Raw genomic sequence first — 54,139 nt, forward strand, 5'->3', positions numbered from 1 at the left:
CGGCGGCGTCGCGCTGCTGGAGAACCTGCGCTTCGAGCCGGGCGAGACCAGCAAGGACGACGCCGAGCGCGGCGCGTTCGCCGACCGGCTGGCCGCGCTCGCCGAGATCTACGTCGGGGACGGGTTCGGCGCGGTGCACCGCAGGCACGCGTCCGTCTACGACGTGCCGCGGCGGCTCCCGCACGCCGCCGGCGGGCTGATCGCCACCGAGGTCGACGTGCTGAAGCGGCTCACCGAGGACGTCGAGCGCCCGTACGCGGTCGCGCTCGGCGGCTCCAAGGTGTCCGACAAGCTCGGCGTGATCGACAGCCTGCTCGGCAAGGCCGACCGCATCCTGATCGGCGGCGGCATGGTGTTCACCTTCCTCAAGGCCCAGGGCCACGAGGTCGGCCGGAGCCTGCTGGAGGAGGACCAGCTCGACACCGTCCGCGACTACCTGCGGCGGGCCGGGGAGGCGGGCGTCGAGTTCGTGCTGCCCGTCGACATCGTCGCGGCCGCCGACTTCGCGGCCGACGCCGACCACGCCGTGGTCGCCGCCGACGCGATCCCGGCCGACCGGCTCGGCCTCGACATCGGGCCCGAGTCGGGCAAGCTCTTCGCCGCGCGTCTCGCCGACGCCAGGACGGTCTTCTGGAACGGCCCCATGGGCGTGTTCGAGATGGAGCCGTACTCGCACGGCACCCGGGCCGTGGCGCAGGGCCTCATCGACTCCGGCGCGTTCACCGTGGTCGGCGGCGGCGACTCCGCCGCGGCCGTCCGGCGACTCGGCTTCGACGAGGCCGCCTTCTCCCACATCTCGACCGGCGGCGGCGCGAGCCTCGAATACCTCGAAGGCAAGACGCTGCCCGGCCTGCAGGCTCTGGAGGACTGACCGATGGCCCCCGCTACCCCTTCCCGCAAGCCGCTGATGGCGGGCAACTGGAAGATGAACAACAACCACCTCGAGGCGATCGCGCTCGTCCAGAAGATGGCGTTCGCGCTCAAGGAGCCCGACTTCGACGCCGTCGACGTCGCCGTGCTCCCGCCGTTCACCGCGATCCGGTCCGTGCAGACGCTGATCGACGCCGACCGGCTCGGCATCCAGTACGGCGCGCAGGACGTCTCCCAGCACGCCTCCGGCGCCTACACCGGCGAGATCTCCGCGGCGATGCTGGCCAAGCTCGGCTGCTCCTACGCCGTCGTCGGGCACTCCGAGCGCCGCCAGTACCACGCCGAGGACGACGCGACGGTCAACGCCAAGGCCAGGGCCGCGCTCGCCGCCGACATCACCCCGATCCTCTGCATCGGCGAGGGCCTGGACGTCCGCAAGGCCGGCGCGCACGTCCAGCACTGCCTCGCGCAGCTCGACGGCGGGCTGGAGAAGATCACCGCCGAGCAGCTGCGCCGCACCGTGATCGCCTACGAACCGGTCTGGGCCATCGGCACCGGCGAGGTCGCCACCCCGCAGGACGCGCAGGAGGTCTGCGCCGCGATCCGGACGCGGCTCGCCGAGCTGTACGACGGCGGAGTGGCCGACGATGTGCGTATCCTGTACGGCGGTTCGGTCAAGGGCGGCAACGTCGCCAAGCTCATGGCGCAGGACGACGTGGACGGCGCCTTGATCGGTGGTGCCAGCCTGGACCCGGGAGAGTTCGTCAAAATCTGCCGGTACCGGGAGCTCCCCGTCTGATCAATACTGATCAATTCTGCGTGAACTGGGGGTTCTTGCCGAACCAGCGGGTAGTTCGTCGTACCCTTCGTAGCTGACGGGTAAACCGCCCGGCGCGCCCCTCCGTCCGACCTACAGACAAAGGCGTTGAAGAATCGTGATCATCGCATCGTCCATCGTGCTCATCGCCACGAGCCTGCTGATGGTGGTCCTCGTCCTGATGCACAAGGGCAAGGGCGGCGGGCTGTCGGACATGTTCGGCGGCGGCGTCTCGTCGTCGCTGGGCGGGTCGTCCGTGGTCGAGCGCAACCTCGACCGGCTGACGGTCGGCGTCGGGGTGCTGTGGTTCGCCTCGATCGTCGTGCTGGGGCTGCTGTTCAAGCACAAGGGCGTCGGCTGAGCACCCGTCTGACACATGCGATCATCCGCGCCGTCCCGCGAGGTCACGGACGGCGGCGGAACACCGAGCGAGGAGTTATCCGTGGGTAGTGGCAACGCGATTCGGGGCAGCCGTGTCGGGGCCGGTCCGATGGGAGAGGCGGAGCGCGGCGACGCCGCCCCCCGCGTCTGGGTGACCTTCTACTGCGCCAACCGGCACGAGACCCGCCCCAGCTTCGCGACGGACGTCGCGGTCCCCGAGACGTGGGACTGCCCGCGCTGCGGGTTCCCCGCCGGCCAGGACTCGGCGAACCCCCCCGCCCCGCCGAAGACCGAGCCCTACAAGACGCACCTGGCGTACGTGAAGGAGCGCCGCAGCGACGAGGACGGCGAGGCCATCCTCGAAGAGGCGCTCTCGAAGCTCCGCCAGAAGCGCGCCGCGGTGAAGAAGGCGATGGAGGCCGCGGCCCGCTGACCCGGACGACCGCACCGGCTTTCGTGCGGCCCGGCCCCGACCAGGGGGCCGGGCCGCACGCCGTTTCGGACGGGCCGCCGCCGCGGGATCGGCCCGCGAGCGGCGCCGCCGCCGCGAGGCGCGCGCGGCGGATATCGAATAATCTTCGGGGAATGAGGCGTCCGGGCGTGGTTTGCGTCCGGGAGTTCGGCGTCGGGCGGGAAGTTCGGAGGGGGACGGATGGACGCGGTCGACCAGGCGATCCTGCGGCGCCTCCAGCGCGACGGGCGGCAGACCAACCGGGAACTGGCCGAGGCGGTCGGGATCGCGCCGTCCACGGCCCTGGAGCGGACGCGGGCCCTGCGGGCGCGGGGCGTCATCACCGGCTTCCACGCGGCGGTGGACTTCGAGCGCCTCGACCGCGGGGTGCAGGCGCTGATCTCGATCCGGATCCGGCCGCAGTCGCGGGAGGCGATCGAGTCGGCCCGGGACGGCATGGCCGCGATGCCCGAGGCCGTCGGGGTCTTCGTGGTGACGGGCAACGAGGACCTGCTCGTGCACGTGGCGGTGCCGAGCACCGCGTACCTGCGCGACTTCGTGCTCGACCGGCTGGCGCGGCGCAAGGAGTTCGTGGACGTCCGCACCACCGTCGTCTACGACTACGTCCAGCCTGCGGAGCAGTCCGAACTTCCACCGACCGGCAGGCGGTGAGGCCGAACGTCCCGCGACCGACGGGCGCTGCGGGGCGTGGGCGGCGAACGAATGGCGGCGGCAGCCCGCTGAGTCGAACGAAACGCGGCCCGGTGCGAATACAGCCGCATTTCTTTCTAGCGTTCGACGTATGGACCGACAAAGCAACGCATCCGGGTCGCTGCTGGTGCTCGCGGCCGGGATCCTCTGGGGGACGGTCGGGCCCGCGCAGGTGCTGGCCGGGCCCGGCGCCGGGCCGGTCGCGGTCGGCGGGGCGCGGATCTTCTCGGGCGGGCTGATCCTGGCCGCGCTGGTGCTCGTGGCGAACCGGCGCGCGTTCCTGGCGCTGACACGGCGGACGTGGCCGCCGCTCCTGGCGGCCTCCGCCGCGACGGGGACGTTCCAGGCGGCGTTCTTCAGCGCCGTCGACCGCACCGGCGCCGCCGTCGCGACCGCGGTGGTGTTCGGGCTGGCGCCGGTCTCCACCGGGCTGTGCGAGCGGCTCGTCCTGGGGACGCGGCTCAGCCGCAGGTGGTGGGCGGGGACGGGGTGCGCGATCGGCGGCGTCGCGCTGCTGATGGTCCCCGGGTCCGCCGTCCACGTCGACCCGGCGGGGGTCCTGCTGAGCCTCGCCGCCGGGACGTGCTTCGGCGTGTACACGGTGTCCGCCAAGGTCCTCACCGGACGGGACGCGGGCATGGCCGCCGCCGTCTCGGTGACGCTGCTCGCCGGGGGAGCGGCCCTGCTGCCCTGGACGCTGGCGGAGCTGCCCGCCCTCGCCGCGCCGCGCACGGCGGCGCTGGTCGCCTGGCTCGGGATCGCCGCGACGGCCGCCGCCTACATGTTCTTCGTCACCGGCCTGGGCCGCGTGCCGGCCGCGACCGCCGGGACGCTCAGCCTCGCCGAGCCGCTCGTGGCCGCGGGCCTCGCCGTCGCGGTGCTCGGCGAGCGCCTGTCGGCGCCCGTCGCCGCCGGGTCGCTGCTCCTGCTGGGCGGGCTGTTCGTCGTCTCCGTCCCGGCGCGGCGGCGGCCGGGCCGGTATGATGGCGTCCACGTGACTGGCGCAGTGAAGGTGGAGACGACCACCGGGGAGCGAAACTAGTCCGCACGCCGCGCGCCTGGGTGTACGGGTACCCCTCGCCGGGGCGCCCGAGGTCCCGGCGCGAGCAGCGCGGAGGCACCATGCACGTACCGCCCGTACCCCACCTGCAAGGCCAGGACCCCGAGATCGCCGGGCTGGTGGAGGCCGAGGCCCGCCGCCAGTACGAGAAGCTCCGGCTGATCGCGTCCGAGAACTACGTGTCGCCGGCCGTCCTGGAGGCCACCGGGTCGGTCCTCACGAACAAGTACTCCGAGGGCTACGCCGGCAAGCGGTACTACGAGGGCCAGCAGAACGTCGACCCGATCGAGCTGCTGGCGATCCAGCGGGCCAAGGAGGTGTTCGGCGCCGAGCACGCCAACGTCCAGCCGTACTCGGGGTCGCCCGCGAACCTCGCCGTCTACATGGCGTTCCTGGAGCCGGGGGACCCGGTGATGGGGCTGTCACTGCCGATGGGCGGGCACCTCACGCACGGCTGGTCGGTGTCGGCGACCGGCAAGTGGTTCCGGCCCGTCCGCTACGACGTGCGCGCCGACACCGGGCGCGTCGACATGGACCAGGTGCGCGACCTGGCGCTCAGGGAGCGGCCGAAGCTGATCTGGTGCGGCGGCACCGCGATCCCGCGGACGATCGACTTCCCGGCGTTCGCGGAGATCGCCCGCGAGGCGGGCGCGGTGCTCGCCGCCGACGTCGCGCACATCGCCGGCCTGATCGCGGGCGGCGCCCACCCGTCGCCGATCGGGCACGCGGACGTGGTCACGACGACGACGCACAAGACGCTGCGCGGCCCGCGCGGCGCGATGATCCTGTCGACCGCCGAGCACGCGAAGGCGATCGACAAGGCGGTCTTCCCCGGCCTGCAGGGCGGCCCGCACGACCACACGACCGCCGCGATCGCCGTCGCGCTGAAGGAGGCGGCCCGGCCGGAGTTCTCCGCGTACGCGCGGCAGATCGTCGCGAACGCGCAGGTGCTGGCGGCCGCGCTGATCGACCGCGGCTACGACCTGATCTCCGGCGGCACCGACAACCACCTCGTCCTGATCGACCTGACGAACAAGGGCGTCGCCGGGAAGCCGGCGGCGCAGGCCCTCGACCGCGCCGGGATCGAGCTGAACTACAACGCCGTCCCGTTCGACCCGCGCAAGCCGTTCGACCCGTCCGGGCTGCGGCTCGGCACCGCCGCGATCACCACCCGCGGGCTCGGCGCGGAGCACATGCCGCGGGTCGCGGCGTGGATCGACGAGGTCGTGCAGGCGACCGCCAAGCAGGACGAGGCGGTCGTCGAACGGGTCGCGGGGCAGATCCGGGACCTGCTGGCGGCCTACCCGATGCCCGGCTGGGCGCCGCCGCCCGCGTCCTAGGCGGCGCCGCGCAGGATCGTGATCATGCGCCAGGCGGCGGGATCGGCGAGGGCCACGGCGTCCTCGCCGGTCCCGAAGTCGCCGTACCGCGCGACCGCGTCGAGGCCGCCGGCGAGGCGGACCGCGGCGTCCAGCTCGCCGGCGGTCCAGAAGCGGTAGGGGACGACGTCGCGGATCACCCGCGTGCCGCCCCCCTCCGTGATCGTCATCGTGACGCGGTCGTCGGCGATCTGGGTGACCGGGTCGAGCCGGTCGCCCGGCTCGCCCCAGCGGACGCTCGCGCGGACGCCGCCGCGCTCGACCGTCCAGCCGGTGCTGACGCTCGGCTCGTCGCCCAGCCGGTCGCGGGGATGGGACATCTCCACGATGTAGAGGCCGCCGGGGGCCAGGTGCGCGGCGACGCGGCGCAGGTGCGCGACGAACGCGTCCAGCGTCATCAGATGGGACGTGGAGTCGAGCATCGTGACGACGAGGTCGAACCGGCGGCCCAGGTCGAACCGGGTCATGTCGTCCTGGACGACCTCGATCCGGGCGCCGGGGCGGGCGGCGTAGGCGCACATCTCCGGGTTGAGGTCGAGCGCCGTCGCGGCCAGGCCGCGGCGCGCGAACTCGCGGGCGTGCTCGGCGGGCCCGGCGGCCAGCTCCAGCACCGTCGCGGGCTGCGCGCCCTGCTCGGCGCACCAGCCGAGCAGGACGTCCACCTCGGCGGGCACGTCGCGGAACGAGCACGCCAGCTCGTACGCCCAGGGGTCGTCATAGATGCCGCTCACCCGGCCATCCTGCCAGCGCGTCCGGGCCGGCGGGACGGCCGGCGGGCCGGAGCCTGATCTCCAGGACCGCGGTGTCCTCGGTGCGCCGCGTCCGGCCGCCGAACGAGCCGAGCAGCCGCCGCATCCGCACGTTGTCGCTCAGCACCGTCGCGCGCACCTCCACCAGACCGCGGTCGCGCGCGAGCACCAGCAGCAGCTCGGCGAGGCCGCGCCCGAGCCCGCGCCCCTGCCAGGCGTCCTCCACCAGGAACGCCACTTCGGCGACGCCCGGATCGAGGACGTGGATGAGGTGCGCCAGCGCGAGCAGCGACCCGTCCGCGCCCTCGGCGACCAGCGTCAGGCCGTGCGCGGGGTCGCAGAACCGCTCGATCGTCCGCCGCGGCGGGCACGGCATCGGGCTGAAGTACCGCAGCCTGCGGCTGTCCAGCGAGCAGCGCTCGTGCAGCGCCCGGACGGCGTCCAGGTCGCGCCGCTCGATCGGCCGGACGACCACCTGCGTGCCGTCGCGGAGCGTCATCCGGCGGCGGGCGGGACGGCGCGGCGCGGCGGGCAGCGCGGCGCGCAGCAGGGCCTCCGCCCGCGCCGCCTCCGTGGCGGTGAACGGCAGGCCGTACCGGCGCAGCCGCACGCGCCGGTCGTGCACCGGGACGTCGAGGACGCACGGGTCGGGTCCGGGCCCGTCCGGCGCGGCCCAGCCCGCCTCGTCCGCGCGCAGCAGCTCGCCCAGCACCTCGGGCAGGGCGTGCGGCTCGGTCCGCAGCCGGGCCGCGAGGAGGAGGGCGCGGGTCGGCTCGTCCACCAGCTCGTGCGGGCGCGCGGGAAGGACGGCGGTGCGGACGCCGCCCGCCGCGCCCAGCGTCTCGGCGAGCGCCCGCGCGTCGGCGCCGCCGCGCGGGACGTCGACGATGAACTCGTCCACCACCCCTTCGGCGTCCATCTGCACGGACAGGCCGAGGATGTTGGCGCCGCGCCGGGCCAGCGCGTCGGTGAGCAGGGCCAGGCGTCCGGGCCTGTCCTCGATCTCGGTGCGGATGCGGAACAGCGGCATGGAACGTTCCCTCCGGGGGGACGGGCGCACCTCCGGTGTCCGGTGCGGTCGACGGCCAGGCTCGCCGACGCGTGTTACGCGACCGCTACGTCACCGTGTGCCCGGGGTTTCACATTCCGGACCGGGGGTTGAGCCGCCCGCGCCGACCGCCTAGCGTTCGGTAAGTGATCGACCCCGTGAGCGGCGAGCGCGTCAACGATCGACCACGGCGCTCCGCGCCCCCGTCCAGGCTGCCGCTGCTGCTCCCCGGTTCGCTGAGCGACGAGCAGCGCGCCGTGTACGAGGCGGTGACCGGCGGGCCGCGGGCCGGCGGCCGCACCCCGCCGTTCGGCCTGGCCGACGACGTCGGCCGGCTGCACGGCCCGTTCAACGCGATGCTCTACAGCCCGTCCGTGGGGCGGCCGCTGCAGGACCTCGGCGCCGCGCTGCGGTTCCGGACGGCGTTCACCAGGCGCGAGCGGGAGATCGCCACGCTGGTCGTCGCCGCGCACGCCCGGTCCGACTACGAGTGGTACGCGCACGAGCGGATCGGCCGCCGGCACGGTCTCTCCGACGCGGAGACGGACGCGCTGCGGGCGGGCCGCGCGCCCATGTTCGGCGACGTCCGCGAGCGCGTCGTGCACGAGGCGGCCCGGCAGCTCGCCGCCGAGGGCGACCTCGCCGACGCCGTGTTCACCGAGGCGGTCGCGACGCTCGGCCGCGCCGCCGTCGTCGAGCTGGTCACGCTCGTCGGCTACTACAAGGCCCTCGCCCTGCAGCTCCGCGTGTTCCGGGTGGGCGTCCCGGACGGCGAGGAGCCGCCCCGATGGCCCGCCGACGGCCCGGCGGAGCCGGGCGCGCACGGGGCCGGGGATGACTGAGGTGCTGCGCACGGTGCGGCTCGCGCTGCACCCGGTGTCGATGCGCGACCACCGCGCGCTGCTGACGCACTGGACGGGGCCGCTCGTCCGGCGCCACCTGTTCGACGACCGGATGGTGACGCCCGTCCAGGTCAGCGAGATCATCGAGGCGAGCGAACGGGACTTCGCGACCGAGGGCTACGGGCTGTGGACGCTGCGCCCGGCCCGCTGGTCCGCCGGGATCGACGCGGCGGCGCCCGGCGCCGCGCCGGGCGGCCCGCTGATCGGCGTCGCGGGGCTGAGCCCGCACGAGGGGCCGCTCGGCACCCCGGCGGGGCTGGGCGCGGACGTCGAGATCCTCTACAGCCTGGAGCCGGACCAGTGGGGCCAGGGGCTCGCCGCGGAGGCGTCCCGCGCGGTGCTCGACTACGCCTTCGGCGTGGTGGGGGTGCACCGGATCACCGCCGAGATCGACATGGCCAACACGGCGTCGGCGGAGATCGCCCTGCAGCTCGGGATGCGGCGGTGGCGGGACGGCCCGTCCGGCCCCGACGGCGCCGCCTATTACGCCGCGGACCGTTCCCGCTGGATCGGATCCCGTCGAATCATCGACGCCGTCCCATAGATTCCGTTGTCACCTGTTGATTTTGCTACGGAATACAGCAGGATGAGCGCATGAGCTCCTCCTCGGTCCGGGCGCCGCTCGCGCCCGGATTCGGCAACGGCGGCGTGTCCTTCTGGTACCGGGCGGGCGGGCGCCCCGAACCCGGCCCCCGGCTGCCGGGCCCGCGCACCGCCGACGTGTGCGTCGTCGGCGCCGGGTACACCGGCCTCTGGACCGCCTACTACCTCAAGCGCGCCCGCCCCGACCTGCGGATCGTCGTGCTGGAGCGCGAGTTCGCCGGGTTCGGCGCGTCCGGCCGCAACGGCGGCTGGGTGCTGGGCGAGATCGCCGGGGACCGGGAGCGCTACGCGGCCCGGCACGGCCGTCCCGCCGCGATCGCGCTGCAGCGCGCCATGTTCGACGCGGTGGACGAGGTCGTCCGGGTCGCGGCCGAGGAGGGCATCGACGCCGGTCTCGTGAAGGGCGGCGTGCTGCACGTCGCGCGCAACGCCGCCCAGCGCGCCCGGCTCGCCGCCATGGTCGACGAGGCGCGCCGCTGGGGCTGGACGGACGACGACCTCGTCCCGCTGCCGGCCACCGAGCGGGACGACCGGCTCCGCGTCGAGGGCGCGACCGGCGCGGCGTGGAGCCCGCACTGCGCCCGCGTCCAGCCCGCCGCCCTCGCGCGCGGCCTCGCGGACGTCGTCAGGGGCCTCGGCGTGGAGATCTACGAGGGCACGCCGGTCGTGCGCATCAACCCGCGGCGCGGCGGCGCGGCCACCGCCGTCACCCCGTACGGCACGGTCGCCGCCGGGCACGTGCTGCGCGCCACCGAGGGCTTCACCGCCGGGATGCCCGGCCACCGCCGCGACTGGCTGCCGATGAACAGCTCCATGATCGTCACGACGCCGCTGCCCGCGGTGACCTGGAAGGCGATCGGCTGGGAGCGCCGCGAGCTGCTCGGCGACATGGCCCACTACTACACCTACGCGCAGCGCACCGCCGACGACCGGATCGCGTTCGGCGGCCGCGGCCGCCCGTACCGCTACGGCTCCCGCGTCGACGACGGCGGCCGCACCGAGCCGGCCACGGTCGACGCGCTGTGGAGCATGCTCGTCTCGATGTTCCCCGCGGTCGCCGGCGAGGGACGGGTCGAGCACGCCTGGTCGGGCGTCCTCGGCGTGCCCCGCGACTGGTGCGCGACCGTCGTCCTCGACCACGAGAGCGGGCTCGGGCACGCGGGCGGCTACACCGGCCACGGCGTCGCGACCGCCAACCTCGCCGGCCGCACGATGCGCGACCTCGTCCTGCGGGACGACACGCGCCTCACCGCGCTGCCGTGGGTGGACCGCCGCGTCCGCCGCTGGGAGCCCGAGCCGCTGCGCTGGCTCGGCGTCCACGCCATGTACTCCCTCTACCGGGCCGCCGACGCCCGCGAATCGTCCTCGCCGTCGGCGGGCACGTCGGCGCTGGCGCGCCTCGCCGACCGGATCACGGGCCACTGACGAGCCGCTGGACGTCCTCGTAGGTGGGCGGCGGGCCTCCGCCGTCCGCCCCGGTGACGTCCAGGGCCGCGGCGACGGCGGCGTGCAGCGCCTTGCGGAACGGCAGCGAGCCGGTGCTCACGCGGTGCACGCCCAGCCGCGCGAGCCGCGCGTACCCGGTCCTGCCCGGCAGGTACAGGACGTTCAGCGGCACGTCCACCGCCTCCAGCACGGCCCGGATGTCGGCGTCGTCCGCGATGCCGGGCACGAAGATCCCGTCGGCGCCCGCCGCCGCGAAGGCGCGCGCCCGCCGCAGCGTCTCGTCCCGGTCGGGCTCGCCCAGCCAGAACGTGTCGGTGCGGGCGTTGAGGAACACCTGCGGCGCGGCGCGCTTCACGGCGCCGATCACGGCGACCTGGTGGTCGAGGGGCGTGAGCGTCCCGTCCGCGCGCCCGTCCTCCAGGTTGATCCCGGCGATCCCGGACGAGGCCAGCTCGGCGACCAGTCCGGCGACGTCCGCGGCCCGGTCGGAGAAGCCGCCCTCGACGTCGACGGTGACGGGCACGGGCAGCCGCGAGAGCGCGCGGGCCAGCGCGAGGGTCTCCGCCCGCGTGTCGCCGGTCGCGTCGGTCTTCCCGGCCGCCGCCGCGACGCCGAGGCTCGTCGTCCCGATCGCGGGGAACCCCGCCCGCGCCAGCGCCGCGCCGCTCGCGAAGTCCCACGCGTTGGGCAGCACCAGCGGACGGCCGCCGAAGTGCAGATCCCTGAAGTTCACCGAACTCCCTCCGTTCCCCCTGCGGCGCCCTCGATCGCGCCGCAGGCCAGGTGCAGCGCCTGGGCGGCGCCGGGGCACGGCCGCCGGCCCGCGCCGAACGTCAGATGGCCGCGTTCCCGCCGCCCGGGATCGAAACGGTCCGGATCGTCGAACACGGCGGGATCCCGGTTGGCCGCCCGCAGGTCCAGCGTCACGACGGCGCCCCGGGGGATCGCGCGGCCGCCCAGGCGGGCGTCCTCGGCGGCGACGCGGCGCATGGCCGGCACGGGCGGGTCGAACCGCAGGACTTCGGCGACGACGTCCTCGACGGGCAGGCCCCGCGACTCCGGCCGGCGGGCGTACGGCAGGGCCGTGCGCACCAGCGCCGCCGTCGCCTCGGCCGCCTGCACGAGGATGGCGATGCGGCCCGCGACCGCCTCGTCCGGGCCGGGGCCGAGGAGCCGGACGAGGACCGCGACGGCCGCGTCCGCGCCGTCCCGCCCCCGCCCGGTCAGGTACCCGGACGCGGCGGCGGGCACGGCCTCCGCCAGGGCGTCCAGGTCGGTGACGCCGAGGGCCTCGCCGAGCACGGGGCACGCGACCCCGGCCGGCGCGCCGCCGGCCCGCACGAGGTCGCGGGCACGGCGGCGCAGCCGCGCCGGATCGAGGGCGTGCAGCGCGTCCACGACGATCGCGCGGCGCCGCTCGTGCTCCGCGCCCTCGCTGAACCGGCACACCGTCCGCCGGAGCCAGGCGAGCGACGCCGGCGGCCCGCCGGCGGCGGGCGGTACGGCGAATCGCGTGCCGGACAGGACGGCGACGACGTCGCCGTACCGTCCGATGACCAGGTCTGGGTTGTCCACGTCCCCGAATCTAGGGGCGGCTCATTTCAACGCCGGTCGAAGTCTCGGCCGTCCGGAGGGCCGCCGCGCCACGCGGGGACGGGGCGGCGGCCGACGGCGACGTCGAAGGCGGCGCGGGCCAGCAGGCGCGTGGAGTCGAGCACCGGCAGCGGCGACGCCTCGGGCGTGACCAGGAGCGGGATCTCCGTGCAGACCAGCGCGACGGCGTCGCAGCCGCGTTCGGCGAGCCCGCCGATGATCCGGACGTACTCGCGGCGCGACTCCTCGGTGAGGACGCCGTTGACCAGCTCGTCGAAGATGATCCGGTCGACGGTCTCGCGGTCGGCGGGCCCGGGGACCTCGGCAGCGATGCCGCGCGCGGCCAGCTCGCGCGGGTAGACCGGGCCGTCCATGGTGTAGCGGGTGCCGAGGACGCCGACGCGCGTCCGGCCGTCGCGGGCGGCCCGGTCGGCGACCACCCCGGCGATGTGCAGGCCGGGCAGCGGGAGGTCGCCGCCGGGACGCTCCAGCGCCAGGTGGGCGGTGTTGTCCGGGCAGGCGAAGAAGTCGGCGCCCGCCGCCGCGAGCCGCCGGACGCTCTCGGCCAGCGTCGCCCTGATCGGGTCGTGGTCGCCGGCCTCCCACGCGGGCATGCTGCGCGCCAGCGCGATGAGGTCGAGCGTCACGTCCGGATGGTCGTCGGGGCCCAGCTCGCGGAAGCCCTCCTGGCAGAAGGCCCGGAAGCACAGCGCGGCGCCCTCCGCGCTGTGGGCGAGAATGCCGAGATGTCTCATGGCATCCGAAACTAGCCGAGCAGCAGGGACGTCAGCGGCCCCAGGTCCTCCAGCCCGGCCAGTCCGTAGGTGAGCGCGGTGATCTCCTCGGCCCGCGGTCCGGGCACCCGGCGGGCGGCGTTCAGGCGGAACTTCGTCGCCAGCTCCTCGGCCGACAGCGGGTTGCCGGGCCCGCCCCGGTTGGCGTCCACCCGCTCCTCCAGGACGGCGCCGCCGCGGGTGCGGACGCGCAGCACGGCCGGGAACTGGTGCGGGAAGATCTCGTCGCAGCGGGCGTCGGGGACGCAGCGGACCTTCGCCGCCAGCGCCAGCCGGGCGGGGTCGGCGGCGGCCGCGTCGGTGAAGTCCTCGTGGAAGACGCCGAGGCCGCCGCCGCCGAGCAGGGCCGCCGCGACCGTGTACGGGCCGGAGAACGCGGCGTGGTACCCGGACTTCGGGCGGATCTTGTCCTCGTGCGGCTCGCCGATCGTCCGCAGGACGGGAGTGGGCGCGCCCAGCTCGATCGACTCGATGCCGTCCGGGTCCAGGCCGGCGGCGCGGAGGCGGAGGGCCGCGTCGATCCCGGCGTGGGTGAAGTGGTTGCACGGGTACGGCTTGAAGAAGATGCCGGGGAGCTCCCAGTGCTCGCCCAGACCGGAGGTGAGGGCGTCCAGGTCGACCTGGTCGCCGCAGAACGCCTGGAGGAACCCGAAGCGCCCTTCGAGGACGGTCGGCGGCCCGGTGATCCCGGTCCGCGCGAGCCCGGCGGCGGTGACGGCGGCGTGCGCGGCCCAGCCGCAGTGGATCCGCTTGACCGTGCCGCCCGTGCGGTTGGCCTCCAGGATGCCGGAGCCCATGCTGGCGGCGATGCCCATCGCGTCCGCGATGCCGGCGGCGTCCAGGCCGGACAGCATGGCGGCGGACGCGGCGGCGCCGACCGTCCCGCAGATCGCCGTGGCGTGCTGCCCGCGCTCGAAGAACACCGAGTTCCCGAGGTCGCGGTCGTACCCGGCCATGCCGAGCCGCACGGTGATCTCGATCCCGACGCCCACCGCGTCGAGGAGCCGCGCGCCGGTCGCGCCCCGGGCCTCGGCCGCGGCCAGCGCGGCGGGCACCACCGACGCCGACGGGTGCAGGACGGACGGCAGGTGCGTGTCGTCGAAGTCGAGCGAGTGCGCGAGGGTCCCGTTCAGCAGGGCGGCGCTCGGCTCGGGGAGCCGCGTGCCGGTGCCGATCGCGGTGGCGCGGCCCGCGCCGCCCCATTCGGCGACGAGGGCCCCGACGGCCCGCGCGGGCGCCTCCCCGGTCGCCGCCAGGCTGTTGCCCAGCACGTCCAGGACGCGGCGGGCGGCGTCGGCGCGCAGCTCGGGCGGCAGGCCGCCGGCGGCGACGGAGGCGGCGAGGGCGGCGAGCCGCTGGACGGGCGTCATGCGGACACCGCCGCGAGCGGGCGGACGGGGGAGCCGGTGCCGCCCTTGATCCGCAGCGGGGCCAGCACGAAGGCGAACTCGTGCAGCCCCGCCTCGGCGAGGGCCTCCAGGTTCAGGTGCTCCATGATGAAGATGCCCGACTCGACCAGCAGGATCCGGTGCACGGGCAGGACGGCGTGCCCGGCCCCCTCCGGGATCTGCTCGTAGGCGGTCGTGTCGGCGCCGGTCGCGACGATCCCGCGGTCGGCCAGCCAGCGCGCGGCGCCCGGGGTCGCGCCCGGGACGCCGGTCTCCCTGCCGAGGTAGGCGGTCGTGTCGCCGAAGTTGCGGGCCCAGCCGGTGCGGATCAGCGCCACGTCGCCCTCGCCGGGCTCCGCCCCGGCGCGCTTCGCGGCCAGTTCCAGGTCCTCGGCGGTGACGCCGTAGCCGGGCGGCAGCGTCGCCACCTCGTGGACGGCCGCCACGTCCAGCAGCACGCCCCGGCGCAGCAGGCCGGGCAGGTTCTCGGCGCCGTGGCTGGTGAAGGCGCCGCCCCGCTGGGCGTCGGCGGCCGAGATCCCGCCGTGCAGCTCCCCGTCGTGGCTGACGTGGGACAGCGCGTCGATGTGCGTGCCGACGTGGCCGCCGGTGACGATGATCTCGTTGGCGGCGGACCCGCCGTCCGGGCGCTCCATGTCGCCGTGCCGCCGGATGAGCGTCATCCGGAATCCGGGGTGGTTGGGCGAGCAGGGCATGCCGGTGAAGAACGGCTGGCCCAGCTCGATCAGCCGGACCCCGCCGGCGACGGCCGCGAGCAGCGGATCCTGGGAGTTCATCAGTGGCCTTCCTTGACGGGGCGGGCGGCGGACTCGGCGGACGCGGCGGCGTCGAGCAGCCAGGCGGCGCGCTCGACGACGGCCTTGTCCACGAACCGGCCGGCGGAGTCGATCCATGCGGCTTTGCTCCCGGCGCCGCCGTGTTCGGCGAGCCGGCTCATGAGGTCGCGCGCCCACGCGACGTCGTCCGGGTCGGGGACGCACGCCTCGTGGACGACGGGGATCTGCGCGGGATGGATCACCGACCGGCCGAAGAACCCGGCCCGCCGTCCCGCGTGGGTGTCGGCGCGCAGCCCGTCCAGGTCGCGGACGGCCGTCCACACGCTCTGCGGCGGGGACGGGAGCCCGGCGGCGCGGGCGGCGACCACGACCCGGGACCGCGGCCACGCCAGCGCGTCGCCGCCCGCGCGCAGGTCGGCGGCGAGGTCGGCCTCGCCGAGCGAGATCCCGGCGACGAGCGGGTGCGCGGTCGCGAGCAGCAGGGCGTTCTCGACGCCCAGCGCCGACTCCAGGACGGGGAACACCGGCACGCCGAGGGCGTCGGCGACGCGGCGCAGCTCGTCCGGGTCCTCGGACTTGGGGACCCGGATCCCGGCGGGGGCGGCCGGCGCGGCCGCCAGCAGCGCGACGTCGTCGGCGCCGTCCGGGGTGGCCGGCGCGTTGATCCGCACGTATGCGGCGCTCCCGGCGGCCAGCGCGTCCACGACGTTGCGGCGGGCGTCCCGCTTGGCGGACGGCGCGACGGCGTCCTCCAGGTCGAGGACCACCGCGTCGGCGTCCGAGGCGAGGGCCTTGCGGATCCGGTCCGGGCGGTCGCCCGGGACGTACAGCCAGGAGCGGGGCGTCATCCGACCACGCCCTTGGCGCGCAGGTCGGCCAGCCCGGCCTCGTCCACCCCGTAGCGGGCGAGGATCTCGGCGGTGTGCGCGCCGAGCGGCGGCCCGGCCGACTCGATCCGGCCGGGGGTCTGCGAGAGCCGGAACAGGATGTTCTGCATCTTCACCGGGCCGAGTTCGTCGTCGGGGACGGTCGCGATGGTGCCGAGCGCCTCGAACTGCGGGTCGGTCATGACGTCGGCGGCGGTGTAGATGGGCGCGACGGCGGCCTGCGCGTCCTCGAACGCCTTGACGACCTCGTCGCGGTCGCGCTCGGCGATCCACGAGCCGACGGCCTCGTCCAGCAGGTCGGCGTGCTTCGCGCGCTCCGCGCCGGTCGCGAACCAGGGCTCGTCGATCAGCTCGGGCCGGCCGACCAGCCGCATCACCCGCTCGGCGATCGACTGGGCGCTGGTGGAGACCGCGACCCAGCCGCCGTCCCGGGTGCGGTAGGTGTTGCGCGGCGCGTTGTTGTGCGACCGGTTGCCGGTGCGGGCCTGGAGCTCGCCGAGCTGGTCGTAGGTGATGATCTGCGGGCCGAGCAGGGTGAGGATCGGCTCGATGATGGCGAGGTCGACGACCTGGCCCTCGCCGGTCGCCTCCCGCGCCCGCAGCGCGGTCATCACCGCGAACGCGGTGGTCAGCGCGGCGATCCCGTCGGCGAGGCCGAACGGCGGCAGGGTCGGCGGGCCGTCCGGCTCCCCGGTGATCGCGGCGAACCCGCTCATCGCCTCGGCGAGCGTCCCGAACCCGGGCCGCTTCGCGTAGGGGCCGGTCTGCCCGAACCCGGTGACCCGCGCGAGGACGAGCCGCGGGTTGGCCTTCCGGAGCTCGTCGTAGCCGAGCCCCCAGCGCTCCAGCGTCCCCGGCCGGAAGTTCTCGATCACCACGTCGGCGTCGGCGGCCATGCGGCGGAACAGGTCCTGCCCCTCGGGCGAGCCGAGGTAGAGGGTCATCGCCTTCTTGTTGCGGCCGAGCATCTTCCACCAGAGGCCGACGCCGTCGCGCTGCGCGCCGTGGCTGCGCACCGGGTCGCCCTTCGGGTGCTCGATCTTGATGACCTCGGCCCCGAAGTCGGCGAGCAGCGTCGCGGCGAGCGGGCCGGCGAACAGTGTGGCCGCGTCGAGGACCCGGACTCCGGACAGCGCGTCGGTCATGGGCGGTACCGCCTTCACGGACGATCGTTCCGCTAAGAGAAACGATGATGAACAGCTCGGCCGGTTCGCGCACTCCCCGGTCCTTTTCACGTTGGCACTGTTCGCCGACTTCCGTCAAGTTTCACCCAGATATTGACCCGACCGCGTGACGGGTGCCACCATGACGCATCAATGACCTGGTGTTCCTCCTAGCGGAACGATCACCGGGCGGACAGGGCAGGAGAGGTGAATGTCGGCTCGAAAGCTCGCCGCCGGGCTCGGCGCGTGCGCGGTCCTGCTGGCCGCGGCCGGCTGCGGCGGCTCGGCGCCGTCCGGCGCGGCCGGGGTGGCCGCGGGACGCGACCGCGGCCCGGTCAAGATCGGCGCGCTGCATCCGGTCAGCGGCGCCAACGCGGTCGACGGCCAGCAGATGCGCCGCGGCGCGGAGCTCGCCGTGGCGGCGGTCAACGCGGCGGGCGGCATCAAGTCCCTGGGCGGACGCAAGGTCGAACTCGAGACCGGCGACACCCAGGGCAAGGCGGAGGTCGGCCAGAGCGAGGCGCAGCGGCTCATCTCCGAGGGCGCGGTCGGGCTCGTCGGCACCTACCAGAGCGCCGTCAGCGCCAACGTGGCGGTCGTCGCCGAGCGCAACCGGGTGCCGTTCGTCATGGACGTCACCGCCTCGGACGCGATCTTCGCGCACGGATACGAGTACGCGTTCCGGGTGCAGCCCGGCAGCGCGGCCATCTCCGCCGCCGCGGCCCGCTACCTCAAGGAGGTGTCGGAGCAGGCGGGCAGGCCCGTCAAGAAGGTCGCGTTCCTGCACGAGCAGACCGACTTCGGCAGCGGCGCCGCGGACGCGTTCACCGCCGCGGCGAAGAGGCTCGGCATCGAGGTCGGCCCGGACATCAGCTACGACGCGCTGACCGTGTCCGACCTCACCGCGCAGATCACGCAGGTCAAGGCGTCCGGCGCGGACGTCCTCGCCGTCGCCGGCTACTACCGCGACAGCCTGCTCGCCGCCAAGGCCATCGCCGCGGTGAAACCGGACCTGAACGCCGTCTGGGGCGTCTCCAACGGCGCCTACGACCAGCCCAAGTTCGTCGCCGACGCCGGCGCGACCGCCGAGCGGATCTTCAGCACCAACTACCACTTCGACGCCAAGAACCCGCAGACGGAGCGGCTGCGGGCCGAGTACCAGCGGCGCTACGGCGCCCCCATGCGCACGGGCGCGGTCCTCGCCTACGACGCGGTCCAGGTGATCGCGCAGGCGGTGGAGCGCGCGGGCGCCACCGACGCGGAGAAGGTGCGCGACGCGATCGCCTCCTCGAAGGTCGAGCCCCTCACGGTCGGCACCGGCCCGATCTCCTTCGCCCCCAACGGAGACAACGAGAAGGCCCTGCCCGTCCTCATGCAGGTGCAGGGCGGCCAGGTCAAGCAGGTCTATCCGCCGGAGAAGGCCGAATCCAAGCCCAACTACTCGGTGACGTGGCGGTCATGAGCAACATCGGAAGCAAGGCGCAGTCCCCTCCCGCCCCCGCCGTCCGGCGCCGCGCGCTGCTCGGCGGCGACGGGACGGGCGCCGTCCTCAAGCGCGCCGCCGTGACCGGCGGCCTGGTGGCCGTCGCGATCGCGGTCGCCCTGATCAAATCCGGCAGCGGCCTGGTCGTCTGGCAGTCGGTGGTCACCGGCCTGCTGATGGGCGGCCTCTACGGGCTCATCGCGATGGGCCTCACGCTGATCTTCGGCGTCCTCGACATCGTCAACTTCGCGCACGGCGCGCTGCTCGCCGTCGCGATGTTCATCGCGTTCGGCGTCGTGCAGGGCACCGGCATGCACCCCTACCTGACGCTGCTCGCCGCGGTGCCCGCGCTGTTCCTTATCGGCGCGGTCGTCCACCGGGGCCTGCTGAGCGGGACGGGCGGCGCGTCCCTGGAGAACCAGCTGCTCATCACGCTCGGCCTGTCGCTGCTGCTGGAGAACGGCCTGCTGATGTTCTTCGGCGCCGAGCCGAAGACCGTGGCGCTGCCCGGCGACTTCCAGTTCTCGCTGTTCGGTGCGGTCGTGTCGGGCGCCCGGCTGTACGCGTTCCTCGGCGCGCTCCTCATCGGCGCGGTGCTGTTCTGGCTGCTGCGCCGCACCCGGTTCGGGACGGCGATCCGCGCGGTCGCCGCCAACGGGCAGGGCGCCGAACTGGTCGGCGTGAACGTCCGGCGCGTCCACACGCTCACGTTCGCGATCGGGACGGCCTGCGCCGGGGCGGCGGCGGTGCTCGCCGCGCCGCTGGTCACGGTCACGCCCACGCTCGGCGAGCAGTTCAACATCACCGCGTTCGTCGTCGTGGTGCTCGGCGGCATGGGCAACGTCGCCGGCGCGCTCGTCGGCGGCCTGCTCATCGGGCTGGTCGAGCAGCTCACCACGATCTACATGGACGGGCAGAGCTCGCTGCTCGGCGTGTTCGCCGTCTTCGTGGTCGTGCTGTTCCTCCGGCCGCAGGGGCTCTTCGGGAGGCGTTCATGACGGGCATCACGCTCCCCGGGCGGCAGGGCGCGGGCACGGCCCGCCCCGCGAAGGCGCCGCCGCTGCGCCCGCAGAACCGGCAGCTCGCCGTCCTCGCGGTGCTGCTGGTCGTCGCGATCCCGCTGCCGCTGGTGCTGCCGCCCGCGCAGGGCGCCGTCGCCGTCCGCATCCTGATCTTCGCGCTGATGGCCATCGGCTGGAACGTGATGAGCGGGTTCGGCGGGATGTTCAGCTTCGGGCACGCCGCGTTCTTCGGCCTCGGCGCCTACACCAGCGCCTACCTGCTGGTCGAGCACGACGTGTCGCCGTGGATCGGGATGCTCGCCGGGATGGCGGTCGCCGCCGCGGTCGCCGTGGTCATCGGCTACTTCGCGTTCCGGTACAGGCTGCAGGGCGCCTACTTCGCGCTGGCGACGTTCGCGTTCGCCGAGATGCTCCGGCTGATCATCACGACGACCGACTTCACGAACAAGGCGGTCGGGTTCACCGTCCCGCTGATCCGGGGGTCGTCGCTCTGGAAGATCCAGTTCGCGGCGGACTCGCCCGCCTACTTCTGGATCGCGCTCGGCCTCGCCGGCCTCGCCGCCCTGGTCAGCATCGTGTTCCTGCACTCGCGGACGGGACGCTACGTCACCGCGATCCGCGACGACGAGCTGGCGGCGGCGTCCCTCGGCACGCCCGTCATGCGCTACAAGCTGCTCACGGTCGCGCTGTCGGCCGCGATCACGTCGGTCGCCGGCGCCTTCTACACGCAGTACTACCTGTTCGTGAACCCGGACCTGGCGTTCGGCGCGTCGGTGTCGATCCAGGCGATCGCGACCGTCGTCATCGGCGGGATCGGCACGATCTGGGGCCCGGTCGTCGGCGCGGTCATCCTCGGGGCGCTGTCGGACGTCACCGCCACGCTGCTGCGGACCCCGCCCGACTTCCTGAACTTCCTGCAGGGACGCAGCGGCCTGGACGTCGCGCTCTACGCGATCCTGCTGATCCTGATCGTCCGGCTGCTGCCGAAGGGCATCGTCGGGACGATCACCGCGAGGTGGCGCAGATGAGCATCCTGAACGTCTCCGGCGTCGGCAAGGACTTCCGCGGCCTGCGGGCCCTGTCGGACGTCGGCTTCGAGGTCGGGCAGGGCGAGATCCTCGGCATCATCGGCCCGAACGGCGCCGGGAAGACGACCCTGTTCAACGTCATCTGCGGCGCCCTCGCTCCCGACAGCGGGCAGGTCGTGTTCGGCGACAGGGACGTCACCGGGTCCTCGCCCGACCGCATCGCGCGGGCCGGGATGGTCCGGACGTTCCAGCTCATGCGGCCGTTCGGCAGCATGAGCGTGCTGGAGAACGTCGGCCTCGCCGCCCAGCACCGGCGCGCGTCGCCGCGCCGGCTGCGGGAGCGGTCGCTGGACGTCGTGGAGCGCGTCGGGCTGGCCGACTGGGCGCACCGCAACGCGACCGAGCTGCCCACCGCCGGGCTGAAGCGCCTCGAACTCGCCCGCGCGCTCGCGATGCGGCCGAAGGTGCTGCTGCTGGACGAGGTCCTCGCGGGGCTCGTCCCGTCCGAGCGCGAACCGGTCCTGGACCTGCTCGCCGTGCTCCGCGAGGAGGACGGGACGACGCTGCTGTTCATCGAGCACATCATGGCGGCCGTGATGCGGCTGTCGGACCGGGTCCTCGTCCTGGACCAGGGCCGGGTGCTCGCCACCGGCTCGGCGGAGGAGGTCACCTCCGACCCCCGCGTGATCGAGGCGTATCTCGGAGAGGAGCCGGCCGATGCTGAGGATTGACAAGCTCTGCGCGGGCTACGGGCGCATGCGGATCCTGCACGACGTCGACCTGCGGCTCGGCGAGGGCGAGATCGTCGCGCTCGTCGGCGCGAACGGCGCGGGCAAGACCACGACGCTGCGGGCGGTGTGCGGGCAGCTGCGGCCGATGTCCGGGACGATCACGTTCGCGGGGTCGTCCACGGCGGGGCGCCGCCCCGACCAGCTCGTCCGCGACGGGCTCGTGCACGTCCCCGAGGACCGGGCGCTGTTCGGCACGCTCACCGTCGAGGAGAACCTGCGGATGGGCGCGTGGACCCGCCCGCACGGCGAGGTGGACGCGGCGATGCGCGAGGTGTTCGAGCTGTTCCCCGTCCTCGCCGAGCGCCGCGCGCAGGTCGCGCAGACGTTCAGCGGCGGGCAGCAGCAGATGCTCGCGATCGGCCGGGCGCTGATGGCCCGGCCGAGGCTGCTCATGCTGGACGAGCCGTCCACCGGCCTGTCGCCCAAGCTGACGTGGGCGGTGCTCGACGCCGTCAAGCGCATCCGCGACACCGGCGTCGCGGTGCTGCTGGTCGAGCAGAACGCCAAGCAGGCCCTCGGCATCGCCGACCGCGCCTACGTGCTGGAGAGCGGCTCGACCGTCCTGCACGGGACCGGAACCGAGCTGGCCGGGTCGGCCGAGGTCAGGAAGGCGTACCTGGGGCTGTGACGGACACGTGCACGGAGACGGCCCGGCTGGGGGAGTGGGTCGCGGGCCTGGACGTCGCGGACGTGCCGGGGCCGGTGCTCGACCGGCTGTCGCTCGTCCTGCTGGACGCCGTGGGGGTGACCGCGCTCGGCGCCGGCCTGGACGAGACGCGCGCGGTGCGGTCGTCGTGGCGGGCCCCGGCCGGGCCCGCGCCGCTCATCGGCGCGGGGCGGTGCGTCGCGGTGGACGCCGCCGCGTGGCTGAACGCGGTGGCGCTCGTCTGCCTCGAACTGGACGAGGGCAACAAGTACGCGAAGGGCCACCCGGCGGCGCACGGCTTCCCGGCGGTACTGGCGCTGGCGGCCGAGCTGGACGCGCCGGGGCGCGACACCGCCGCCGCGCTGCTCGCCGCGTACGAGGTCGCGTCCCGGTTCGGGCGGGCGACCCGGCTGCGGCCGGGCGCGCACCCGCACGGGAGCTGGGGCGTGGCGGGCGCCGCCGCCGGATGCGCGCGGCTGCTCGGCCTCGGCCCGGACGCGGCGGCCGCCGCGATCGACACCGGGGCGGGGCTGCCGGTCGCCGGCCACTTCGCCTCGGCGACCGGCGGGAACCCGGTGCGGGACGCCTGGATGGGCGCGTCCAACATGTCGGGGCTGGTGGCGGCCCGGATGGCGGCGGCCGGGATCGCCCGCAACACCGGCACGGCGGCGCTGTCGCTGGGCACCCTGCTCGGCGAGTTCGACCCGTCCGAGCTGACCGGCGGGCTCGGCGAGCGCTGGGACGTCACGCGCGGCTACTTCAAGCGGCACGCGTCCTGCTCGTTCACCCATCCGGCCGCCGACGCCGTCCTCGGCCTGCGCGACGGGCTCGGCCTGCGCGACGGGCTCGACCCGTCGCGGGTCACCGGGATCCTGGTCGAGACGCACGCGCTCGGCGCCGGGCTCGCGGCGCCGGAGTGGGACAACCGGCTCTCGGCCATGTTCTCCACGCCGTTCGCCGTCTCCGCGGCCCTGCTCGACGGCGAGGTCGGGCCGCGCACCGGTCTCGGCGACCCGGCGCTGCGGGCGCTGGCCCGGCGGGTCCGGCTGGCGGAGGCCGCCGACCTGACCGCGCGCCTGCCGGACGAGCGCGCGGCCCGCGTCACCGTCGAACTGGACGACGGGACGACCCGGACCCGCGAGGTGCCCAACCCGGTCGGCGACGCCGACCACCGCCCCTTCGGCGAGCGGGACGTCGTCGCGCTGCTGAAGGGATGGCTGCCCGGACGCGAGGGCCTGATCGACCGGGCGGCGGCCCTCGCCCGCGACCTGCCCGCCCTGGACCGCGTCGGCGGGCCCCTGCGCGGCCTCGCCGGCGACGACGATACGAAGGAGCCGAAGTGATGCGCGCCCTGGCCGTGACGCCGATCCATCTGCCGCCGGAGGAGGTCCGGCGGCGGCAGGCCCGCTACGACCGGCTGGCCCCGCCGGGCCTGTCCGTCGAGCTGCGCGACGTCGGCCCCGCCGCGCCCGCGTCGCTGGACGACGAGGCGTCGATCCGCGCGTCCGAGCGGGAGGTCGCCGCCGCGCTCGCCGCCGCCGGGGACGGCTGGGACGCCGCGTTCCCCGACTGCGTGCTGGACCCGGCCGTCCCCGAGGGCCCGGCGTCCGACCAGGGCGTTCCGGTGTACGGCCTGCTGAAGCTGAGTAGTATGCACCTTTCTGTGAAGAATGTTCGGTTCGGTGCCGTGGTGCGGAACGAGGCGATCGGCGCGGAGCTGGGCCGCCGCCTCAAGACCTACGGGCTGGACGCCTGCGTCGCCGGGATCGCGGTCCTGGAGCTGCCCTTCGACGCCGTCGCCGACGCGGGCGCCTGGAACGCCGCGCTCGGCGAGGCCGCGGACGCGCTCGCCGCCGCCGGCGCGACCGCCGTGATCAACGGCTGCTCGGCCGTCGACGTCGAGGAGGACCGGTCCGCGGCCCGCGTCGTCGACCCCACGGCCCTGGCGCTGCGGCTCATGACGATCGGGGGGAGCGCATGACGGGCGGACCCGACCTCGTCGTCGCCGGCGCCGGCGGCGGCCTCGCCGGGGCGCTGCGCGCCGCCGAACTCGGCCTGAGCGTGGTCGTCGTCGAGGCGAGCGAGCACTTCCGGCGCGGCAACAACACCTCGATGTCGACCGCGATGTTCCCCGGCGCCGGGTCCCGCTGGCAGGCGTCCGAAGGGGTCCGCGACTCCCCGGACCGGTTCGTCGCCGACATCATGGCCAAGACCGGAGGCCGCGCCGACGCCCGCCTCGCCCGGACGCTCGCCGAGGTCAGCGGCCCGCTCGTGGAATGGCTCGCCGACTCGGCCGGGCTGCCGCTGTCGCTGGTGACCGACTTCAACTACCCGGGGCACTCCGTGCCGCGCTGCCATTCCGTCCCGGGGCGGCACGGGTCCGGCGTGATCGACCACCTGGCCCGGCGCGTCCGCGGGCACCCCGGCATCGACCTGCTCGTCCCGGCCAGGCTCGTGGACGTGGCGACCGACGCGGGCGGGGCGGTGCGCGCCGCCGCCGTCCAGTACCCGGACGGGACGCGGGAGGAGATCCCGGCCGGCGCGGTGCTGCTCGCCACCAACGGCTTCGGCGCCGACCGCGCCCTCGTCGAACGCCACCTCCCGGAGATCGCGGACGCGCTCTACCAGGGCGGCGACCAGTCGCTCGGCGACGCGCTGCGCATCGGCGCCGGGCTCGGCGCCGCCACCGGCTACCTGGACGCCTACCAGGGCCACGGCGCCGTCGCCGCCGGCGCGGGCACCCTCGTCGGCTGGGCCACGATCATCCACGGCGCGATCATGGTGGACCTCGGCGGGCGCCGGTTCGGGAACGAGACCCGCGGCTACTCCGAGTACGCCGCCGAACTGGCCGCCCGCCCCGGCGCCACCGGCTGGATCGTCCTGGACGGGACGGTCTTCGAGCAGTGCCAGGAGTTCAAGGACTTCCGCGACACCGTCGAGTCGGGCGTCCTGGTCTGGGCGGACGACGCCGAGGGCCTCGCCAAGGTGACCGGCCTGCCCGCCGGGGCCCTCGCCGCGGAACTGGCGGCCTCGGCCGCCGCCGCGCGCGGCGAACGTCCCGACGAGCACGGCCGCACCAACTGGGAGCGCCCGCTCACCGCGCCGTACGCCGCCGTCCGCGTCGTCCCCGCCCTGTTCCACACGCAGGGCGGGCTGATCGTCGACGAGGACGCGGCCGTCGTCGGCCCCGGCGGCCGCCCCATCCCGGGCCTGTACGCGGCGGGCGGCGCGGCGGCCTCGATCTCCGGCCACGGCGCGGGCGGCTACCTGCCCGGCAACGGCCTGCTGCCCGCCTTCGGGCTCGCCTACCTGGCGGCCGGCGCCGCCGCCCGCACCAAGTCCGCCCGTACCGAGTCCGCCAGTACCGAGTCCGCCCGCACCGAGTCCACCCGCGACAACTGAGGAGATGTTCCATGGCGACTACCGAACTGCTGCTGAAGAACGTGCGGGTGGTCCGTCCCGACGCGCCCGAGGGCGCCGGGCCCGAACCCGCCGACATCGCCGTCAACGACGGCACGATCGTCCGCGTCGCCCCCGGCCTGCCGGACGACGACGCCGCCACCGTGGTCGACGGGCGCGGGCGGCTCGCCTTCCCCGGCGTGGTCGACGCCCACCAGCACTGGGGCATCTACAACGAACTGGCCGCCGACGCCCGCACCGAGAGCCGCGCCAGCGCACAGGGCGGCGTCACGACGTCGCTGACCTACATGCGCACCGGCCAGTACTACCTGAACAAGGGCGGGCCGTACCGGGAGTTCTTCCCCGAGGTGCTGAGCGCCGCGCGCGGCAACGCCTACGTCGACTACGCGTTCCACCTCGCGCCGATGATGGCCGAGCACATCAACGAGATCCCGTACCTCGTCGAGGAGCACGGCGTCACGTCCTTCAAGATCTTCATGTTCTACGGGAGCCACGGGCTGCACGGGCGCTCGTCCAGCCAGAGCGACTTCCTCATGACGCCGCCGGACGAGCGCTACGACGTCGCGCACTTCGAGTTCGTCATGCGGGGCATCCAGAAGGCGCGCGAGCAGCTCGCCGAGTACGCGCCGCACATCTCGCTGTCGCTGCACTGCGAGACCGCCGAGATCATGACCGCCTACACCAGGATCGTCGAGCAGGACCGGTCGCTCTCGGGCCTGCGCGCCTACAGCGCGTCCCGCCCGCCGCACTCGGAGGGGCTCGCCGTCACCATCGCGTCCTACCTGGCGCACGAGACGGGCCTGCCGAACATCAACCTGCTGCACCTGTCGTCGGAGAAGGCGCTGTCGGCGGCGCTCACCATGGCGGGCGCGTTCCCGCACATCGACTTCCGCCGCGAGGTCACCATCGGGCACCTGCTCGCCGACGTCGACACCGCCCACGGCCTCGGCGGCAAGGTCAACCCGCCGCTGCGCGACCGCTCCGACGTCGAGGCGCTGTGGCGGCACGTCCTCGCGGGCGAGGTCGACTGGGTCGTCAGCGACCACGCGTGCTGCCGGGACGAGATGAAGTTCGGCGCCGACCGCGACGACGTCTTCCTCGCCAAGTCGGGGTTCGGCGGCGCGGAGTACCTGCTGCCCGGGCTCGTCGGCGAGGGCCTCAAGCGGGGCCTGCCGCTCCAGCGCGTCGCGCAGCTGACGTCCTGGAACCCGGCCCGCCGCTACGGGCTGCTCACGAAGGGCGCCATCGCCGAGGGCTTCGACGCCGACATCGCCCTGGTGGACCCCGACGCCTCCTGGACGGTCCGCGCCGCCGACTCCGAGTCCACGCAGGAGTACACGCCGTTCGAGGGTTTCGCGATGACCGCCCGCGTCACCGACACCTTCGTCCGCGGCAACCACGTGTACAAGGACGGCGCGGTCGCCGGCGACCCGGTCGGGCGCTACCTGCGCCGCGGCCGGTGAACCCTAGGATCGTGCAGTGACCAACCAGACCGCCGCCCCGCCCTCGGGGGGCACCGAGGTCGCCGGGCGCGTCGCCGACGTCCTGCTGCTGTTCGCGGGCGGGCCCGATCACCTCGGCGTCACCGCCATCAGCCGCGAGCTCGGCATCTCCAAGGCCGTCGTGTACCGCATCCTGCAGTCGCTGGTGTCGCGGGAGATGCTGGAGGCGGGCCCGTCCGGGTACCGGCTCGGCCCGGCGGCGGTCGCGCTCGGTGTGAGCGCGCTGCGGCGGTTCAACGTCCGCAGCGCCGCCGCGCCGGTGCTGCGGCGGCTGCGGGACGAGACGGGGGAGACGACGACGCTGTCGGGGCTGGCCGGGGACGAGCGCGTCTACCTCGACCAGTTCGAGAGTCCGCGCGAGGTGAAGATGACGGTCGAGGTCGGGCGGCGGTTCCCGCTGCACGCGGGCTCGTCCGGGCGCGTGATCCTCGCGTTCCTGCCCGAGGCGCGGCGCGAGGCGCTGCTGGCCAGGCCGCTGGCGGCGCTCACCGACCGGACCGTCGTCGACGGGGCGGCGCTGCGCGACCGGCTCGCCGAGACGGCCCGGGAGGGCGTCGCGGTGTCGTTCGGCGAGCGGCAGGCCGACGCGGGCTCGGTCGCCGCGCCGCTGTTCGGCCCGGACGGCGAGGTGCACGGCTCGATCAGCGTCTGCGGACCCGGCCACCGCTTCACCCCCGACGCGGTCGACCGCTACCGGGCCCTCGTCCGCGACGCCGCCGAGGAGGTCACCCGCACCTGGACGACGCACCGCTAGACCGTGCGGTAGTGCGTGGTCAGGCGCCCGTCGCCGGCCAGGACGTGGAACGCCAGGCCGGGCGGTGCGTCGTGGTCGGCGACGCCGCCGTCCTCGATGGGCAGCCTGAGCGTGGAGGCGACGCCGGGGGAGACGAGGAGGGGCCGTCCGGCGAAGGTCGTGGCCGCCGCCGTGTGGTGGTGCCCGCACAGCACGGCCACGACCTGCGGGTGCCTCGCGATGACCGCGGCCAGGCGCTCCGCGCCGAACTGCCGGATCTCGTCCACGTACGGGATGCCCAGCGGCACGGGCGGGTGGTGGAAGCAGACGAACGCCGGTTCGCCGGGGTTGCCGGCGAGCTGCCGGTCGAGCCAGGCGAGCGTGTCGTCGTCCAGGAAGCCGTGGTCCTCGCCGGGGACGGTCGAGTCGCACATCGCGAACGTCGCGCCCGCGATCCTGTGGAGGCGGTTGACCGGGCCGGGGAGCGGCGGCTCGTCCAGCAGGCCCTCCCGGTAGGGGCCGCGCACGTCGTGGTTGCCGGGGCAGAGCAGGACCGGGTGCGGTGACCCGAGCAGCAGCTTGCGGGCCTGCGCGTATTCGGCGGGCTCGCCGTGGTCGGCGATGTCCCCGGTGACGAGGACGGCGTCGAGCGGCAGGGCGTTCAGGCGGTCCATGACGCGCGCGGTGCGGTCGGCCCTGGTGTCGCTCTGATCGAGATGGGTGTCGCTGAGCTGCGCGAAAACAATCATGCCCGCGAATCTAGAGGCGGACCGGTCCAGGATTAAGATCCGGTCCCATGCCGAAACATTGGGCCGGTTCCGTCGATCTCCATCTGGACGTCGACCGGGCCGGCGGCCGCCGGGCGGGGCTGGAGCACGCGCTGCGCGCCGCGATCGCGTCGGGGCGCCTCACTCCGGGCGGCGTCCTGCCGTCGACGCGGGCGCTCGCCGCGGAACTCGGCTTCTCGCGCGGCACCGTGACCGCCGCCTACGACCAGCTGATCGCCGAGGGGCACCTCGTCACCGTCCCCGGCTCGGGGACGCGCGTCGCGGCGACCGCCGCCGCCCGGGTCCCGGCGGCCGGGCCGGACGATTCCGGCATCCCCGACGAGCCGGTGCACGACCTGCGGCCGGGACGGCCCGACCTGGACATGTTCCCGGCGGCGGCGTGGCTGCGCTCGACCCGCCGCGTCCTGCCGTCCGCGCCGCCCGAGGCGCACGCGCTCGGCGACCCGCGCGGGCGTCCCGAACTGCGGGAGGCGCTCGCCGGGTACCTCGGGCGGGCACGGGGCGTCCAGGCCGACCCCGCGCGGATCGTGATCACGTCGGGGTACGCGCAGTCCCTCGGCCTGCTCGCCTCGGTGCTCGCCGGCGCGGGCCCCTTCGCGATGGAGGAACCGGGGCATTTCTTCCACCGCGCCGTCGTCGGCCGCGCCGGGCCCGGCATCGTCCCGCTGCCGGTGGACGACATGGGCGCCCGCCCCGAGGCGCTCGGCGAGGCGGGCGCGGCCGTGCTGACCCCGGCGCACCAGTACCCGTCCGGCGCGACCCTCCACCCGGAGCGGCGCCGCGCGTTCACCGCCTGGGCGCGCGAGACGGGCGCGGTCGTCATCGAGGACGACTACGACGGCGAGTTCCGCTACGACCGGCAGCCCGTCGGCGCCCTCCAGGGGACGGCTCCGGAGCACGTCGCCTACGGCGGCACGACGTCCAAGACCCTCGCCCCGGCGCTGCGCCTGGCCTGGCTGGTGCTGCCCGCGCGCCTGGTCGAGCCCGTCACCGAGGCCAAACGGCTCGCCGACGCCCATACGCAGTCGCTGGCGCAGCTCGTCCTCGCCGACCTCATCGGGACGCACGCGTTCGACCGGCACATCCGCGCCTCGCGGCTCCGGTACCGGCGCCGCCGCGACCTCCTCGTCGAGACGTTGCGCGCCCGCGTCCCCCGGGTGCGGGTGCGGGGCGTCGCGGCCGGGCTGCACGTCCTGGTCCTGCTCCCGCCCGGCGGCCCGGACGAGGACGAGGTCATGAGGCGTGCCGCGTCCGCCGGCCTCGCTCTCCTGCCGCTTCGCGACCACTGGCAGGACCCGGCGGGACGCCCGCAGGGCTTCATCATCGGGTACAGCACGCCGCTCGCCGCCGCGTACCGTCCGGCTCTGGACGCGTTGTGCGCCGTCCTCGGGACGCGGACCTAAGCCCTTCGTCGCAGTGCGCAGGGACCCATGGCCCGATGCTCGGGCGGCGTCCGGCCGCCTAGCGTGGGGCCATGGAGATCCCGGAGCACTACAGGTACTCGGTCATCCCGCACGCGATCGTCGACGGCGCGGCCGACGCCATCAAGTTCTACGCCGAGGCGTTCGGCGCCTCTGAGCTGTTCAGGCTCGACGGCGAGGACGGACGCATCGTCCACGCGGAGATCAGCGTCCAGGGGTCCACGCTCATGCTCGGCGACGCCGACGCCTCGTTCGTGCCGCCCGGTGTCGGCGGAACGTCGGTGATCCTGCACGTCTACGTCCCGGACGTGGACGCGCTGACCGACCGCGCCGCGTCCGCCGGAGCGGAGTTGCTCGCGGCTCCGGCGGACATGCCCTACGGCGCCCGCCAGTCCATGCTGCGCGACCCGTTCGGCCACGTGTGGATCTTCCTGACGCCCATCGCCGCCTGACCTCCGGGCCTCAGCGCCCCCGCCAGAACGGGTCCCGCCCGATGAAGCCGAGCATCCTGGCCTGGACGTCCGCGTCGGCGGGCACATCGATCCGGGGCCCGTACTGGCCGGAGGACCGCAGGACCTCCTCCATCTGCTCCATCCCGGCGAGAAGCCGGGCGCAGAAGGCGGGGTCGAGACGGTCGTCCTGGCCGGTGGCCCTGGCGAGGTCCCACGTGTGCATGAACACGTCGGCCGTGTAGAACTGGTCGATCGCGGGCGCCAGCGGCAGGGTGCCGATGTGCGGGTTCGTGAGCTTCCGGTCCGCCGTTCCGGGGTCGTCCAGCACCGCTTGGACGCCGTCGCAGTGGACCCGCCACGCCGCCACCGGGTCGTCGTCCGCGGACGGCCCGCGAGGAAGGTCGATGCCGGCGCCGGACGCCAGGAACGCCGGGAACCACTCGGTCAGGTGACGCACGACGTCGCGGGCGGCCCAGCCGTCGACCGGGGACGGCGCGTCCCAGGACGCGGTGCCGCGGACCCGGTCGGTGAACAGCCCGGCGACCTGCCGGTGCCGCTCGGCCGGAGTGTCAGACAGTGCCATCGGCGAGCATCCTCTCCAGCTTCGCGTACCCCTCGTTGACGCCGGTCTCCATGCCGCTGCGCAGCCAGGCGTCGCGGCCTTCGAAGCTGTCGACGAGCGACTGCGCGCGCAGCCGCGTGCGGCCGCCGCCGAGGTCCTCGAACCACAGCGTCTCCAGCGCGACGCTGTCGGGAGCGCCCTCGTAGGTGAAGGTCTGCACGATGCGGTGCGGCCGCACCTCGTGGAAGCAGCCGTGGAACCGGTGCTCCGTGCCGCCGCTCTCCGAGACGTACCGCCAGCTGCCGCCGGTGCGCGCGTCCCAGTGCTCGATGCGCGTCGTGATGGCGTCCGGGCCCACCCACCGGGCGAACAGCTCGGGGTCGGTGTGGGCGCGCAGCAGCTGCTCGGGCGTCGCCGCGAAGTCACGGGTCAGCACGATGACCGGCACCTTCGGATCGGCCTCGATGACCGTCTCCTCGGTCCTGTCCATGGTCGTCCTCCTCCATTCGCGCCAGGACGGCGTCGAGGCGGCTGTAGCGCTCCTCGGCGCGGCGCCGATGGCGCTCGATCCAGGTGTCCATCAGGTCGAAGGCCCGGGGTTCCAGGCGCACCGTCCGGGGCTGCGGCCCCGGCGGGCGGCTGACGAGCCCGGCGTCCTCCAGTACTCGCAGGTGCTTGTAGACGGCCTGCAGCGTCATCCGGTACGGCTCGGCGAGCCGGCTCACGGTCGCGTCGCCCTCCGAGAGCCGGGCCACCATGTCGCGCCGGGTCGGGTCCGCGAGCGCGGCGAAGACCCGCGACAGGTCGTCCGTGGTCATTCCCCCCACTTTCAACTTCGAGGTTGAAAGTGAGTCTAGGCTTGTATCGCGCGTCCGTCAACCGCTGGGTTTAAAGCCCAGGTTGATCTGGTGTCGGTGCCGTCTCAGGGCAGGTAGAGCCGGGCGAGGCGCACCCCGGACAGGACGTTGACCTCGAAGTACCGCCGCCACTCGGCGTCGTCGATCTCCAGGACCGGACGCGCCTCGAAGATGCCGAGGTTGTTGACCAGGATGTCGGCGTCCGGCACCGCGGCCGCGAGCGCCTCCGCGCCCTCCGCTGTGGCGACGTCCGCGGCGACGCCCTTGAGCGAGGCGTCCGGCAGTTCGTTCCGCAGCGCCCGCAACGCCTCCTCGACGCCGTCCGCGGAGCGGCCGTTGATCACTGTGGTGGCGCCGGACCGTGCCGGCCCCGCGGCGACGGCACGGCCGATGCCCTGCGTGGAGCCGCTCACGAAGGCGGTCCGTCCGGTGAGATCGATGCGCATGGGGCGGACGTTCCCGCCTGCGCGGCGATCAGCCGCGCGGGCTCCGAACACGCGCGGGGAAGTCGGCCCAGACGGTGGTGCGGACGCCGTCGGCACGGTGCCCCCACCGCTCCGCGAGCGCGGCGGCGATGTGCAGGCCGCGCCCGCTCTCGCCGTCCGCCGCGTCCCGCATGACCGGCCGCGCCCCGCCCGCCCCCTCGTCGGTGACCTCCGCCCGCAGCACCCCGCCGCCCGCCCACAGCGCGATGTCGATCTTCCCGCCCCGCCCGGACGCGGTGTGCCTGATGCCGTTCCCGGGGAACTCGCCCACGACGAGCGCCATGTCGTCCAGCAGTTCGTCACCGGGCGCCACGTGCTCCGGGACCAGCGTGTCCCGCAGAAAAAGCCGGGCATGCCGGACGGACCGCGCCACACCTGGCAACGTCAGCACGGCCAGCAGCCGCAGTTCTCCCGCCTCACGGGTGGTCATCGTGATTCCTCCTCCGAATGTCACCCGCAAAGGCTGATAGCCCTCCGTCACCGCATCAACACATTCCCGCGAGCTGAGAGGCATCCGCCGCGGGCCCATCGAAAAGCTGAAGTATCGAAGTCCGGATGTATGGAAGTTCGCCGAATCCGACCCGCTTCATTACGCGCGGTGACAAGCTGAGTGCATGACGTCAGACGACCGGTTGTCGTACCGGCGCCGCAAGATCGGCCAGGCGCTCCGCCGGTACCGCGAAGAACGCAACCTGACGCAGGACGCGGCGGCCCGCCTGGTCGAGCGCTCGCCGGCCACCCTCAGCGCATACGAGAACGGCCACCGCGCCGTCCGCCCCCGCGACCTCCGCCAGATCCTCGACCACTACGGCATCACCGACGCCCGCGAACGCGCCCGCCTCCTCGACCTCGCCGCCCAGGGCCGCAAGGACGGCTGGTGGCTCGGCTACCAGGAACGGACGGACCCGTTCATCGTCGACTACGCCTCCCTGGAAGGCGACGCCTCACGCATTCGATCGTTTGAGACGCAGTTGATACCGGGGCTTCTCCAGACTGAGGAGTACACCAAGGCCGTCTTCTCGGCATATGACTCGGTCCGGCCGGACTCACGAAAGGGCGGAGCTGCCAGCTTTCGAATGGCGCGTCAGCGCATCCTGGTGGACGCGCCGCCCCGAGTGAAGTGGATCATCGGCGAGATGGCGCTGCGTGCGCCCGTCGGCGGCAGGGAGGTGCTGAAGAGGCAGCTCAGGAAGGTATTGAATGTGACAACTGCTCCTCATCTGAGTCTGCAGGTACTGCCGCTCAACGTCGGCGCGCATCCGGGACTGGACGGGCCCTTCTCGATCCCCGATATCGGAACTGATGGTTCGACGAGCGTCGTCGCTGTTCACAGCCTTGTGCGCAGTTGGTTCATCGATGAAGCGACGAGCATTGGCTACTACGAGCGGGCATATGAGGCCCTTTCCTTCACTGCGCTCACCGAAACCGAATCCCGGAATCTCATCGAAGAGATAGTGTTCGGGCTATGAGCATCCAAAACTTCGGGGATGTGCAGTGGCGCAAGAGCAGCCGCAGTGCCGATCACGGGACCGACTGCGTGGAGGTAGCCGCAATCACGGTCCCTGACTGTGTCCTCACGCGGGACTCGAAGGATCCGGCCGGGCCGGTACTCGCGTTCGCGCAGGGAGAGTGGAGTGCGTTCCTGGACGGCGTGAAGCGCGGCGCGTTCGACCTCGCCTGACGAGGTGCGCGTCGAACTCGGAGACCAGGGGCGGTCATTGCGCTGTCGAACGGCCCGAAAGACGCGTGAGCGCTACCGGGGGCGTAGGCCGTCCAGGATGAGTCGGGTGAGGTGGGCCGCGCTTTCGTGGTCGGTCTCCGCGCCGGCGTGGCGGATTGCGGCGAACGCGCCGGCGACGAGGGCCATCACCTCGTCGGCGGTGGCGTCGGGGCGTGCGGTGCCGGCCGCGTGGGCGCGGGCCAGGAGGTCCGCGACGTGGCGGGTGAGGTCCGCCGCGACGTTCGGGGCGGCGGTGCGCAGGTCGAACTCGGCGGCGGCGAGTGCGCTCTTGACCGTTGCGTTCTCGGCGCCCGTCGCCACCATGCGGGACAGCAGCGCGAAGAGGGCCTCGGGGTCTCCGGTGGCGGCGAGCGCCTCCGCCTCCGCGATCAGCCCCTGAAGCATGTCGATCGCGACGGCCAGGTAGAGCGCGTCCTTGGTGGGGAAATGGCGGTGGACGGTGCCGGGGCCGACTCCCGCGCGCCGGGCGATCTCATCGAGGGAGACGCCGAGGCCGTCGCTCGCGAAGAGCCGCCGCGCCGTCCGCAGTACGCGTTCGCGGTTGCGGCGCGCGTCGGCGCGCAGCCCACGGTCGTTCCCGTGCACTGGCGGCGGCTGCTGAGGCTGGCTGGACATTCCGGCACCAGCATAACCGGGGCGGCGCACCGTATAGTGTGGAACGTAAGCGGGGCGGCACACCGGTTAGGGTCCGCCGCCGCTCGGCGTCTTGAGCGAAGGAGATCACGCCGATGACCACACGTGAGGACGCGAGCGCTCTGGTGCGGCGGATGCAGGAGTGCTTCAACAGCCGCCAGTTCGACCGGGCCGCCGAACTGCACACCCCCGGCTTCTTCAGCCATCCGCTCGGGGTCGCGGGGTTCGAGGCGGGCAAGAACGCCTGGCGGATGCTCGTCTCCCGCTTCCCCGGCATCCGGGTCGTGGCCGAGGACATCCTCGTGGACGGCGACAAGGCCGCCGTCCGCTCGTCCGTCGAGGGGATCGGGGGCGACGCGCGGCCCATGCTGTTCGAGATCTTCCGCATCGACGACGGCCGGTTCGCGGAGATGTGGGGGGCCAGTGCGGGCTTTCCGGCCTCGGCCGGCCCCGAGGACGTGGTCGGATGACACGAGGCCCGCACCCTGGCAAAAGGTGGCCGAACCGGTCAGGAATCGAGAAGCGCCGGTCCGCGGCCCGCGCCTAGCGTGATGGGCATGGACATCACCATTCACACGGCCTTCCTCCCGCACGAGGACCCGGAGGCATCCCTGGCCTTCTACCGCGACACGCTCGGCTTCGAGGTCCGCAACGACGTCGGGCAGGGCAAGATGCGCTGGATCACCGTCGGCCCCGCCGGGCAGCCCGGCACGTCCATCGTCCTGACGCCGCCGGCCGCCGACCCCGGCATCACCGACGACGAGCGCCGCACCATCGCCGAGATGATGGCCAAGGGCACCTACGGGATCATCGTCCTGGCCACCCCCGACCTCGACGGCGTCTTCGAGCAGGTGCAGGCGGGCGACGCCGAGGTCGTCCAGGAGCCGACCGAGCAGCCGTACGGCATCCGCGACTGCGCCTTCCGCGATCCCGCGGGCAACATGATCCGCATCAACGAGGTGCGGGGGTAGCCCGATGGCACGGGACGAGCGGGCGGGCGCAGGCCCGGCACGCCCGGAATCCGGACTGGTTCGACAACCCCATGGCCCGTCCCGACCGGGCGTCGATCGAACTGCCCGGAGAGGGGCCGAGGCCGGTGACGCCGCAGCGCCTCGACGGGACCGACCGCATCGCCGAAGCCCAGCCGCGCATCGCGAAGTACCAGAGCAAATCCGGGCGCCGGTACCCGGTCGTCCGCCTCACCGGGCGGTGACCCGCACGCCGGAGCCCAGCTCACCCTGGGTCGCGCCCTACTGCCAGGGCGGTGGTTGCGGCACGGCCCGGGGCAGCGCCCAGCCGGGCGGCTCGACGCCCTCGATGGCCAGGATCAATACGAAGACGCTGACCCCCGCGGGCGGGGAGGCCGAGAAGTAGATCGAGGAATCGGCCGCTCCGACGGACCGCCGCATGGCACCTCCGGGCATGTCGGCCCCGCTCTCACTGTGAGATGACGCCTAAACGCAGAGTGGCCCGGCCCGGGGACGAGAACAAGCCCGAATCGTCACCGGACCGGGTCACCGCGTCCACGGTGATGCGCCGCTCTTGCGCTGAAGCTCCCATGACCCTCCTCGCTCTCGTTCCTCGGTAACGTCCAGGGAAACCCCGCTCCGGCGGAGGCGGTCGCGGCCGGTGCGCGCGGCTTGGGCGGCCGGCTTTCCAGGCACGGGGTTCGGAGACGATGAAGGGGAGTGAGCATGGCCTGCCGGCTCAGTGAACTGGTGATCGACTGCCGGGATCCTGAAGCGCTCGCCGCGTTCTGGTGCGAGGTCCTGGGGTTCGTGGTGCTCGACCGGGAGGGGGACGCGGTCGAGATCGGGCCTCAGGAGGGGTTCGGCGGGCTCCAGCCGACGCTGCTCTTCGACCGCGCCGAGGAGCCGAAGACCGGCAAGCTGCGGATGCACTTCGACGTGAACGCCACCGACCGCGACCAGGCCGCCGAGCTCGAGCGGCTGCTGGCGCTGGGGGCGCGGCCGGCGGACGTCGGGCAGACGGGGGAGGAGAGCTGGGTCGTCCTGGCGGACCCGGAGGGCAACGAGTTCTGCCTCCTGCGCACCCGCCTGGCCTGACGGCGGCGACCGGTCACAGGCGGGCCTCGACCTTCGCCAGGATGGCGAGGATCGCCGTCCGCGCGTCCTCGCCGACGCCGTCCAGGGCGGCCCGCGCGCGGTCGAGGTGTTCGCTCGCCAGCCCCATCGCCTGGTCCAGGCCGCCGGACGACTGGACGAGCGAGCGCACGGCCGGCAGGTCGTCGGCGGTGAACTCCGGCGACAGCAGGAGCGCGGCGAGCGCACCCGAGTCGTCGGCGGCGAGGGCGGCCAGCGTGGGGGCGCCGAAGAGGCCCAGCATGTGGTCGGTGCCGATGGACTTGTCGAGTTCGCCCGGGGTGAGGTCGAGGCAGTCGTCGAGGACCTGGAAGGCGATCCCGAACTCGCGGCCGAACAGCGCCAGCGCCGCGACCTCCGGTTCGGGGCGGGCGGCCTCCGCGGCGCCCAGCAGGCAGGTCATCTGGAACAGGACGCCGGTCTTGCGCTCAGTGAGCTCCAGGTAGTCCTGGAGCGCGTAGCCGGTGTCGAAGGTCCGTTCGATGTCCAGCAGCTGGCCGTGGGCGAGTTCGCTCAGCGTGCGGCTGACCAGCATGTCGATCCCGGCGCCGAGCTCGGCCGACTCGGTTCCGGCCAGGGCGAAGGCGGCCAGGCCCGCGAGGGACGCCCGTTCGGGCCCGACGAGGGTGTGCGCGGTCGGCTGCCCGCGCCGCAGCGCCGCCCGGTCGGTCACGTCGTCGTGGATCAGCGACGCCAGGTGGACGAGTTCCACCAGGGCGCCCAGGCGGACCAGCCGGGACGGGTCCACGGGCGCGTCCCCGACGCACGCCGCGAGCAGGCCCGAGCGCAGGCTCTTGCCCGGGTTGGCGGCAAGCGCCGAGACCGGGCCCTGGAGGGACGGGCCGAGCCCTGCGGCCAGCTCGTCGACGCGCGCCAGGACTCGCGCGGGATAGTCCGGCTCCGCGCCGAGGGCCGGGCTCTGGACCGGGGTCACGAGGTCGGTTCCGGTGCCGTCTGCTTGAACGGCGCGTTCATCTCGATCCCGTCCGTCGCGGAGACGGCCTCGCGCACCCGGGCGTACACCACGGGGTTGTCCATGTACTCCTGGACTTGCTTTCTGTTCATTCCCAGAGTGGGGACGAGCGACTCGTCGTACATCGTGTAGGCGAGTTGCACCTCGGGGCCCGTCAGAACGTAACTCTGTGCGAGACCGCCGATGATGAACTCGGAGTCGTCCAGGTGTTCCTGGGTGACGACCTCCGCGGAGTCCGGGTCGGCGAGCACGTTCGCCATGAAGTCGTGGTACTTGGTGTAGTACTGGTCCGCGTATGCCGCCTCGGACCCATTACCGGTCTTGCCCTTCAAACGGTCCACGAGCTTCTGTGAGTTCACATAGGTGAGCTCGATCAGCAGCTTCCCCGTCGTGCTCTGCAGGAAGAACTCGTCGCGCACCTTGTCGGCGAGCGGGTTGTCCTCGGTCAGCGGCAGTGAGTAGTAGCTGCTCAGCGCCCCCAGGACGATGCACGCGGGCAGGACGATGGGCCGCACCTGGGTCTTGCCGTCGCCGCCAGCGAAGACGGCCGACCCGGAGTCGCCGGAGTCCAGGAAGAACTCGGTGTAGATCAGGTCGTTGTAGGGGATCGTGCCGATCGGCGTCCCCACGTTCGCCCGCACGCCGATCGCGATGATCACGCTGGAGGTGTAGCCGGTCGTCCGCCCGACCTTCTCGATGTTCATCCCCGGCTGGGGGTCGGCGAGCCCCAGCACCGGACCCGCGCAGGGCAGGGCGGACTCGGCCCGGGGCGCCGCCGTCTGGCCGAGCGGGAGGCGCACGTTGAGGGCGTCGAGCGTCGCGTCCATCCGGGTCAGCAGGCCGCCGCCGAAGTTGTCGCCCGCGGTGACCATGCCGACGACCGGGTGGGTGGCCGAGATCGGATCCATCAGATCCTTCGCGACCTCCAGGCTGTAGGCCTTCTGGTCGGTCAGCTGCGCGATCGCGCCGTCGACCCGCGTCCCCGTCGCGGGGATGGGCGCCCAGCGCTTCAGCTTCGCGATCGCGTCGGCCGCGGTGCCGCCGTCGTAGACGCCGGGCTGGACGATCGGCTCGCCCACCTTGCCGCGTCCCATGCGCGCGATCACGTGGTTGCAGGTCAGCAGGCACACGGTGTCGTCGGTGTTGTCGATCACGAAGAGGCCGAGGGTGCCGGCCGTATCGCCGTCGACGGGGTTGGAGATGCTGGCGCCCTGCAGCGGCGGACGCATCTTGTTCGTGATCTCGTCGCCGGGCGCCCGCGCCGTGACCCGCGTCGGGGCGAGGGCGGTCCGCGACCCGGACGAGAACGGGCCGGCCTGCTCGACGTCGACGTCGTAGGCGACGCCGTCGACCTCGACGGTGCGCGGCAGGAGGCGGCGTTGTGAGACGAGGGCCTCGCGGCGCTTCTTGGCGACCAGCACGACGACCGCGGGCCGGCCGGTCCACTCGCCGGCCCGGCGGCGGAAGCCGATCCCGACCCCGCTGACGTTCGGGTCGGCGCCGTAGGCGTCGAAGATCTGCTGCTTGGCGCGTTCCAGCCTGCTGTGGTCGTCCCCGCAGAGCTTCATGGTCCTCCGTCGTCAATTCCGGGGCGGGAGTCGTCAGTTCCGGGGGGAGATGGGCTGCGGCTGCCGGCCGAGCCGGTGCTGCCGGCCGAGCCCGCCGAGCCAGATCTCGGCCGCGCTGTCGTCGGCGGGGTCGAAGTGGGGCGAGAGCGTCGCCACGCCGAGCGCCGTGAACGCCAGGAGGTCCTTGCGCCCGGTGTCGTCGGCCTGCGCGGCGAGCCGTCCGATGCCCGCCAGCAGCCGGCCCTGCGGCGCGCCGAGCAGGCCCTGCGCGATCAGCGCGTCCGCGCCGGCCCAGGCCCGTGCGAGGCGCTTCGCGTCGAGCCTGCGCTCGGCCGCCCGCAGGCGGGCCGGTGTGGCGCGGGCCCTTCCGCGGCTGGACTCCCCGAAGCCGCGGAACTCGATCGGGTAGACCGCGCCCGCCAGCGCGGCCTGCAGCAGCATCTCCCGCCGCTGGTCGAGCGGTGCGGCCGCCGCGGCCGGAGCGCGGGCGCCCGGCGTGCTCGCTGCGGCCGGCCGGGCGGACGTGGCGAAGCCGGACCCGCCCAGCGTCGTCGCGGCGGCGACCGTGGCCGACCCGGCGACGGCCGTCTTGCCGAGGAACCCGCGGCGGGAGACCGGCGCGGACGGCTCTCCGGCAGCGGCCGGTGCGGTGTTCGCGGGGGAGTCCATCTGACCACCGTTTCGTAGCTGGACGATGTGCCGAGTTGATCAGCCAGGCGCACGCTAACCCGGAGATCGCTAAACATGTCGATCTTGGCCGGATCCGGCCAGCAGACGTGGAACAACGGCATTGACTGTCGAAACTTGACAATGGAGGGCGGGTCGATCGGTAGTAGTCGCCAAGCGCACCTTCCGCCGTTGACATCAAGATCGTCTTGTTGCGATCTTGAACCCGAACCTGGGGCGTTCGTACACGAGTGCGAGCGCCCTTCTCCTGGCTAGGGGGAAGTGCATGCGGCAACGCGGTCTTGTCATCGTGGGAACCTGCGTCGTCGCGTTCGCGGCGTCGTCGGCGGTGGCGCCGGCCGCGCCGGCCGCCGCGCCCGGCCGCTGGGTGGCGATGGGCGACTCCTACCAGTCCGGCGTCGGAACGGACGACTACGACGCCGCCAGCGGCGACTGCAAGCGGTCGAAGTGGGCGTACGCGCCGCTGCTCGACGAGGACGGTGTGCCCGGCGGCCCCTTCTCCTTCGTCGCCTGCGCCGGCGCCAAGATCAAGGAAGTCCGCGACGGCAAATCGGGTGAGGCGTCGCAGCTCAGCGCGCTCGGCAGCGATGTGTCCCATGTGACCATCGGCGTCTCCGGCAACGACATGGGGTTCTCCGGCGTCGTCAAGAGATGCGTCCTGCGGCTGAGCGACGAACCCTGCAATTACGCCGAGGAGGACGGCCTCAAGGCCGCCTTCGCCAAGCTCGACGCCGGCACCGAGCAGAGCACCAATCCGCTGCAGACGCTTCTCAAGGAGATTCAGGAGCGGGCCGCGGAAGCGGAGGTCTTCGTGCCGACCTACCCGAAGTTCTTTCCCGACGAGGGCGGATTCGACGGCACCGGCGGCCACGTCAGCAACAAGCGCTGCCAGAACATCCTGACCGTCGACCAGCTGTGGATGAACCAGTGGGCCCAGCGCCTCGACAACCTGATCGTCACCTCGGCCACCATGGTCGGTGCCGTGCCGATCGACCTCTACCACGCGACCGACGACCACGAGATCTGCCCGCCGGAGGGCAAGGAACGGTTCCTCAACGGGATCGTCCCGTTCGAACTCGGTGATTCGTTCCACCCGACCAGGGCGGGTTACGCCAACACCGCGTGCATCATCAAGGAGGCGTTCCTCCAGCCGACCGCCGCCCCGCGGCTGGCGGGCGACGGCGGAGTGACCCGGCGGGCGGACGACGTCACGGTCCAGCCGGGGCAGACGGTCCAGGTCCCGGTCACGCTGGCGGGCGGCGGCCTCGGGGCCGGGTTCGGCGCGAGCTGGACGGGCGGGGACGTCAAGATGCGGGTCCTGTCGCCGGACGGCCGGCAGGCGCCCCGTGCCGAGCAGCGCCGGAGCGGCGGCAAGCGAGGGCTCTACAACAGCGTGTACGTGCCCGGTGCGGCGGCGGGGGGCTGGAAGGTGGAGCTCACCGGAGGCGATCGCGCGGTCAAGGTCCGCGTGACCACGACCGAGCTCGCGCGGCCCAAGACCCCGCCGGTGGCGAAGGTGACCATGAAGCGGACCGGCCCGAAGACCGTCGTCCTGGACGCGTCCGGCTCGACCGGCTCGGCGGGCGGCGAGATCAAGCGCTACCTGTGGGAGTTCACCGACGGGACGTTCGCCACCGGCGCGAAGGTCACCCACGCCTTCGCCAAGCCGGGCACCTACGTCGTCGGTCTCGCGATCACCGGCGACGACGGCCAGCTGGGCTTCGGCAGCAGCGCGCCCGTCGAGGTCGCCGCCGAGTGATCTCCGCTTGAGGAACTCCCGGCGGAGACCGGCCCCGTCCACCGACCGATGACGGTCGCCCACACCCTGGAGATGCCCGTGACCTGGAGATGCCCGTGACCGAGCCGGTCGATGCGCTGGTCGTCGGCGGCGGCCCGGCGGGGGCCGCGGCCGCCGCCGCCCTCGCCCGCCGGGGCCTGCGGACGCTGCTGGCCGACGACCCCCGGCCGGGAACGCTCCACGACGTCCTGGTCAGCGGCCCCGCCCGGCACGCGCTGGAGACGCTCGGCGGATGGGACGACGCCCGCACGCGTCCGGCCGGGGAGCTCGACCTGTGGTTCGGCGCCCGCACCCGGCGCGTGATCGACGACGCCGGGATGGCCGTGTGCGATCGCGCCGGGCTGGTGGCCTCGCTGCGCGGCGCCGCCGAGGAGGCGGGCGCCGTCCTGCTGGCCGGCCGGGTCGCGGACGTGTGCCGCACCGACGGCGGCCACCGCGCGACGCTCGCCGACGGGACGACCGTCACCGCCCGGCATGTGGTGCTCGCGACCGGGCCCGGCCCGGCCCGCGAGCGGGCCGCGGACGCGGGCACGCGGTTGCAGTGCGCGCAGCGCTTCACCGGCGCCGCGCCCGGCGGGCGGATCGTGCTCCAGATGGTCACCCCCGCCGGCAACGACCCGAAGGCCCAGCCCTCCTGCGTCTGGGCCCTGCCCGGCTCCGGCGGGTTCACGATCTGCGTCACCGGCGGCGGCCCCGACGCGCAGGCCCTGATGGACCAGGCCGTCGCCGGGCTCGCCGAGGCCGACCCCCGGTTCGCGGGGGCCCGCCCGGACGGCCCGCTGTCCGCGGGCCCGGTCGACAGCGGCTTCGCCCCCGAGCACGCGGTGGACGACGGCCGCCTGGTCGCCGGCGACGCCGCCGGCCTCGTCAACCCGTTCACCGGCGAGGGGCTGAGCTACGCGGTGCAGAGCGGCCTGCTGGCCGCCGAGTCCATCGCCGGGCACCCGGACGACCCGGAGGCGGCGGCGCGCTCCTACGGCAGGGCGCTGACCCGGGCGTTCGTCGGCTACTTCGAGACCGCCCGGCACGCCGCCCGCCGCTACCACCTCGCCTGGCGGGTGCTCGCCGCGACCGCCGAGAGCGACCACCCGTTCTTCGCCAAGGGCCGCCGCGCCGTGCTGCTGCCCGAGGGCATCGCGGGCGTGACCGCCGCCGAGCCCCTCGATCCGGGCCCGCGCGAGTCGCTGGTGCTCCGGCCGTTCCTCGCGGGCTGCGACGAGGTGTCGGTCGCCTCCGTCCGGCGCGAGTGGCCGTTCATCGCGCGGATGCTCATCACCGGGGGCGGCCCCGTCCACCGCAGCCTCCGGCCGGCGGTGCTGCTGTGCGCCGGGCTCATGAGCGCCGGGGCGTTCCCCGACATCGGGCGCGCCACGACCGGCTCGGCCATCGAGCTCGCCTCGCTCGGCGGGCTGGCGTTCCTCGGCCCGGCGGCGCCGGCACGGCCCGGCGGGCGGGGCGTCGACTGGGGGTCGGCCACCACCGTCCTCGCCGGGGACTTCCTCCTCGCCCAGGCGTGCGCGCTGGTCGCCGAGCACGCGCCCGAGCTGTCGTGGTCGTTCTCCGACTGGCTCGCGGAGCTGACGGTGCTGCGGGCCCGGTACCTGGACGCGGCCCCGGGCACCTCGGCCACCGACGTGTTCGCCGCGATGTTCGAGTACCCGCTGCGCGCCGGGGCGCTGCTCGCCGACGCCCCCGCCGAGGCCGTCGGCCCGCTCCGCGAGTTCGGCCGGCACTGCGGCCGCTCCTTCGTCCACGCCGAGGACGTCCTGGCGCTGCGCGGCCTGCGCACCCGCCTGGACACCTCGCTCGCGGCGATGCTCGACGGGCGGGTGTCCGCCCTGCCCGAACTGCTCGGCACGCCCGACCTCACCGCCGCCCGGCTCGCCGCCGACGCGCGGCTCCACGGGGAGGCGCTCGCCGCGGCGGCCGCCGCGTGCCGGGAGGAGCTGGAACTCGCGCGGAAGGCCGCGGCCGAGGTGGCGGAGGAGATGCCCGCGCGCATCCTGCGCGGCTTCGCCGAGGCGATGGCCGCGCCGGCCCTGGACGCGCCCGTCCCCGGTCTGCCCGCTCCGGCCGGAACGCGTCCATGACGGACGCGTTCGAAGTGCTGCACGCGCTGTGCGTGAAGGGCATGGCCGGGGCGGCGTACCTGAGCCTGATGACCGGGAGGCCCGAGTCCGCCGTCCTGCCCGCGGCGCGGGACCACGTCGCGGCCGGCGCCGCGGTCTTCGTGGCCGCCCGCGAGGTGTGGCGGATCACCGAACCCGGACGATCGCGGCACGCCGCGGAGGTGCGCGCCGACCTCACACCCGCCGCCGCCGGGGCGCTGCGCGCCTGCCACGACCGGTTCGTCCCGCTCGACCACCGCGTCAAGGAGCTGTGCACCCGCTGGCAGCGCCGGGAGGCGGCCGCCGAGGCGGACGTCCGGGCGGAACTGGCGGACCTGCACCGGGACCTGCTCGCGGTGGCGGCGCGCATGGCCGGCACCCGGCCGCGCTACGCCAGGTACGCCGAGCGCCTCACCGCCGCGCGCGACCGGTTCGAGTCGGGGGACGCCAAGGCGCTGACGGGCGTGCTGTGCGATTCGTACCACGAGGTCTGGATGGAACTGCACCGCGACCTGCGGCTCACCCTGGACCTGCCATGACGACCGGGCTCCTGGACTGGCTCGACGCGCCCTCGGCGTCGGCGGGGCTGCGCTTCCTCGGCGACGACGGCGCGTGGGAGACCGTCCCGTACCCGGCGCTCGCCGGGCTCGTCCGCGCCACCGCCCGCGACCTGCGCGAACGCGGGCTCACCACGGGGCAGGTCGTCGTCATCCTGCGCCGGACCGGCCCCGGGTTCGCCGCCGCGTTCTTCGGCACCCTCGCCGCGGGCGGCACCCCCGCGCCGCTCGCGCCGCCCGCCGCCCTCGGCGACGCCCGCCGGTGGCGCGAGCACGCCGCCCATGTGATCGCCGAGTCCGGCGCGGCGCTCGTGCTCGCGGACCGGGACCTGGCCGGGGCCGCGGCCGCCGCCGGGCCCGCGTGCGCCGTCCTGGCGCCCGCGACCGCCCGCGACGCCCCGCCCGGATCGTGGACGCCGGCCGAGACGGCCCTCCTCCAGTTCACCTCGGGATCGCGCGGCAGGGTCCGCGGCGTCCGGGTGAGCCGGGGCAACCTGGAGGCCAACATCGCGATGATCGGGCGGCGCTGGGCCGGGCGGGCCGCCGGGACCGGCGTGCCCTGGCTGCCGCTGCACCACGACCTCGGGCTGATCTTCGGGCTGCTCACCCCGGTCGTGCGGGGCGAGCCGGTCGCGCTGATGCGGCCCGAGCAGTTCGTCCAGCAGCCGCTGCGCTGGCTGCGCGAGCACCACGGCCGGTCCGGCCTCGTCATGCTGATGCCGAACTTCGGCCTGGAGTACATCGTGCGGCGCGTCCGGCCCGAGCGGCTCGGCGGGCTGGACCTGTCCGGGGTCGAGGCGGTCGTCACCGGCGCCGAACGCGTGCGCCTCGACGCGGCCGCCGCGTTCCTGGACCTGCTGGGACCCTGCGGCCTGCGGCCGTCGGCGCTGCGGCCCGCCTACGGCCTGGCGGAGGCGACGCTCGGCGTCACCTGCGCGCCGCTGGGCCGTGCCGCGCGGGCCGTCGCGGTCGCCCCCGGGCCCCTCCGGATGGGGGAGCCGCTGCCGCTGCTCGGCTCCGCGGAGCTGTCCCCGCGCGCGCCCAGCGGCCCCGGGACCTGGCATGTGGGCTGCGGGACGCCGCTCGACGGGCTCGCGGTGCGGATCGTCGACGACGCCGGCCGCCGGCTCCCGGACGGGACCCTCGGCGAGATCACCGTGACCGGGCCCTCGGTGGCGCTGGGCCACACCAGCGAGCAGGAGGACCGGGCCACCCGGTTCGAGGACGGCGTGCTGCTCACCGGCGACGCGGGCTTCATGATCGACGGTGAGCTCTATGTCGTGGGCCGCATCGGCGACAGCCTCCAGGTGCGGGGCCGCAACGTGTACGTGGAGGACCTGGAGGCGGTCCTCACCGAGGAGGGCCTGCTCACCCGGCAGCGGACCGCGGTCCTCGCCGGGTACCTGGACGACGACCCGGTGGTGTGCGTGCTCACCGCCGCGCCGTCCGCCGAGGGCGTCGTCGCCTGCCTCGCCCCGCTGGTGGGCCCGGACGTGACCGTGCGGGTCGTGCGGGTGAAGGCCGGTGCGATCGAGCTGACCTCCAGCGGCAAGCCGCGCCGCCGCGCCATGTGGCGGAAGCTGCTCGCGGGGGAGATCGACGGCCCGCTGCTGGCCTCCTCCGAGCCCGCGGAGGCCCGGCGGTGACCCCGCCGCTCTACTCGTCCGGTCTCAGCGGCCCGCACGTGGACGCCTTCCGGAACCGGGTCCGCGCCGCCGTCCGGGACGGGATCATGCCGCTGGTGCCCGCGGCCGAGGAGGCGGGCGAGTTCCCCCGCGCGGCCCTGGCCGCGCTGGGCGGCGCCGGGCTGATCCGGGAGCGCTGGACGCCGCTCCCGGGCGGCGATCCCGGCCGCGCCGCGATCCTGGCGGAGGAACTGGCCCGCGCGGGCGGCGTCGGCGTCGGCGTGGGCGTCGTCGTGGAGACCGTGGGCGCGGCCCTCGCCCGCTACGGCCGGTCCGACCTGCTCGCGGACACGCTGGAGGGCGTCCTCGCCGGCGACCTGGTCGGCTGCTTCGGCGCCTCCGAGCCCGCCGGCGGCTCGGACATCAACGGCATCGGCACCACGGCCGTGCGGGACGGGGCCGGCTGGCGCGTGCGCGGCGAGAAGAAGTACCTGTCGCTGGGCCGCGCCGCCGACTTCGCCCTCGTCCTGTGCCGGACGGGCGGCTCGGGGCTCGCCGCGCTCAGCCTGGTCCGCGTCCCCGCCGAGGGACTGCGCGAGGTCAAGCGGCTGGCCAAGCTGGGCGCCGCGTCGCTGGAGACCACGTGGACGGCGATCGACGCGTGGGTGCCGGACGAGGCCGTGCTGGGCCGTCCCGGGCTGGGCCTGACCGTGGCGACCTGGGCGCTGAGCCACGAGCGGATGGCCGTCGCCGCGCACGCCGCCGGCGTGTGCGAGCTGGCGATCGGGCTCGCCTGCGCCCACCTGCACCGCCGCCGGCAGTTCGGCCGGCCGCTGATCGAGCACCAGGCGCTCCGGCTGCGGCTGGCGCAGCTCCAGGCCGAGCTGGTCGTGCTGCGCTCCGGCGTGCACGGCGCCGCCGCGACCGCGTTCCAGCCGGGCGGCGCCGGGGCGCGGGAGGCGGCCGCGCTGAAGGTCACCGCCGTCCGGCTCGCCGAGCGGACGGTCACCGAGTGCATGCACCTGTTCGGCGGGATGGGCTACCTGGAGGACGAGACCCCCATGGCGCGGATGTGGCGCGACGTCCGGATCGGCCGGGTCGGCGGCGGGACCGACGAGATGATGTGGGAGATGGTGGCGTCCGGCCTCGTCCCCGACTTCGCCGCCTACGACGCCACCGTCGGGGACGGCACGTGAGGCTGCTGGTGGCGGGCGCCACCGGCCAGCTCGGCGCCGGCCTGCTGGAGACGATGGCGGACGAGGGCTGCACCATGGTCCCGCTCCTGCGCGTCCCGGCGGGGGGACGCCGGACGGGACGGCTCGGGCCGCACGACCCGGCGCTGGTCGGCGAGCCCGTGCACGGCGACGTCCGGTCGCCCCGCTGGGGCCTCGGCGAGGCCGCGGTGCGGCGGCTCGCCCGCGAGGCCGACGCCGTCGTCAACCTGGCCGGCGAGACCGACTGGGCCGGACGCGCCGGCGACCTCTACACCACCCACGTGCTGGGCGCCGAGCACGGATACCTGCTGGCGCGCGAGCTCGCCGCGCTGTCCGGCCGCCGCGTCCCCTACGTGTACGCCGGCTCGGCCTACGCGGCGGGCGGCGCGGTCGGCGAGATCGCCGAGCTGCCCTACCCGCGCCGCGCCGACCGGACGGTCTACGAGCAGGCCAAGTGGCTCGCGGAGCGGTCCCTGGCGGAGCTCGCGGCCGAGGACGCGCCGCTGCTGATCCTCCGGGTGTGCGCGCTGGTCGGCAGCGCCGCGACGGGACGGACGCTGCGCCGCAACTCCCTCTACATGCTCGCGGACCGCTGGGACGACCTGCCCGGCGGCGTCCTGCCCGCCATGCCCGCCGCCCGCGTCGACGCGCTGCCCAGGGACGTGGCCGCGCGGACGCTGCTGCGCGCGGTGCGCCGCCTCGCCGAAGCGCCGGACGCGGGACGGCCGGGCTGGGCGCCGCCGGACGCCGGGCCGCTGATCTGCCACCTCGGCCTGGGCGAGTCGGCCCCCAGCGTCCGGGGCCTGCTCGACGCGGCGTTCACCGCCGATCCCGAGCGGTTCCGCCGCCCCCCGCGCGTCGTCTCCGTGACGGCCCGGCAGATCGTCTGGACCAGCCAGAACGCCCACCGCTTCCTCCCGCTGGCGCCGGCGGCGCGCAACGCGCTGATCGGGCTGCGCTACGTCGGGCTGGACCGCGTCTTCGCCCGTCCCAGGCTGGCGGCGCTGCTCGGCGGGGACCTGCCGAGCACCGACCTCGGCCTGCTCGCGGGCCTGCTGTTCGGCGCGCCGCCGCGGCGGCTCGACATCCCGGACGCGGGCGGCTCGATGGCGAGGTTCCCCGGATGAAGATCCTGGTCGTCGGGGCCTCGGGGTATCTGGGCGGCGCCGTCTGCGCGCGCCTGGAACGGGCCGGGCACGAGGTCATCGGCCTCAGCCGCTCCGGCGGCGGGCCCGCGCGGCGCTCCCTGCGCGGCGATGTGACCCGCCCGTCCCTCGCGCTCTCGGGCGAGGCGCTCGACGAGGTCAGGGCCGAGGCGACCCACATCGTGACCGCCTTCGGCAGCGTCGAGTGGGACGCCGGGCCGGAGGAGGCCCTGGACCTGCACGCCGCCGGGGTCCGCAACGTCCTCGCGCTGGCGCGCGGCTGCGACCGCTTCGCCGGCCTCGTCCACGTCTCGTCGGTCCTCGCGCTCGGCCGGGCGTCCGGGAGGGTCGGGAACCGCGAGCTGTACGTCGGCCAGACCTTCCGCAACTGGTACGAGTACGGGAAGTACGTCGCCGAGGGCCTCGTGCGGGCGGCGCGGGACGTGCCGTCCACGAACGTGCGGTTCGGCCCGCTGCTGGGCGTCCCCGCGCCGCCGGGCGCCCTGTCGGCGCGGCACGGGCTGCTCGCCGCCGTGCGCCCGATGCTCCAGGGGTACCCCGTCCACCTGCGCGGGGGAGGGGAGTTCCCGTGCTACCCGGGCGAGGTGGCGGCCGCGGCGGAGGTCGTCGGCCGCGCCGTCGAGGCGCCCGCCACGGGCGGGACCTGGACCTGGTTCGACCCCGACGACCCGTCGCTGGCGGAGGTGCTGCGGGCGCTGTGCCGCCCCCTCGGACGCGTCCCGCGCATCGTCGACAGCACGGCCATGGGCCGCCTGCAGCGCGCGCTCGCGTCCCGCGCCGGGGTGCCGCAGGCCCTGCTCGGCTACTCCGAGCCGTGGTTCGACCTGGACCCGGCCGTGCTGGACGCCGTCCCCGGCGGCCCGCCGCGCTGCCCGCCCGGATACCTGGAGGCGACGGGCCGGGAGGTCTTCGCGTGACCACCCGCTTCCCGCCCATCGACACCGACCCGCACCCGGCGTTCCCCGTCTACAGCGCCGGGAACTTCGGCGAGGTCGCGCCGCAGCGGATCTCACCGGTGTCCTGGTCGCTGGTCGGCACGCCCATGGAGCGCGCGACCCGCCGCCTCGCCGCGCGCTGCTTCGGGGAACGCCCCTGGGCGCAGGGCGGCCACTACGTGTTCCTCGGCTACTTCGCGTGCAAGCCGTACCACAACCTGTCCGCGTACACGCGGCTGGCGAGCCGGCTGCCCCTGGTCACCCCCGAGGACGTCACCGCCGCCTACTTCGAGGGGACCAGCCCGCCGCGGCTCGGGCGGGCGCGGGAGGGAGGGCTGGGCCGGGCGGCCGCGCTGCCGCGGCTGATCCGCGAGCTGACCCGGCTCGGCCCGGCGCTGCAACGGCTGGAGGAGGAGGTCGCCGACCTGGAACTGCTCGCCCGCGGCGCCGTGTCGCTGGGCGGCGAGGCGGGCCTGGTCGAGGTCCTGGCGCGCGCGGCCCCCGTCCTGGACGACGCCTGGGACGCCCACATCGTCGCCACCACCGGCCTCGTGCCGCTGACCGCCGTGCAGCGGCGGGTCAACGGGCTGATCGTCCCGCACGCCGAGACCGTCACGCCGTGGCTGAACCGCCCCGCGGAACTGGTGTGGGACCGGCTGCACGCCTTCTCCGGCGACCTCGCGCCCGGCGAGTTCCTCGGCACGTCCTTCTACGAGGTGGCCGAGGACCGGGCGCCGTGGTCCCGGTTCGGCGTCCGGCGCCGCGCCGAGCCCGTCGCCGGCCGCCCGGACGCCGACCCCGTCGTCGACCCGGCCGAGGCCGCGCTCGGCATGCTGGGACCGCGCCGCCGCCGCGCGGCCGGCGCCCTCGCCCGCGTCGTGGCGGAGATGATGGCGTCCAGGGAGCACTCGAAGTCGCTGGTCATGCGGGTGCTGCACGTCCACCGCAGGGTCCTGCCGGAGCTGGCCGGGCACTGGCCGCTCGACGACGCGGACTGGCCCTACCTCACGATCGAGGAGCTTCGCCGCCTGCACCGCGCGCCCGGCCTCGCCGACCGTGCGGCGGAACGTGCGGCGGAACGCGCGGCGGCCTGCGCCGAGGCGGTGGACGCGCCGATGCCCGAGCGCCTCGACTTCTCCGCCGGCGGGCGGCGGGGGCGGGCGGCCGCCCCGGCGGCGGGCAGCGGCGTGTCGCCCGGCCGCGTGACCGGGGTGGTGGTGCACCCGCCCGCCGACGACATCCCGGACGACCGCCCCGCGATCCTGGTCTGCGAGTCGGCGGACGCCGACGCCGCCCCGCTGCTCGGACTGGTCGGCGGGGTCGTCACCGCGCGCGGCAGCGCGCTGTCCCACATCGCCATCCTGGCCCGGGAGCACCGGATCCCGGCCGTGGTCGGCCACCCCGGGGTCTCCGCGCTGCGCCCCGGCGACGTGATCACCATCGACGGCACGACGGGAGAGGTCCATGCCGAGCCCACCTTCACCTGATGAGTTCCTCACCGTCCTGGAGGACGCCTACGAGGCCGCCAAGCGGATCCGGCGCACCCTCCGCATGGAGGACGACATCACGCGGGGGCTGGGGCTCGACTCCCTCGACGCCATGGAACTGATCCTCGTCCTGGAGCACACCTACGGCGCGTCGCTGATCGACGCGCCCGCCATCGCGGACGTCGAGACCGTGGGCGACCTGTACGAGCTGCTCGTCCTGCTCACCGGCCGGTGACGCTGACCACGCCGCGGGCGCCGTCGACCTCGACGCGCATCCCGGTGCGCAGCCGGGCGAGTGCGTCCCCGACGCCGGTGACGCACGGCACCCCGAGTTCGCGGGCGACGATGGCGGCATGGCAGAGGCTCCCGCCGGCGGTGGTGACCACGGCGGCCGCCTCCGCCATGAACGGCACCCACTCCGGGTCGGTGCCCGCGATCACCAGGACCGATCCGGGGCGCCACGACGGATCGCCCGGATCGGACGCGCAGACGACCGTCCCCTCCGCCACGCCCGGAGCCGCGGGGACGCCGGTGAGCGGCCCGCCGGCGGCGGCGGGCTCCGGCACCGGCCGGGTGACCGGCCTGTACTGCACCCAGGTCAGGCCCGAGTCCAGCACGGCGAACTCCAGATCGGCCACGGCCCCCAGCGTGCGCTGCACGCCGAGGCAGGCCCGGCCGGCCGGCCCGGCTCCGCTCCCGGCCGTCCACTCCTCGGCGGCGCCGGACGCCCACTCCAGCCGGCCGGCCTCCAGGTCCCGCCCGATCCACACCCCGGACTCCCGGGGCGGCTCGTACCGCTGGAGCACGACCGCGACCTCGACGTCCCGGACGGACAGGCCCGCCCTCGCCTGGTAGGCCCGGACGCGCTCGCCCGCCCCCGACCCCGCGACCCGGGCGATGGCCGCCGGGAGGCCGCCGAAGCCGACCCCCAGTTCGGTGCGGAACAGCCCGGCGAAGGAGTGGACCGGGTCGTCCTCGACGGAGGCGGAGCTGCGGACGGCCCACAGGCCGGGCCCGGCGAGCCCGCTCAGATCCGCCGCGCCCGGCCCGGCCGCGGCCGGGCCGGCGGGGAGCACCCAGGTCGCGGGGACGCGGAACCCGTGGCGCCGCAGCACGGCGAGCCCCCGCGCCTTGCCGCCCACCGCCGTCCGCGCGTCCTCGGGGTCCACGTCGCAGAGCATGAGCGGCTTCACGGGACGGACGATACGCCGTCCCGGTGATCGGGCTTCCGCTCAGGGGCGCTCCAGGGCCACCTTCGGGAGGCGCCTGGCGAGGGGCGCGGGGAGCCACCAGGCGTGCCGGCCGAGGAGCTGCATGACGGCCGGGACGATCAGGCAGCGGATGACCACCGCGTCCAGGAGGACGGCCACCGCGAGGCCCAGGCCGAACTGCTGGAGCATGCGGTCCGGGCTCAGGACGAACGCCGCGAACACGACGATCATGATGGCGGCGGCGGCCGTGATGACCTTGCCGGTGGCGGCCAGGCCCTCGCGGACGGCGAGCGACGGGTCCCGCGTGCGCTCCCATTCCTCGTGGATGCGGGAGACGAGGAAGACCTCGTAGTCCATGGAGAGCCCGAACACGATCGCGAAGATCATCACGGGGATGAACGCCTCGACGGGGCCGCTCTGCGCGCCGAACCGGCCGTCCTGGAAGACCAGCGTGACCGCGCCGAGCGCGGCCGAGATCGACAGCAGGTTGAGCAGCGCCGCCTTGACCGGGATCAGCACCGAGCGGAACACGACCATCAGCAGGAGGGCCGACATGCCGACGACGATCGCGACGAACAGGGGCATGCGCGCCGAAACCGCGTCGGAGAAGTCCTGGGCGGCGGCGGTCGGGCCGCCGACCAGGTACTCGACGCCGGTGCGGGCCGACAGCGACGGCAGCACGTCGTCGCGCAGCTCGTGGACGAGGTCGGCGGTGGCCTCGTCCTGCGGCGCGGTGGCCGGGTAGGCGATGACGGCCGACACCGCGCCGTCCCGGGAGGGGACGGGCGGCGTCGCGGCGGCGATGCCCTCGGTCTGGGCGAGGGCCGAGCGGAGCGGCCCCGCGTCGCCCTTGGCCACCACGACGAGCGGGCCGTTGAAGCCGGGGCCGAAACCCTTCGCGAGGAGGTCGTAGGCCTGCCGGCCGGTGCTGGACGGGGCGTCGTTGCCCGCGTCGGCGAAGCCGAGGCGCATGTTCAGCGCGGGCGCCGACAGGGCGAGCAGCGCGAGGACGGCGGCGAGCAGCGCCGGGACGGGGCGCCGCTGGACGGCCGAGGCCAGCCGGTGCCACCGGCTCTCGCCCGGCCGCGCCTTCGCGGCGCGCTTGAGCACCTGCCGCCGGATGCGGCCCCCGAAGACGCCGAGGAGGGCCGGCAGCAGCGTCAGGGACGCCGCCATGGTGACCAGGACGGTCAGCGCCACGGCGAGCGCCACGCCCTGGAGCGAGCCGAGCCCGAGCGCGATCAGGCCGAGCAGCGCGATGATGACGGTGCAGCCGGCGAAGAAGACGGTGCGCCCGGCGGCGTCCAGAGCCCGTCGGGCGGCGGCGGCCGGGTCGGCGCCGTCCCGGAGCTCCTGCCGGTAGCGGTAGAAGATCAGCAGCGCGTAGTCGACGCCGACGCCGAGGCCGATCAGCATCATGATCGGCGGGGTGAAGTCGGCGACCGTGAACGCGTGCGAGGCCAGCGCGATCAGCCCGACCGCGCCGCCGACCGCGAACAGGGCGGTGACGAGGGGGAGCGCGGCGGCGACGAGCGAGCCGAACAGGAGCACGAGGATCACCAGGGCCGCGAGCATGCCCGCGCCCTCGGCCCCGCCTCCCCCGCCCTCCTCGGCGCCGCGCACGGGATCGCCGCCGAGCTCGATCCGCAGGCCGTCCCCGGACGCCGCCCGCGCGGTCTCGATGATCTCGGTGACGTGCTCCTCCGGGACGTCCTGCGCCGCGGCGCCGAGGGTGACGGTGGCGTAGCCGATACCGCCGGACTCCGACACCGACAGCTCGCCGACGTCCGCGACCGAGGGCAGTCCGCGGACCTCGGCGAGCACGGCCGCGATCTCCCGGCGGTCGCCGGCCAGGCCGCGCGCGTCCTCGGCGACGATCTGGACGGTGGCGCCCGCCTGCCGGGAGCCGTGCTCGGCCATCAGGTCGGCGGCGGCCTGCGAATCGGTGCCGGGCAGCGCGAAGTCGTTGTGGTAGGCGCTGCCGGCGGCCTGCGAGCCGACCGTGACCGCCGCGACGACGGCGACCCAGAGGAGGAGCGCGGCCCGGCGGTGGCGCTGCGACCAGGCGGCCAGCCGGCCGAACCGGCCGGTGGGAACGGGGAGCG

General features: G+C 74.6%; 59 protein-coding genes (2 of these 59 running past the window's edge). 37 read left to right on the forward strand and 22 right to left on the reverse strand.

Features of this window, described 5'->3' with window-relative positions; translation table 11 throughout:
* The 7 genes from ACA511_RS27690 to glyA form a co-directional block, all read left to right on the forward strand.
* Positions 1-871, forward strand: the 3' portion of a protein-coding gene (locus ACA511_RS27690) for a phosphoglycerate kinase (protein ID WP_375027552.1). The gene continues 317 nt to the left of window position 1, outside the view; only the last 871 of its 1,188 coding nucleotides appear in the window; its start codon lies off the left edge, out of view; its stop codon occupies positions 869-871.
* Positions 872-874: 3 nt separating this feature from the next.
* Positions 875-1,669 carry a triose-phosphate isomerase gene (tpiA, locus tag ACA511_RS27695; RefSeq protein WP_375027553.1) on the forward strand — a complete coding sequence of 265 codons (795 nt, stop codon included), beginning with the start codon at positions 875-877 and terminating at the stop codon, positions 1,667-1,669.
* Positions 1,670-1,805: 136 nt separating this feature from the next.
* On the forward strand, positions 1,806-2,048 hold the full coding sequence (gene secG / locus ACA511_RS27700) for a preprotein translocase subunit SecG (RefSeq protein ID WP_176404092.1): 243 nt from the start codon (positions 1,806-1,808) through the stop codon (positions 2,046-2,048).
* Positions 2,049-2,129: 81 nt separating this feature from the next.
* Positions 2,130-2,501 (forward strand): RNA polymerase-binding protein RbpA, encoded by a 372-nt coding sequence (locus ACA511_RS27705; protein ID WP_375027554.1) that lies wholly within the window; start codon positions 2,130-2,132, stop codon positions 2,499-2,501.
* 219 nt (positions 2,502-2,720) lie between these two features.
* The gene (locus ACA511_RS27710; protein WP_375027555.1) at positions 2,721-3,191 is read left to right on the forward strand and encodes an Lrp/AsnC family transcriptional regulator; all 471 of its coding nucleotides are present in this window, start codon (positions 2,721-2,723) and stop codon (positions 3,189-3,191) included.
* A 130-nt stretch (positions 3,192-3,321) separates the two neighbouring features.
* Positions 3,322-4,272 (forward strand): DMT family transporter, encoded by a 951-nt coding sequence (locus ACA511_RS27715; protein WP_375027556.1) that lies wholly within the window; start codon positions 3,322-3,324, stop codon positions 4,270-4,272.
* Between the two features lie 80 nt (positions 4,273-4,352).
* The gene (glyA, locus tag ACA511_RS27720) at positions 4,353-5,630 is read left to right on the forward strand and encodes a serine hydroxymethyltransferase (protein WP_375027557.1); all 1,278 of its coding nucleotides are present in this window, start codon (positions 4,353-4,355) and stop codon (positions 5,628-5,630) included.
* Here the strand turns inward: glyA and ACA511_RS27725 are convergent.
* Both ACA511_RS27725 and ACA511_RS27730 read right to left on the reverse strand, forming a co-directional pair.
* On the reverse strand, positions 5,627-6,400 hold the full coding sequence (locus ACA511_RS27725) for a class I SAM-dependent methyltransferase (RefSeq protein WP_375027558.1): 774 nt from the start codon (positions 6,398-6,400) through the stop codon (positions 5,627-5,629). The two genes, glyA and ACA511_RS27725, sit on opposite strands and share 4 nt — an antisense overlap.
* The gene (locus ACA511_RS27730) at positions 6,384-7,448 is read right to left on the reverse strand and encodes a GNAT family N-acetyltransferase (protein WP_375027559.1); all 1,065 of its coding nucleotides are present in this window, start codon (positions 7,446-7,448) and stop codon (positions 6,384-6,386) included. The genes ACA511_RS27725 and ACA511_RS27730 overlap by 17 nt, the downstream gene beginning before the upstream one ends.
* A gap of 164 nt (positions 7,449-7,612) precedes the next feature.
* Between ACA511_RS27730 and ACA511_RS27735 the strand changes: the two genes are divergently transcribed.
* Genes ACA511_RS27735 through ACA511_RS27745 form a run of 3 tightly spaced genes read left to right on the forward strand, consistent with a single transcriptional unit; the run spans position 7,613 to position 10,396 of the window.
* On the forward strand, positions 7,613-8,308 hold the full coding sequence (locus ACA511_RS27735) for a carboxymuconolactone decarboxylase family protein (protein WP_375027560.1): 696 nt from the start codon (positions 7,613-7,615) through the stop codon (positions 8,306-8,308).
* Positions 8,301-8,912 (forward strand): GNAT family N-acetyltransferase, encoded by a 612-nt coding sequence (locus ACA511_RS27740; protein ID WP_375027561.1) that lies wholly within the window; start codon positions 8,301-8,303, stop codon positions 8,910-8,912. Before ACA511_RS27735 ends, ACA511_RS27740 begins: the two co-directional genes overlap by 8 nt.
* A 50-nt stretch (positions 8,913-8,962) precedes the next feature.
* Complete coding sequence (locus ACA511_RS27745; RefSeq protein WP_375027562.1) at positions 8,963-10,396, forward strand: NAD(P)/FAD-dependent oxidoreductase; 1,434 nt, start codon at positions 8,963-8,965, stop codon at positions 10,394-10,396.
* Here the strand turns inward: ACA511_RS27745 and ACA511_RS27750 are convergent.
* From ACA511_RS27750 to ACA511_RS27780, 7 genes are read right to left on the reverse strand one after another with little or no spacing between them, the layout of a single operon-like run.
* Positions 10,383-11,150, reverse strand: a complete 768-nt coding sequence (locus tag ACA511_RS27750; RefSeq protein WP_375027563.1) for an isocitrate lyase/phosphoenolpyruvate mutase family protein — start codon at positions 11,148-11,150, stop codon at positions 10,383-10,385. The two genes, ACA511_RS27745 and ACA511_RS27750, sit on opposite strands and share 14 nt — an antisense overlap.
* Complete coding sequence (locus tag ACA511_RS27755; protein WP_375027564.1) at positions 11,147-11,992, reverse strand: cytochrome P450; 846 nt, start codon at positions 11,990-11,992, stop codon at positions 11,147-11,149. Before ACA511_RS27755 ends, ACA511_RS27750 begins: the two co-directional genes overlap by 4 nt.
* A 26-nt stretch (positions 11,993-12,018) precedes the next feature.
* A complete protein-coding gene (locus ACA511_RS27760) occupies positions 12,019-12,765 on the reverse strand; it encodes an aspartate/glutamate racemase family protein (protein ID WP_375027565.1) in 747 nt (248 codons plus the stop codon).
* An 11-nt stretch (positions 12,766-12,776) separates the two neighbouring features.
* The gene (locus ACA511_RS27765; protein ID WP_375027566.1) at positions 12,777-14,174 is read right to left on the reverse strand and encodes an MmgE/PrpD family protein; all 1,398 of its coding nucleotides are present in this window, start codon (positions 14,172-14,174) and stop codon (positions 12,777-12,779) included.
* Positions 14,171-14,989: a cyclase family protein gene (locus ACA511_RS27770; RefSeq protein WP_375027567.1), complete on the reverse strand. Its 819-nt coding sequence runs from the start codon at positions 14,987-14,989 to the stop codon at positions 14,171-14,173. The genes ACA511_RS27765 and ACA511_RS27770 overlap by 4 nt, the downstream gene beginning before the upstream one ends.
* Entirely contained in the window at positions 14,989-15,837 is an 849-nt protein-coding gene (locus tag ACA511_RS27775) for an HpcH/HpaI aldolase/citrate lyase family protein (protein WP_375027568.1), read from the reverse strand. The genes ACA511_RS27770 and ACA511_RS27775 overlap by 1 nt, the downstream gene beginning before the upstream one ends.
* Positions 15,834-17,021 (reverse strand): CaiB/BaiF CoA transferase family protein, encoded by a 1,188-nt coding sequence (locus ACA511_RS27780; RefSeq protein ID WP_375027569.1) that lies wholly within the window; start codon positions 17,019-17,021, stop codon positions 15,834-15,836. The genes ACA511_RS27775 and ACA511_RS27780 overlap by 4 nt, the downstream gene beginning before the upstream one ends.
* 229 nt (positions 17,022-17,250) lie before the next feature.
* On the opposite strand from ACA511_RS27780, the gene ACA511_RS27785 reads away from it, so the two are divergent.
* Genes ACA511_RS27785 through ACA511_RS27830 form a run of 10 tightly spaced genes read left to right on the forward strand, consistent with a single transcriptional unit; the run spans position 17,251 to position 27,685 of the window.
* Entirely contained in the window at positions 17,251-18,501 is a 1,251-nt protein-coding gene (locus ACA511_RS27785) for an ABC transporter substrate-binding protein (protein ID WP_375027570.1), read from the forward strand.
* Complete coding sequence (locus tag ACA511_RS27790; protein WP_375027571.1) at positions 18,498-19,520, forward strand: branched-chain amino acid ABC transporter permease; 1,023 nt, start codon at positions 18,498-18,500, stop codon at positions 19,518-19,520. The genes ACA511_RS27785 and ACA511_RS27790 overlap by 4 nt, the downstream gene beginning before the upstream one ends.
* The gene (locus tag ACA511_RS27795) at positions 19,517-20,572 is read left to right on the forward strand and encodes a branched-chain amino acid ABC transporter permease (protein ID WP_375027572.1); all 1,056 of its coding nucleotides are present in this window, start codon (positions 19,517-19,519) and stop codon (positions 20,570-20,572) included. Before ACA511_RS27790 ends, ACA511_RS27795 begins: the two co-directional genes overlap by 4 nt.
* A complete protein-coding gene (locus ACA511_RS27800) occupies positions 20,569-21,303 on the forward strand; it encodes an ABC transporter ATP-binding protein (protein WP_375027573.1) in 735 nt (244 codons plus the stop codon). The genes ACA511_RS27795 and ACA511_RS27800 overlap by 4 nt, the downstream gene beginning before the upstream one ends.
* Complete coding sequence (locus ACA511_RS27805; protein WP_375027574.1) at positions 21,290-21,991, forward strand: ABC transporter ATP-binding protein; 702 nt, start codon at positions 21,290-21,292, stop codon at positions 21,989-21,991. The genes ACA511_RS27800 and ACA511_RS27805 overlap by 14 nt, the downstream gene beginning before the upstream one ends.
* Complete coding sequence (locus ACA511_RS27810; RefSeq protein WP_375027575.1) at positions 21,988-23,352, forward strand: MmgE/PrpD family protein; 1,365 nt, start codon at positions 21,988-21,990, stop codon at positions 23,350-23,352. Before ACA511_RS27805 ends, ACA511_RS27810 begins: the two co-directional genes overlap by 4 nt.
* The gene (locus tag ACA511_RS27815; protein WP_375027576.1) at positions 23,352-23,990 is read left to right on the forward strand and encodes a hypothetical protein; all 639 of its coding nucleotides are present in this window, start codon (positions 23,352-23,354) and stop codon (positions 23,988-23,990) included. The genes ACA511_RS27810 and ACA511_RS27815 overlap by 1 nt, the downstream gene beginning before the upstream one ends.
* Positions 23,987-25,411 carry an FAD-binding protein gene (locus ACA511_RS27820; protein ID WP_375027577.1) on the forward strand — a complete coding sequence of 475 codons (1,425 nt, stop codon included), beginning with the start codon at positions 23,987-23,989 and terminating at the stop codon, positions 25,409-25,411. Before ACA511_RS27815 ends, ACA511_RS27820 begins: the two co-directional genes overlap by 4 nt.
* Positions 25,412-25,422: 11 nt before the next feature.
* Positions 25,423-26,892 (forward strand): dihydroorotase family protein, encoded by a 1,470-nt coding sequence (locus ACA511_RS27825; protein ID WP_375027578.1) that lies wholly within the window; start codon positions 25,423-25,425, stop codon positions 26,890-26,892.
* 16 nt (positions 26,893-26,908) lie between these two features.
* Positions 26,909-27,685, forward strand: a complete 777-nt coding sequence (locus ACA511_RS27830) for an IclR family transcriptional regulator (protein ID WP_375027579.1) — start codon at positions 26,909-26,911, stop codon at positions 27,683-27,685.
* Here the strand turns inward: ACA511_RS27830 and ACA511_RS27835 are convergent.
* Complete coding sequence (locus tag ACA511_RS27835; protein WP_375027580.1) at positions 27,682-28,413, reverse strand: phosphodiesterase; 732 nt, start codon at positions 28,411-28,413, stop codon at positions 27,682-27,684. The genes ACA511_RS27830 and ACA511_RS27835 overlap by 4 nt on opposite strands.
* A gap of 47 nt (positions 28,414-28,460) precedes the next feature.
* On the opposite strand from ACA511_RS27835, the gene ACA511_RS27840 reads away from it, so the two are divergent.
* Together ACA511_RS27840 and ACA511_RS27845 are read left to right on the forward strand one after the other, a co-directional pair.
* Positions 28,461-29,855, forward strand: a complete 1,395-nt coding sequence (locus tag ACA511_RS27840; RefSeq protein WP_375027581.1) for a PLP-dependent aminotransferase family protein — start codon at positions 28,461-28,463, stop codon at positions 29,853-29,855.
* 71 nt (positions 29,856-29,926) lie between these two features.
* Complete coding sequence (locus ACA511_RS27845) at positions 29,927-30,325, forward strand: VOC family protein (protein WP_375027582.1); 399 nt, start codon at positions 29,927-29,929, stop codon at positions 30,323-30,325.
* Between the two features lie 10 nt (positions 30,326-30,335).
* Here the strand turns inward: ACA511_RS27845 and ACA511_RS27850 are convergent, their stop codons facing one another.
* The 5 genes from ACA511_RS27850 to ACA511_RS27870 all read right to left on the reverse strand — a co-directional run bounded on the left by ACA511_RS27850 (position 30,336) and on the right by ACA511_RS27870 (position 32,659).
* Positions 30,336-30,908 carry a TIGR03086 family metal-binding protein gene (locus ACA511_RS27850; protein WP_375027583.1) on the reverse strand — a complete coding sequence of 191 codons (573 nt, stop codon included), beginning with the start codon at positions 30,906-30,908 and terminating at the stop codon, positions 30,336-30,338.
* Complete coding sequence (locus ACA511_RS27855) at positions 30,895-31,377, reverse strand: SRPBCC family protein (RefSeq protein ID WP_375027584.1); 483 nt, start codon at positions 31,375-31,377, stop codon at positions 30,895-30,897. Before ACA511_RS27855 ends, ACA511_RS27850 begins: the two co-directional genes overlap by 14 nt.
* Complete coding sequence (locus ACA511_RS27860; RefSeq protein ID WP_375027585.1) at positions 31,310-31,705, reverse strand: ArsR/SmtB family transcription factor; 396 nt, start codon at positions 31,703-31,705, stop codon at positions 31,310-31,312. Before ACA511_RS27860 ends, ACA511_RS27855 begins: the two co-directional genes overlap by 68 nt.
* Positions 31,706-31,809: 104 nt before the next feature.
* Complete coding sequence (locus ACA511_RS27865; protein ID WP_375027586.1) at positions 31,810-32,190, reverse strand: SDR family NAD(P)-dependent oxidoreductase; 381 nt, start codon at positions 32,188-32,190, stop codon at positions 31,810-31,812.
* A gap of 28 nt (positions 32,191-32,218) precedes the next feature.
* The gene (locus ACA511_RS27870; RefSeq protein WP_375027587.1) at positions 32,219-32,659 is read right to left on the reverse strand and encodes an ATP-binding protein; all 441 of its coding nucleotides are present in this window, start codon (positions 32,657-32,659) and stop codon (positions 32,219-32,221) included.
* A 184-nt stretch (positions 32,660-32,843) separates the two neighbouring features.
* Between ACA511_RS27870 and ACA511_RS27875 the strand changes: the two genes are divergently transcribed.
* The gene (locus ACA511_RS27875; RefSeq protein ID WP_375027588.1) at positions 32,844-33,698 is read left to right on the forward strand and encodes a helix-turn-helix domain-containing protein; all 855 of its coding nucleotides are present in this window, start codon (positions 32,844-32,846) and stop codon (positions 33,696-33,698) included.
* Positions 33,695-33,910: a DUF397 domain-containing protein gene (locus ACA511_RS27880; RefSeq protein ID WP_375027589.1), complete on the forward strand. Its 216-nt coding sequence runs from the start codon at positions 33,695-33,697 to the stop codon at positions 33,908-33,910. The genes ACA511_RS27875 and ACA511_RS27880 overlap by 4 nt, the downstream gene beginning before the upstream one ends.
* Positions 33,911-33,982: 72 nt before the next feature.
* Here ACA511_RS27880 and ACA511_RS27885 read toward each other — a convergent pair whose 3' ends face one another.
* Complete coding sequence (locus ACA511_RS27885; RefSeq protein ID WP_375027590.1) at positions 33,983-34,585, reverse strand: TetR/AcrR family transcriptional regulator; 603 nt, start codon at positions 34,583-34,585, stop codon at positions 33,983-33,985.
* Between the two features lie 113 nt (positions 34,586-34,698).
* On the opposite strand from ACA511_RS27885, the gene ACA511_RS27890 reads away from it, so the two are divergent.
* The 3 genes from ACA511_RS27890 to ACA511_RS27900 all read left to right on the forward strand — a co-directional run bounded on the left by ACA511_RS27890 (position 34,699) and on the right by ACA511_RS27900 (position 35,816).
* A complete protein-coding gene (locus tag ACA511_RS27890) occupies positions 34,699-35,073 on the forward strand; it encodes an ester cyclase (protein ID WP_375027591.1) in 375 nt (124 codons plus the stop codon).
* A gap of 87 nt (positions 35,074-35,160) precedes the next feature.
* Complete coding sequence (locus ACA511_RS27895) at positions 35,161-35,574, forward strand: VOC family protein (RefSeq protein ID WP_375027592.1); 414 nt, start codon at positions 35,161-35,163, stop codon at positions 35,572-35,574.
* A 71-nt stretch (positions 35,575-35,645) separates the two neighbouring features.
* Positions 35,646-35,816 (forward strand): hypothetical protein, encoded by a 171-nt coding sequence (locus tag ACA511_RS27900; RefSeq protein WP_375027593.1) that lies wholly within the window; start codon positions 35,646-35,648, stop codon positions 35,814-35,816.
* A gap of 37 nt (positions 35,817-35,853) precedes the next feature.
* Here the strand turns inward: ACA511_RS27900 and ACA511_RS27905 are convergent, their stop codons facing one another.
* On the reverse strand, positions 35,854-36,012 hold the full coding sequence (locus ACA511_RS27905) for a hypothetical protein (protein ID WP_375027594.1): 159 nt from the start codon (positions 36,010-36,012) through the stop codon (positions 35,854-35,856).
* A gap of 285 nt (positions 36,013-36,297) precedes the next feature.
* On the opposite strand from ACA511_RS27905, the gene ACA511_RS27910 reads away from it, so the two are divergent.
* Positions 36,298-36,669 carry a VOC family protein gene (locus tag ACA511_RS27910; RefSeq protein ID WP_375027595.1) on the forward strand — a complete coding sequence of 124 codons (372 nt, stop codon included), beginning with the start codon at positions 36,298-36,300 and terminating at the stop codon, positions 36,667-36,669.
* Positions 36,670-36,682: 13 nt separating this feature from the next.
* Here the strand turns inward: ACA511_RS27910 and ACA511_RS27915 are convergent, their stop codons facing one another.
* From ACA511_RS27915 to ACA511_RS27925, 3 genes are read right to left on the reverse strand one after another with little or no spacing between them, the layout of a single operon-like run.
* A complete protein-coding gene (locus tag ACA511_RS27915; protein ID WP_375027596.1) occupies positions 36,683-37,639 on the reverse strand; it encodes a polyprenyl synthetase family protein in 957 nt (318 codons plus the stop codon).
* Positions 37,636-39,246, reverse strand: a complete 1,611-nt coding sequence (locus tag ACA511_RS27920) for a hypothetical protein (RefSeq protein WP_375027597.1) — start codon at positions 39,244-39,246, stop codon at positions 37,636-37,638. The genes ACA511_RS27915 and ACA511_RS27920 overlap by 4 nt, the downstream gene beginning before the upstream one ends.
* Before the next feature lie 33 nt (positions 39,247-39,279).
* Complete coding sequence (locus ACA511_RS27925) at positions 39,280-39,915, reverse strand: hypothetical protein (RefSeq protein ID WP_375027598.1); 636 nt, start codon at positions 39,913-39,915, stop codon at positions 39,280-39,282.
* A 307-nt stretch (positions 39,916-40,222) separates the two neighbouring features.
* Here ACA511_RS27925 and ACA511_RS27930 point away from each other — a divergent pair, with 307 nt between their 5' ends.
* The 9 genes from ACA511_RS27930 to ACA511_RS27970 all read left to right on the forward strand — a co-directional run bounded on the left by ACA511_RS27930 (position 40,223) and on the right by ACA511_RS27970 (position 51,058).
* The gene (locus tag ACA511_RS27930) at positions 40,223-41,692 is read left to right on the forward strand and encodes a PKD domain-containing protein (RefSeq protein WP_375027599.1); all 1,470 of its coding nucleotides are present in this window, start codon (positions 40,223-40,225) and stop codon (positions 41,690-41,692) included.
* Between the two features lie 95 nt (positions 41,693-41,787).
* Positions 41,788-43,821, forward strand: coding sequence for an FAD-dependent oxidoreductase (locus tag ACA511_RS27935; RefSeq protein ID WP_375027600.1), 2,034 nt, complete (start codon positions 41,788-41,790; stop codon positions 43,819-43,821).
* A complete protein-coding gene (locus ACA511_RS27940) occupies positions 43,818-44,378 on the forward strand; it encodes a hypothetical protein (protein ID WP_375027601.1) in 561 nt (186 codons plus the stop codon). Before ACA511_RS27935 ends, ACA511_RS27940 begins: the two co-directional genes overlap by 4 nt.
* Positions 44,375-46,042: an AMP-binding protein gene (locus ACA511_RS27945; protein WP_375027602.1), complete on the forward strand. Its 1,668-nt coding sequence runs from the start codon at positions 44,375-44,377 to the stop codon at positions 46,040-46,042. The genes ACA511_RS27940 and ACA511_RS27945 overlap by 4 nt, the downstream gene beginning before the upstream one ends.
* Complete coding sequence (locus tag ACA511_RS27950; RefSeq protein ID WP_375027603.1) at positions 46,039-47,217, forward strand: acyl-CoA dehydrogenase family protein; 1,179 nt, start codon at positions 46,039-46,041, stop codon at positions 47,215-47,217. The genes ACA511_RS27945 and ACA511_RS27950 overlap by 4 nt, the downstream gene beginning before the upstream one ends.
* Positions 47,214-48,362, forward strand: a complete 1,149-nt coding sequence (locus ACA511_RS27955) for an SDR family oxidoreductase (protein ID WP_375027604.1) — start codon at positions 47,214-47,216, stop codon at positions 48,360-48,362. The genes ACA511_RS27950 and ACA511_RS27955 overlap by 4 nt, the downstream gene beginning before the upstream one ends.
* Complete coding sequence (locus tag ACA511_RS27960; protein ID WP_375027605.1) at positions 48,359-49,318, forward strand: NAD-dependent epimerase/dehydratase family protein; 960 nt, start codon at positions 48,359-48,361, stop codon at positions 49,316-49,318. Before ACA511_RS27955 ends, ACA511_RS27960 begins: the two co-directional genes overlap by 4 nt.
* Positions 49,315-50,823 carry a PEP-utilizing enzyme gene (locus ACA511_RS27965; RefSeq protein WP_375027606.1) on the forward strand — a complete coding sequence of 503 codons (1,509 nt, stop codon included), beginning with the start codon at positions 49,315-49,317 and terminating at the stop codon, positions 50,821-50,823. Before ACA511_RS27960 ends, ACA511_RS27965 begins: the two co-directional genes overlap by 4 nt.
* A complete protein-coding gene (locus tag ACA511_RS27970) occupies positions 50,801-51,058 on the forward strand; it encodes an acyl carrier protein (RefSeq protein ID WP_375027607.1) in 258 nt (85 codons plus the stop codon). Before ACA511_RS27965 ends, ACA511_RS27970 begins: the two co-directional genes overlap by 23 nt.
* Here ACA511_RS27970 and ACA511_RS27975 read toward each other — a convergent pair.
* Both ACA511_RS27975 and ACA511_RS27980 read right to left on the reverse strand, forming a co-directional pair.
* A complete protein-coding gene (locus ACA511_RS27975) occupies positions 51,045-52,016 on the reverse strand; it encodes a PEP-utilizing enzyme (RefSeq protein WP_375027608.1) in 972 nt (323 codons plus the stop codon). The genes ACA511_RS27970 and ACA511_RS27975 overlap by 14 nt on opposite strands.
* A 39-nt stretch (positions 52,017-52,055) precedes the next feature.
* A protein-coding gene (locus tag ACA511_RS27980) for an MMPL family transporter (RefSeq protein ID WP_375027609.1) crosses the window boundary here: on the reverse strand, positions 52,056-54,139 show its 3' portion. It continues 4 nt past the right edge of the window; the window shows 2,084 of its 2,088 coding nt (coding positions 5-2,088); its start codon lies off the right edge, out of view; its stop codon occupies positions 52,056-52,058.

It is taken from the genome of Actinomadura sp. GTD37 (assembly GCF_041951365.1).
Classification (GTDB): domain Bacteria; phylum Actinomycetota; class Actinomycetes; order Streptosporangiales; family Streptosporangiaceae; genus Spirillospora.

Coding starts and splice junctions, on each gene's coding strand:
- ACA511_RS27770 (WP_375027567.1), bottom strand. CDS start 14,989: ATGAACTCCCAGGATCCGCTGCTCGCGGCCGTCGCCGGCGGGGTCCGG.
- ACA511_RS27745 (WP_375027562.1), top strand. CDS start 8,963: ATGAGCTCCTCCTCGGTCCGGGCGCCGCTCGCGCCCGGATTCGGCAAC.
- ACA511_RS27945 (WP_375027602.1), top strand. CDS start 44,375: ATGACGACCGGGCTCCTGGACTGGCTCGACGCGCCCTCGGCGTCGGCG.
- ACA511_RS27885 (WP_375027590.1), bottom strand. CDS start 34,585: ATGTCCAGCCAGCCTCAGCAGCCGCCGCCAGTGCACGGGAACGACCGT.
- ACA511_RS27730 (WP_375027559.1), bottom strand. CDS start 7,448: ATGCCGCTGTTCCGCATCCGCACCGAGATCGAGGACAGGCCCGGACGC.
- ACA511_RS27815 (WP_375027576.1), top strand. CDS start 23,352: ATGCGCGCCCTGGCCGTGACGCCGATCCATCTGCCGCCGGAGGAGGTC.
- ACA511_RS27875 (WP_375027588.1), top strand. CDS start 32,844: ATGACGTCAGACGACCGGTTGTCGTACCGGCGCCGCAAGATCGGCCAG.
- ACA511_RS27870 (WP_375027587.1), bottom strand. CDS start 32,659: ATGACCACCCGTGAGGCGGGAGAACTGCGGCTGCTGGCCGTGCTGACG.
- tpiA (WP_375027553.1), top strand. CDS start 875: ATGGCCCCCGCTACCCCTTCCCGCAAGCCGCTGATGGCGGGCAACTGG.
- ACA511_RS27900 (WP_375027593.1), top strand. CDS start 35,646: ATGGCCCGTCCCGACCGGGCGTCGATCGAACTGCCCGGAGAGGGGCCG.
- ACA511_RS27840 (WP_375027581.1), top strand. CDS start 28,461: ATGCCGAAACATTGGGCCGGTTCCGTCGATCTCCATCTGGACGTCGAC.
- ACA511_RS27805 (WP_375027574.1), top strand. CDS start 21,290: ATGCTGAGGATTGACAAGCTCTGCGCGGGCTACGGGCGCATGCGGATC.
- ACA511_RS27880 (WP_375027589.1), top strand. CDS start 33,695: ATGAGCATCCAAAACTTCGGGGATGTGCAGTGGCGCAAGAGCAGCCGC.
- ACA511_RS27960 (WP_375027605.1), top strand. CDS start 48,359: ATGAAGATCCTGGTCGTCGGGGCCTCGGGGTATCTGGGCGGCGCCGTC.
- ACA511_RS27780 (WP_375027569.1), bottom strand. CDS start 17,021: ATGACCGACGCGCTGTCCGGAGTCCGGGTCCTCGACGCGGCCACACTG.
- ACA511_RS27785 (WP_375027570.1), top strand. CDS start 17,251: ATGTCGGCTCGAAAGCTCGCCGCCGGGCTCGGCGCGTGCGCGGTCCTG.
- ACA511_RS27825 (WP_375027578.1), top strand. CDS start 25,423: ATGGCGACTACCGAACTGCTGCTGAAGAACGTGCGGGTGGTCCGTCCC.
- ACA511_RS27860 (WP_375027585.1), bottom strand. CDS start 31,705: ATGACCACGGACGACCTGTCGCGGGTCTTCGCCGCGCTCGCGGACCCG.
- ACA511_RS27890 (WP_375027591.1), top strand. CDS start 34,699: ATGACCACACGTGAGGACGCGAGCGCTCTGGTGCGGCGGATGCAGGAG.
- ACA511_RS27850 (WP_375027583.1), bottom strand. CDS start 30,908: ATGGCACTGTCTGACACTCCGGCCGAGCGGCACCGGCAGGTCGCCGGG.
- ACA511_RS27855 (WP_375027584.1), bottom strand. CDS start 31,377: ATGGACAGGACCGAGGAGACGGTCATCGAGGCCGATCCGAAGGTGCCG.
- ACA511_RS27845 (WP_375027582.1), top strand. CDS start 29,927: ATGGAGATCCCGGAGCACTACAGGTACTCGGTCATCCCGCACGCGATC.
- ACA511_RS27790 (WP_375027571.1), top strand. CDS start 18,498: ATGAGCAACATCGGAAGCAAGGCGCAGTCCCCTCCCGCCCCCGCCGTC.
- ACA511_RS27970 (WP_375027607.1), top strand. CDS start 50,801: ATGCCGAGCCCACCTTCACCTGATGAGTTCCTCACCGTCCTGGAGGAC.
- ACA511_RS27940 (WP_375027601.1), top strand. CDS start 43,818: ATGACGGACGCGTTCGAAGTGCTGCACGCGCTGTGCGTGAAGGGCATG.
- ACA511_RS27800 (WP_375027573.1), top strand. CDS start 20,569: ATGAGCATCCTGAACGTCTCCGGCGTCGGCAAGGACTTCCGCGGCCTG.
- ACA511_RS27920 (WP_375027597.1), bottom strand. CDS start 39,246: ATGAAGCTCTGCGGGGACGACCACAGCAGGCTGGAACGCGCCAAGCAG.
- ACA511_RS27760 (WP_375027565.1), bottom strand. CDS start 12,765: ATGAGACATCTCGGCATTCTCGCCCACAGCGCGGAGGGCGCCGCGCTG.
- ACA511_RS27740 (WP_375027561.1), top strand. CDS start 8,301: ATGACTGAGGTGCTGCGCACGGTGCGGCTCGCGCTGCACCCGGTGTCG.
- ACA511_RS27865 (WP_375027586.1), bottom strand. CDS start 32,190: ATGCGCATCGATCTCACCGGACGGACCGCCTTCGTGAGCGGCTCCACG.
- ACA511_RS27775 (WP_375027568.1), bottom strand. CDS start 15,837: ATGACGCCCCGCTCCTGGCTGTACGTCCCGGGCGACCGCCCGGACCGG.
- ACA511_RS27925 (WP_375027598.1), bottom strand. CDS start 39,915: ATGGACTCCCCCGCGAACACCGCACCGGCCGCTGCCGGAGAGCCGTCC.
- ACA511_RS27835 (WP_375027580.1), bottom strand. CDS start 28,413: ATGATTGTTTTCGCGCAGCTCAGCGACACCCATCTCGATCAGAGCGAC.
- ACA511_RS27710 (WP_375027555.1), top strand. CDS start 2,721: ATGGACGCGGTCGACCAGGCGATCCTGCGGCGCCTCCAGCGCGACGGG.
- ACA511_RS27795 (WP_375027572.1), top strand. CDS start 19,517: ATGACGGGCATCACGCTCCCCGGGCGGCAGGGCGCGGGCACGGCCCGC.
- ACA511_RS27765 (WP_375027566.1), bottom strand. CDS start 14,174: ATGACGCCCGTCCAGCGGCTCGCCGCCCTCGCCGCCTCCGTCGCCGCC.
- ACA511_RS27715 (WP_375027556.1), top strand. CDS start 3,322: ATGGACCGACAAAGCAACGCATCCGGGTCGCTGCTGGTGCTCGCGGCC.
- ACA511_RS27895 (WP_375027592.1), top strand. CDS start 35,161: ATGGACATCACCATTCACACGGCCTTCCTCCCGCACGAGGACCCGGAG.
- glyA (WP_375027557.1), top strand. CDS start 4,353: ATGCACGTACCGCCCGTACCCCACCTGCAAGGCCAGGACCCCGAGATC.
- ACA511_RS27910 (WP_375027595.1), top strand. CDS start 36,298: ATGGCCTGCCGGCTCAGTGAACTGGTGATCGACTGCCGGGATCCTGAA.
- ACA511_RS27820 (WP_375027577.1), top strand. CDS start 23,987: ATGACGGGCGGACCCGACCTCGTCGTCGCCGGCGCCGGCGGCGGCCTC.
- ACA511_RS27905 (WP_375027594.1), bottom strand. CDS start 36,012: ATGCGGCGGTCCGTCGGAGCGGCCGATTCCTCGATCTACTTCTCGGCC.